Annotated in this window: 60 protein-coding genes, 6 tRNA genes and 1 rRNA gene (1 of these 67 cut by a window edge); 16 read left to right on the top strand and 51 right to left on the bottom strand. The window is 45.9% G+C overall.

Annotated elements, in window-relative coordinates:
- Positions 1–518 carry the 5' end (the start) of a glutathione ABC transporter substrate-binding protein gene (locus tag GQ671_RS05220; protein ID WP_160653755.1) on the bottom strand. Its footprint begins 1,144 nt before the window's first position, so the window shows 518 of its 1,662 coding nt (coding positions 1–518); its start codon is at positions 516–518; its stop codon lies beyond the left edge, outside the window.
- A 298-nt stretch (positions 519–816) separates the two neighbouring features.
- Between GQ671_RS05220 and GQ671_RS05215 the strand changes: the two genes are divergently transcribed.
- Genes GQ671_RS05215 through GQ671_RS05200 form a run of 4 tightly spaced genes read left to right on the top strand, consistent with a single transcriptional unit; the run spans position 817 to position 4,761 of the window.
- Entirely contained in the window at positions 817–1,725 is a 909-nt protein-coding gene (locus GQ671_RS05215) for an ABC transporter permease (RefSeq protein ID WP_160653752.1), read from the top strand.
- Positions 1,726–1,735: 10 nt separating this feature from the next.
- Positions 1,736–2,656, top strand: coding sequence for an ABC transporter permease (locus GQ671_RS05210; protein WP_160653749.1), 921 nt, complete (start codon positions 1,736–1,738; stop codon positions 2,654–2,656).
- A gap of 16 nt (positions 2,657–2,672) precedes the next feature.
- Complete coding sequence (locus tag GQ671_RS05205; protein WP_160653746.1) at positions 2,673–3,689, top strand: ABC transporter ATP-binding protein; 1,017 nt, start codon at positions 2,673–2,675, stop codon at positions 3,687–3,689.
- Positions 3,667–4,761 carry an ABC transporter ATP-binding protein gene (locus GQ671_RS05200; protein ID WP_160653743.1) on the top strand — a complete coding sequence of 365 codons (1,095 nt, stop codon included), beginning with the start codon at positions 3,667–3,669 and terminating at the stop codon, positions 4,759–4,761. The genes GQ671_RS05205 and GQ671_RS05200 overlap by 23 nt, the downstream gene beginning before the upstream one ends.
- Before the next feature lie 41 nt (positions 4,762–4,802).
- Here the strand turns inward: GQ671_RS05200 and GQ671_RS05195 are convergent, their stop codons facing one another.
- Genes GQ671_RS05195 through GQ671_RS05185 form a run of 3 tightly spaced genes read right to left on the bottom strand, consistent with a single transcriptional unit; the run spans position 4,803 to position 7,389 of the window.
- Positions 4,803–5,288: a DUF456 domain-containing protein gene (locus GQ671_RS05195; RefSeq protein WP_160653740.1), complete on the bottom strand. Its 486-nt coding sequence runs from the start codon at positions 5,286–5,288 to the stop codon at positions 4,803–4,805.
- Positions 5,288–6,496, bottom strand: coding sequence for an MFS transporter (locus tag GQ671_RS05190; protein WP_160654978.1), 1,209 nt, complete (start codon positions 6,494–6,496; stop codon positions 5,288–5,290). The genes GQ671_RS05195 and GQ671_RS05190 overlap by 1 nt, the downstream gene beginning before the upstream one ends.
- Positions 6,497–6,531: 35 nt before the next feature.
- Positions 6,532–7,389, bottom strand: a complete 858-nt coding sequence (locus GQ671_RS05185; protein WP_160653737.1) for a LysR family transcriptional regulator — start codon at positions 7,387–7,389, stop codon at positions 6,532–6,534.
- 137 nt (positions 7,390–7,526) lie between these two features.
- Between GQ671_RS05185 and GQ671_RS05180 the strand changes: the two genes are divergently transcribed.
- A complete protein-coding gene (locus GQ671_RS05180) occupies positions 7,527–8,405 on the top strand; it encodes an SDR family oxidoreductase (RefSeq protein WP_160653734.1) in 879 nt (292 codons plus the stop codon).
- Positions 8,406–8,477: 72 nt separating this feature from the next.
- Here the strand turns inward: GQ671_RS05180 and GQ671_RS05175 are convergent, their stop codons facing one another.
- From GQ671_RS05175 to GQ671_RS05145, 7 genes are all read right to left on the bottom strand, one after another.
- Positions 8,478–9,005: a DUF402 domain-containing protein gene (locus GQ671_RS05175; RefSeq protein ID WP_160653731.1), complete on the bottom strand. Its 528-nt coding sequence runs from the start codon at positions 9,003–9,005 to the stop codon at positions 8,478–8,480.
- Between the two features lie 77 nt (positions 9,006–9,082).
- Positions 9,083–11,059, bottom strand: coding sequence for an ABC transporter permease (locus tag GQ671_RS05170; RefSeq protein ID WP_211364888.1), 1,977 nt, complete (start codon positions 11,057–11,059; stop codon positions 9,083–9,085).
- Positions 11,052–11,957 carry an ABC transporter ATP-binding protein gene (locus tag GQ671_RS05165; RefSeq protein ID WP_160653725.1) on the bottom strand — a complete coding sequence of 302 codons (906 nt, stop codon included), beginning with the start codon at positions 11,955–11,957 and terminating at the stop codon, positions 11,052–11,054. The genes GQ671_RS05170 and GQ671_RS05165 overlap by 8 nt, the downstream gene beginning before the upstream one ends.
- Positions 11,941–12,333, bottom strand: a complete 393-nt coding sequence (locus GQ671_RS05160; protein ID WP_160653723.1) for a GntR family transcriptional regulator — start codon at positions 12,331–12,333, stop codon at positions 11,941–11,943. The genes GQ671_RS05165 and GQ671_RS05160 overlap by 17 nt, the downstream gene beginning before the upstream one ends.
- 88 nt (positions 12,334–12,421) lie before the next feature.
- Positions 12,422–13,195, bottom strand: a complete 774-nt coding sequence (locus tag GQ671_RS05155) for an SDR family NAD(P)-dependent oxidoreductase (protein WP_160653720.1) — start codon at positions 13,193–13,195, stop codon at positions 12,422–12,424.
- A gap of 17 nt (positions 13,196–13,212) precedes the next feature.
- Positions 13,213–13,932, bottom strand: a complete 720-nt coding sequence (locus GQ671_RS05150) for a YebC/PmpR family DNA-binding transcriptional regulator (protein WP_160653717.1) — start codon at positions 13,930–13,932, stop codon at positions 13,213–13,215.
- Positions 13,933–13,987: 55 nt separating this feature from the next.
- Positions 13,988–14,602, bottom strand: coding sequence for a Bax inhibitor-1/YccA family protein (locus GQ671_RS05145; protein WP_160653716.1), 615 nt, complete (start codon positions 14,600–14,602; stop codon positions 13,988–13,990).
- A 264-nt stretch (positions 14,603–14,866) separates the two neighbouring features.
- Here GQ671_RS05145 and GQ671_RS05140 point away from each other — a divergent pair, with 264 nt between their 5' ends.
- Complete coding sequence (locus tag GQ671_RS05140) at positions 14,867–16,042, top strand: LysM peptidoglycan-binding domain-containing protein (protein WP_160653713.1); 1,176 nt, start codon at positions 14,867–14,869, stop codon at positions 16,040–16,042.
- Positions 16,043–16,101: 59 nt separating this feature from the next.
- Here GQ671_RS05140 and GQ671_RS05135 read toward each other — a convergent pair whose 3' ends face one another.
- Positions 16,102–16,995 carry a Rossmann-fold NAD(P)-binding domain-containing protein gene (locus tag GQ671_RS05135; protein WP_170288644.1) on the bottom strand — a complete coding sequence of 298 codons (894 nt, stop codon included), beginning with the start codon at positions 16,993–16,995 and terminating at the stop codon, positions 16,102–16,104.
- Between the two features lie 47 nt (positions 16,996–17,042).
- Positions 17,043–18,191 carry an MFS transporter gene (locus tag GQ671_RS05130; protein WP_160653708.1) on the bottom strand — a complete coding sequence of 383 codons (1,149 nt, stop codon included), beginning with the start codon at positions 18,189–18,191 and terminating at the stop codon, positions 17,043–17,045.
- Between the two features lie 73 nt (positions 18,192–18,264).
- Between GQ671_RS05130 and GQ671_RS05125 the strand changes: the two genes are divergently transcribed.
- On the top strand, positions 18,265–18,672 hold the full coding sequence (locus GQ671_RS05125; RefSeq protein ID WP_160653705.1) for an ion channel: 408 nt from the start codon (positions 18,265–18,267) through the stop codon (positions 18,670–18,672).
- Positions 18,673–18,686: 14 nt separating this feature from the next.
- Here the strand turns inward: GQ671_RS05125 and GQ671_RS05120 are convergent, their stop codons facing one another.
- Both GQ671_RS05120 and GQ671_RS05115 read right to left on the bottom strand, forming a co-directional pair.
- Positions 18,687–19,871 (bottom strand): cation:dicarboxylate symporter family transporter, encoded by a 1,185-nt coding sequence (locus tag GQ671_RS05120; RefSeq protein ID WP_160653702.1) that lies wholly within the window; start codon positions 19,869–19,871, stop codon positions 18,687–18,689.
- A 92-nt stretch (positions 19,872–19,963) separates the two neighbouring features.
- Positions 19,964–20,470 (bottom strand): GNAT family N-acetyltransferase, encoded by a 507-nt coding sequence (locus tag GQ671_RS05115; RefSeq protein ID WP_160653699.1) that lies wholly within the window; start codon positions 20,468–20,470, stop codon positions 19,964–19,966.
- A 109-nt stretch (positions 20,471–20,579) separates the two neighbouring features.
- Between GQ671_RS05115 and GQ671_RS05110 the strand changes: the two genes are divergently transcribed.
- Complete coding sequence (locus GQ671_RS05110; protein WP_160653696.1) at positions 20,580–20,864, top strand: hypothetical protein; 285 nt, start codon at positions 20,580–20,582, stop codon at positions 20,862–20,864.
- 37 nt (positions 20,865–20,901) lie between these two features.
- Here GQ671_RS05110 and queF read toward each other — a convergent pair whose 3' ends face one another.
- From queF to queC, 5 genes are all read right to left on the bottom strand, one after another.
- Positions 20,902–21,390 carry a preQ(1) synthase gene (queF, locus tag GQ671_RS05105; protein WP_160653693.1) on the bottom strand — a complete coding sequence of 163 codons (489 nt, stop codon included), beginning with the start codon at positions 21,388–21,390 and terminating at the stop codon, positions 20,902–20,904.
- Between the two features lie 114 nt (positions 21,391–21,504).
- A complete protein-coding gene (locus tag GQ671_RS05100; protein ID WP_160653690.1) occupies positions 21,505–22,200 on the bottom strand; it encodes a DsbA family oxidoreductase in 696 nt (231 codons plus the stop codon).
- A gap of 77 nt (positions 22,201–22,277) precedes the next feature.
- A complete protein-coding gene (gene queE, locus GQ671_RS05095) occupies positions 22,278–22,997 on the bottom strand; it encodes a 7-carboxy-7-deazaguanine synthase QueE (protein ID WP_160654975.1) in 720 nt (239 codons plus the stop codon).
- Entirely contained in the window at positions 22,994–23,404 is a 411-nt protein-coding gene (gene queD / locus GQ671_RS05090; protein ID WP_160653687.1) for a 6-carboxytetrahydropterin synthase QueD, read from the bottom strand. The genes queE and queD overlap by 4 nt, the downstream gene beginning before the upstream one ends.
- Positions 23,404–24,063, bottom strand: coding sequence for a 7-cyano-7-deazaguanine synthase QueC (gene queC, locus GQ671_RS05085; protein WP_160653684.1), 660 nt, complete (start codon positions 24,061–24,063; stop codon positions 23,404–23,406). Before queC ends, queD begins: the two co-directional genes overlap by 1 nt.
- 179 nt (positions 24,064–24,242) lie before the next feature.
- Here queC and ggt point away from each other — a divergent pair, with 179 nt between their 5' ends.
- Both ggt and trhO read left to right on the top strand, forming a co-directional pair.
- Positions 24,243–25,955: a gamma-glutamyltransferase gene (gene ggt, locus GQ671_RS05080; RefSeq protein WP_160653680.1), complete on the top strand. Its 1,713-nt coding sequence runs from the start codon at positions 24,243–24,245 to the stop codon at positions 25,953–25,955.
- Positions 25,956–26,105: 150 nt separating this feature from the next.
- Entirely contained in the window at positions 26,106–27,062 is a 957-nt protein-coding gene (trhO, locus tag GQ671_RS05075; protein ID WP_160653676.1) for an oxygen-dependent tRNA uridine(34) hydroxylase TrhO, read from the top strand.
- 47 nt (positions 27,063–27,109) lie between these two features.
- Here the strand turns inward: trhO and GQ671_RS05070 are convergent, their stop codons facing one another.
- Positions 27,110–28,096, bottom strand: a complete 987-nt coding sequence (locus tag GQ671_RS05070) for an acrylyl-CoA reductase family protein (protein WP_160653673.1) — start codon at positions 28,094–28,096, stop codon at positions 27,110–27,112.
- Between the two features lie 198 nt (positions 28,097–28,294).
- The gene (locus tag GQ671_RS05065) at positions 28,295–28,933 is read right to left on the bottom strand and encodes an O-methyltransferase (RefSeq protein ID WP_160653670.1); all 639 of its coding nucleotides are present in this window, start codon (positions 28,931–28,933) and stop codon (positions 28,295–28,297) included.
- 296 nt (positions 28,934–29,229) lie between these two features.
- On the opposite strand from GQ671_RS05065, the gene GQ671_RS05060 reads away from it, so the two are divergent.
- Positions 29,230–30,711 carry an MDR family MFS transporter gene (locus GQ671_RS05060; RefSeq protein WP_160653667.1) on the top strand — a complete coding sequence of 494 codons (1,482 nt, stop codon included), beginning with the start codon at positions 29,230–29,232 and terminating at the stop codon, positions 30,709–30,711.
- Positions 30,712–30,834: 123 nt separating this feature from the next.
- On the opposite strand, the gene GQ671_RS05055 is transcribed toward GQ671_RS05060, so the two are convergent.
- Positions 30,835–31,029 carry a YwbE family protein gene (locus GQ671_RS05055; RefSeq protein WP_160653664.1) on the bottom strand — a complete coding sequence of 65 codons (195 nt, stop codon included), beginning with the start codon at positions 31,027–31,029 and terminating at the stop codon, positions 30,835–30,837.
- Between the two features lie 204 nt (positions 31,030–31,233).
- On the opposite strand from GQ671_RS05055, the gene GQ671_RS05050 reads away from it, so the two are divergent.
- The gene (locus GQ671_RS05050) at positions 31,234–31,722 is read left to right on the top strand and encodes a metal-dependent hydrolase (RefSeq protein WP_160653661.1); all 489 of its coding nucleotides are present in this window, start codon (positions 31,234–31,236) and stop codon (positions 31,720–31,722) included.
- A gap of 97 nt (positions 31,723–31,819) precedes the next feature.
- On the opposite strand, the gene GQ671_RS05045 is transcribed toward GQ671_RS05050, so the two are convergent.
- From GQ671_RS05045 to GQ671_RS05030, 4 genes are all read right to left on the bottom strand, one after another.
- The gene (locus tag GQ671_RS05045) at positions 31,820–33,031 is read right to left on the bottom strand and encodes a threonine synthase (protein ID WP_160653658.1); all 1,212 of its coding nucleotides are present in this window, start codon (positions 33,029–33,031) and stop codon (positions 31,820–31,822) included.
- 117 nt (positions 33,032–33,148) lie between these two features.
- The gene (locus GQ671_RS05040; protein ID WP_160653656.1) at positions 33,149–33,748 is read right to left on the bottom strand and encodes a response regulator transcription factor; all 600 of its coding nucleotides are present in this window, start codon (positions 33,746–33,748) and stop codon (positions 33,149–33,151) included.
- Between the two features lie 2 nt (positions 33,749–33,750).
- Positions 33,751–34,875, bottom strand: coding sequence for a sensor histidine kinase (locus tag GQ671_RS05035; protein ID WP_160653653.1), 1,125 nt, complete (start codon positions 34,873–34,875; stop codon positions 33,751–33,753).
- A 112-nt stretch (positions 34,876–34,987) separates the two neighbouring features.
- Positions 34,988–36,010 carry a fatty acid desaturase gene (locus GQ671_RS05030; RefSeq protein WP_160653650.1) on the bottom strand — a complete coding sequence of 341 codons (1,023 nt, stop codon included), beginning with the start codon at positions 36,008–36,010 and terminating at the stop codon, positions 34,988–34,990.
- A gap of 225 nt (positions 36,011–36,235) precedes the next feature.
- On the opposite strand from GQ671_RS05030, the gene GQ671_RS05025 reads away from it, so the two are divergent.
- The 3 genes from GQ671_RS05025 to GQ671_RS05015 all read left to right on the top strand — a co-directional run bounded on the left by GQ671_RS05025 (position 36,236) and on the right by GQ671_RS05015 (position 38,383).
- A complete protein-coding gene (locus tag GQ671_RS05025; RefSeq protein WP_160653647.1) occupies positions 36,236–36,670 on the top strand; it encodes a DUF1801 domain-containing protein in 435 nt (144 codons plus the stop codon).
- Positions 36,671–36,705: 35 nt separating this feature from the next.
- Complete coding sequence (locus GQ671_RS05020; RefSeq protein ID WP_160653645.1) at positions 36,706–37,230, top strand: D-glycero-alpha-D-manno-heptose-1,7-bisphosphate 7-phosphatase; 525 nt, start codon at positions 36,706–36,708, stop codon at positions 37,228–37,230.
- An 85-nt stretch (positions 37,231–37,315) separates the two neighbouring features.
- Positions 37,316–38,383 (top strand): aldo/keto reductase, encoded by a 1,068-nt coding sequence (locus GQ671_RS05015; RefSeq protein WP_160653642.1) that lies wholly within the window; start codon positions 37,316–37,318, stop codon positions 38,381–38,383.
- Positions 38,384–38,450: 67 nt separating this feature from the next.
- Here the strand turns inward: GQ671_RS05015 and aldA are convergent, their stop codons facing one another.
- The 16 genes from aldA to GQ671_RS04935 form a co-directional block, all read right to left on the bottom strand.
- A complete protein-coding gene (gene aldA / locus GQ671_RS05010) occupies positions 38,451–39,902 on the bottom strand; it encodes an aldehyde dehydrogenase (RefSeq protein WP_160653640.1) in 1,452 nt (483 codons plus the stop codon).
- A gap of 86 nt (positions 39,903–39,988) precedes the next feature.
- Complete coding sequence (locus tag GQ671_RS05005) at positions 39,989–40,738, bottom strand: SDR family NAD(P)-dependent oxidoreductase (protein ID WP_160653637.1); 750 nt, start codon at positions 40,736–40,738, stop codon at positions 39,989–39,991.
- Positions 40,739–40,857: 119 nt separating this feature from the next.
- Entirely contained in the window at positions 40,858–41,004 is a 147-nt protein-coding gene (locus tag GQ671_RS05000) for a hypothetical protein (RefSeq protein WP_211364887.1), read from the bottom strand.
- 79 nt (positions 41,005–41,083) lie between these two features.
- Entirely contained in the window at positions 41,084–41,686 is a 603-nt protein-coding gene (locus tag GQ671_RS04995) for a class I SAM-dependent methyltransferase (RefSeq protein WP_160653633.1), read from the bottom strand.
- Between the two features lie 126 nt (positions 41,687–41,812).
- Positions 41,813–43,948, bottom strand: coding sequence for an ATP-dependent Clp protease ATP-binding subunit (locus GQ671_RS04990; RefSeq protein WP_160653629.1), 2,136 nt, complete (start codon positions 43,946–43,948; stop codon positions 41,813–41,815).
- 248 nt (positions 43,949–44,196) lie between these two features.
- Positions 44,197–44,568, bottom strand: coding sequence for an iron chaperone (locus GQ671_RS04985; protein WP_160653626.1), 372 nt, complete (start codon positions 44,566–44,568; stop codon positions 44,197–44,199).
- 131 nt (positions 44,569–44,699) lie between these two features.
- Complete coding sequence (locus GQ671_RS04980) at positions 44,700–45,503, bottom strand: SurA N-terminal domain-containing protein (protein ID WP_160653623.1); 804 nt, start codon at positions 45,501–45,503, stop codon at positions 44,700–44,702.
- A 115-nt stretch (positions 45,504–45,618) separates the two neighbouring features.
- Positions 45,619–46,002, bottom strand: coding sequence for a winged helix-turn-helix transcriptional regulator (locus tag GQ671_RS04975; RefSeq protein WP_160653620.1), 384 nt, complete (start codon positions 46,000–46,002; stop codon positions 45,619–45,621).
- 128 nt (positions 46,003–46,130) lie between these two features.
- On the bottom strand, positions 46,131–46,685 hold the full coding sequence (hxlB, locus tag GQ671_RS04970; RefSeq protein WP_160653618.1) for a 6-phospho-3-hexuloisomerase: 555 nt from the start codon (positions 46,683–46,685) through the stop codon (positions 46,131–46,133).
- Position 46,686: 1 nt separating this feature from the next.
- Complete coding sequence (gene hxlA / locus GQ671_RS04965; protein ID WP_160653615.1) at positions 46,687–47,328, bottom strand: 3-hexulose-6-phosphate synthase; 642 nt, start codon at positions 47,326–47,328, stop codon at positions 46,687–46,689.
- 213 nt (positions 47,329–47,541) lie between these two features.
- Positions 47,542–48,246, bottom strand: a complete 705-nt coding sequence (locus tag GQ671_RS04960; protein ID WP_160653612.1) for an L-2-amino-thiazoline-4-carboxylic acid hydrolase — start codon at positions 48,244–48,246, stop codon at positions 47,542–47,544.
- Between the two features lie 171 nt (positions 48,247–48,417).
- On the bottom strand, positions 48,418–50,220 hold the full coding sequence (gene glmS, locus GQ671_RS04955) for a glutamine--fructose-6-phosphate transaminase (isomerizing) (RefSeq protein ID WP_160653609.1): 1,803 nt from the start codon (positions 50,218–50,220) through the stop codon (positions 48,418–48,420).
- A gap of 331 nt (positions 50,221–50,551) precedes the next feature.
- Complete coding sequence (gene glmM, locus GQ671_RS04950; protein ID WP_160653607.1) at positions 50,552–51,901, bottom strand: phosphoglucosamine mutase; 1,350 nt, start codon at positions 51,899–51,901, stop codon at positions 50,552–50,554.
- Between the two features lie 25 nt (positions 51,902–51,926).
- Positions 51,927–52,868, bottom strand: a complete 942-nt coding sequence (locus GQ671_RS04945; RefSeq protein WP_160653604.1) for a CdaR family protein — start codon at positions 52,866–52,868, stop codon at positions 51,927–51,929.
- Positions 52,855–53,679: a diadenylate cyclase CdaA gene (cdaA, locus tag GQ671_RS04940; RefSeq protein ID WP_160653601.1), complete on the bottom strand. Its 825-nt coding sequence runs from the start codon at positions 53,677–53,679 to the stop codon at positions 52,855–52,857. The genes GQ671_RS04945 and cdaA overlap by 14 nt, the downstream gene beginning before the upstream one ends.
- A 22-nt stretch (positions 53,680–53,701) precedes the next feature.
- Complete coding sequence (locus tag GQ671_RS04935) at positions 53,702–54,649, bottom strand: helix-turn-helix domain-containing protein (RefSeq protein ID WP_160653598.1); 948 nt, start codon at positions 54,647–54,649, stop codon at positions 53,702–53,704.
- A 164-nt stretch (positions 54,650–54,813) separates the two neighbouring features.
- Between GQ671_RS04935 and GQ671_RS04930 the strand changes: the two genes are divergently transcribed.
- On the top strand, positions 54,814–55,269 hold the full coding sequence (locus tag GQ671_RS04930) for an ArsR/SmtB family transcription factor (RefSeq protein ID WP_160653595.1): 456 nt from the start codon (positions 54,814–54,816) through the stop codon (positions 55,267–55,269).
- A gap of 45 nt (positions 55,270–55,314) precedes the next feature.
- Here the strand turns inward: GQ671_RS04930 and rocF are convergent, their stop codons facing one another.
- From rocF to rrf, 8 genes are all read right to left on the bottom strand, one after another.
- The gene (gene rocF / locus GQ671_RS04925) at positions 55,315–56,232 is read right to left on the bottom strand and encodes an arginase (protein ID WP_160653592.1); all 918 of its coding nucleotides are present in this window, start codon (positions 56,230–56,232) and stop codon (positions 55,315–55,317) included.
- A 133-nt stretch (positions 56,233–56,365) separates the two neighbouring features.
- Positions 56,366–56,438, bottom strand: a tRNA-Lys gene (locus tag GQ671_RS04920).
- 1 nt (position 56,439) lies between these two features.
- Positions 56,440–56,514, bottom strand: a tRNA-Gln gene (locus GQ671_RS04915).
- Between the two features lie 12 nt (positions 56,515–56,526).
- Positions 56,527–56,607 (bottom strand) — tRNA-Tyr (locus GQ671_RS04910).
- Between the two features lies 1 nt (position 56,608).
- Positions 56,609–56,684: transfer RNA gene (locus GQ671_RS04905), tRNA-Val, on the bottom strand.
- Positions 56,685–56,696: 12 nt separating this feature from the next.
- Positions 56,697–56,768 (bottom strand) — tRNA-Glu (locus GQ671_RS04900).
- A gap of 29 nt (positions 56,769–56,797) precedes the next feature.
- Positions 56,798–56,872: transfer RNA gene (locus GQ671_RS04895), tRNA-Asn, on the bottom strand.
- Positions 56,873–56,914: 42 nt separating this feature from the next.
- Positions 56,915–57,029: ribosomal RNA gene (gene rrf, locus GQ671_RS04890) — 5S ribosomal RNA — on the bottom strand.
- Positions 57,030–57,226: the final 197 nt, after the last annotated feature.

Raw genomic sequence — 57,226 nt, 5'->3', positions numbered from 1 at the left:
ATGCCGCCCCCATCATGTGTCAGATGATTGAGGAGCGGAGCAAATGGATACGCGGTTACAATCTCAACCTGATACTCGTCCAATACTTCAACCGACTCTATCATTTCAAACAGATTCATTCTAGGTGAAGCAATTCCTGGATCCACTACTCTCTCCAGATTGGCTTTGACCACTTCCGCATCAAAAGGGCTGCCATCATGGAATGAAACATCTTCTCGCAGTGTGAACACCCATGTCACATCATCTGTCTGTTCCCATTCCTTAGCCAGCAAAGGTTCAATCTCCAAGTCTTCGTTCTGTGTGACGAGACCTTCATAAATCGTATTGCGCACTTTATCCGAAGGCAGATCGTTACTGCCGTGAGGATCCAGCGAGACAAGATCGCTGCTTGTAGAAAGTATGAAGTCTCCTCCATTCTGACTTTGATTTTCGGTATTCGAACCAACATCGCTATCATCCGTACATCCTGTGAGTACGAAAAGACAAAACATCAGAAATATGCCTGCAGTTTTCTTCATCAATACACTCCTTTAATTTATTATCCTACTAGATGACTATGTATTAAATATGATTTCATGTTATAGTATCATTCTGCATAGTTCAACTCCTTGAGTTCAATAAATTATATATATCTGAAAATGGAGAGTTCCCACAATAGTCTTATTACACATTTGTAAAAATATTTCTTCAATAAGATTGGGGAACAATTTCTGTTGCCTTATAAATATTGATATATTGGCTCGAGAAATGTATCATAATGAATAACCATTAAAGAATTTTCATAAAATTCAATCATGATTTTCAGGAGGTCAGACCATGGTAGTTGCTTCTAAAGAAAGAATTCGTGATACCAGACCGGTAAATCCGCGGGTAAAGAGTTTTAAAGATACATTCAGACGTCTCAAAAAGAATAAATCCGCCCTTGTCGGCTTCTATGTCCTCGCATTCTTTTTCGTGGTATCGATATTTGGTGCAATCGATGCCAATTACGGATTGACAGGCATAAGTTCAAATGCCACAAATCTCACAGCCAAGCTGGAAAGCCCATCGGCTGCCCACTGGTTCGGAACAGATCATCTGGGCAGAGATATTTTCATAAGAATACTGCATGGCATGTACATAACATTAGGGGTAGGGTTTGCAGCAACATTCCTGGCAGGACTTGTCGGTGTACCACTCGGCATCCTTGCCGGCTATTATGGCGGATGGTTTGATACCATCGTCATGAGACTCATGGACGTTCTACTTGCGTTCCCAGGTATCCTGCTGGCGCTTGCCATCGTCAGTGTCCTTGGAGGCAGTACAATCAATGTGACGATCGCCATCGCAATCGGAGCCATTCCCCAGTTTGCCCGGATTGTCAGAGGTTCGACACTGACAACTAAAAAACTGGAGTATGTCGATGCAATCCGGGCACTCGGTGCACGTGACGTCAAGATCATATTCCAGCACATACTACCGAATATCATGTCACCGATCATTGTCAATACAACACTTTTCATCGCAACAGCAATCCTCACTGCTGCCGGACTTTCATTCCTCGGGCTCGGTGTACAGCCGCCGACGCCTGAATGGGGTGCCATGCTCAATGACGGAAGAAACTATATGTATCAGGCAGGGCATATCACACTGTTCCCTGGCATGATGATCGTCATCGTGGTACTTGCATTCAATCTATTCGGAGACGGATTGAGAGATGCACTTGATCCGAAAATGAGAAAATAGGAGGCATCATATGACTACATTTATCATTCGCAGACTACTGCAGCTGATCCCTGTACTGCTTGGGGTGACCATTCTCGTATTCAGTCTGATGCACCTGACTCCGGGTAATCCGGCGGTGATCATGGCCGGAGAAAGTGCACCACAGGCAACTGTCGAGGCGATCGAACAGCGCCTGGGACTCAATGACCCGCTCCATGTCCAGTACTTCAACTTCCTGGGCAACGCGCTGCAGCTCGACTTCGGCACATCCATACGAGATAACATTCCTGTATTCAGCCATATACAACCAAGGTTCCTGATCACCTTGGAACTGACAATCTACTCAATGATTTTCGCAATTGTACTCGGCCTTCTGGCCGGTATCGTCTCAGCTGTACGCCAATACACTTTCTCCGATGTCGCAATCATGGTAGTGGCTCTCTTCGGCCTGTCGATGCCGAACTTCTGGCTCGGTCTGATGCTCATCCAGTGGTTTTCAATTAATCTCGGGTGGCTGTCACCGACCGGTTGGGGAGATCCCGATCAGCTTGTCCTGCCTGTTATTGCCCTTGGTACAGCCGGGGCGGCGATTATCGCACGTATGACGAGAAGCAGCATGCTCGATGTCATATCGCAGGACTACATCAGAACTGCGAGAGCAAAAGGGGTAAAAGAACGCGTGGTCATCTTCAGACATGCACTGAAGAATGCCATGATTCCTGTAGTGACAGTAATTGGACTGCAGTTCGGCTACTTTCTGGCCGGTTCAGTTCTTACCGAAAGTGTTTTCGCAATCAATGGACTCGGGCGCCTCATCATCGACGCCATCCTCCAGAGGGATTTTCCTATCGTCCAGGGTGCCGTACTTGTCGTCGCAGTATCCTTCGTCGTAGTGAACCTTGTTGTTGATATATCCTACAGGTTCCTTAATAAACGCGTCGACCTAAACTAAGTTGGGAGTGACACATGTGTCAGAAAATATTCTTGATATAAAAGACTTGAGAACCTCCTTCTTTATCGAAGGAAATGAAGTGAAAGCAGTCGATGGGGTGACTTTCCAGGTGCCGGAAGGAAAAACTCTGGGAATTGTCGGAGAGTCCGGTTCCGGCAAGAGCATTACTGCCCTGTCCATCCTGCAACTCATAGAAAGACCCGGTAAAATCGTCGGAGGCAGCATCAACTTCAAGGGAGAAGAACTTACAGAGTCAAAAAACTCCCGAATGAGGGACATCCGGGGAAATGAAATATCCATGATCTTCCAGGAACCTATGACTTCACTTAATCCGGTCTATACCATCGGTCAGCAAATGAGAGAATCGTACAAGATCCACCAGGGACTCGGTAAAAAGGAAGGAACGAAGCGGGCAATCGAAATGCTTGAGCTTGTCGGCATTCCCTCCCCTGCCAAACGAGTCGATCAATATCCATACGAATTGTCCGGTGGCATGCGACAGCGTGTCATGATTGCCATGGCGCTTGCATGCAGACCGGAACTCCTGATTGCCGATGAACCGACTACTGCACTTGATGTCACCATCCAGGCGCAGATTCTCGAACTCATCAAAGAACTTCAGAATGAAATCGGCATGAGTGTCATCATGATCACACACGACCTCGGAGTCGTTGCGGAAACGTGCGACTATGTTGCTGTCATGTACTGCGGGAAAGTAGTCGAGTACGCAGACGTAGAGACTTTATTCGAAAACCCCAAACATCCTTACACTGTCGGTCTTCTGAACTCACTTCCCCGCCATGATATCGACCAGGATGAACTGATACCGATCAAAGGCAATGTCCCTGCACCAGATGAGATGCCGACAGGCTGCCGTTTTGCACCGAGATGTCCGCATGCATCGGACATATGCAGCAAGCTTCCTGGACTGGAAACCCAGGAAGACGGAAATGATGTCAGATGCTGGATCTATACCGAAGAATGGGATGGCGAGAAGGGAGTAGCAGTCTATGACAGAGAAACCACTACTTAAAATTGATAATCTGAAGCAGTATTTCCCGATAAAAGGGGGATTTCTTGGACGTACTGTCAATCACGTCAAAGCAGTTGATGACATCTCCTTTGCCATTGGTAAGGGGGAGACCGTTTCTGTCGTTGGTGAGTCCGGCTGTGGAAAGTCCACTACAGGGCGTGCAATACTCCGCCTTGATGAACCGACAGCAGGCAAGGTCGAGTTTGAAGGCAAGGATGTCCTCGGCATGAGCGCTAAGGAAATGCGAAGAATGCGGAGTGAGATGCAGATCATATTCCAGGATCCCTACGCATCACTCAACCCTCGTAAAACTGTACGCCAGACGCTCAATGAAGCAATGGAAATCCAAAATGTCGTCCCTAAAAAAGAACGCAATGCACGCATAGTCGAGCTGATGGAAACCGTCGGCCTGCAGAAGCACCAGATCGATCGTTTCCCTCATGAATTTTCAGGTGGACAGAGACAGCGTGTCGGTATTGCACGTGCACTGTCGGTCAATCCGAAACTGATCATCTGTGATGAAGCAGTCAGCGCCCTCGATGTATCCATCCAGGCACAGGTTCTGAACCTGCTCAAGCGTCTGCAGCGAGAGATGGGGCTCACCTACCTTTTCATCGCACACGACCTTGGTGTTGTCCGTCACATATCGGATCGGATCATTGTAATGTACCTTGGAAAAATTGTAGAAATGGGAGAAACGAAGAGCATCTTCGAGAACCCTCAGCATCCTTATACAAAAGCACTGCTGTCTGCAATTCCCGTGCCGAATCCGAAAAAGAAAGCGGAGCGGATCTTCCTGCGTGGAGACGTCCCTTCTCCGATCGACCCGCCGACAGGCTGCCGTTTCCATACAAGATGTCCATTTGCGACGGATAAATGCCGTACAGAGGTGCCTCTACTGGAAGAGAAAGATGAAATCTACAAGGATAAGCACAGTGTCGCCTGCCACTATGCGCTCGATATCCAGCAGGGCAAGCACAAGCCGAAATATAATATGACAGATGTACGCAAAAACCTTGATGAAGAAGGCATGGACAACAAGAGCAAGGAAAAGCAGCTGGAAAATGCATAGAACAAATAAGGAGCCCCTCGATGAGGGGCTCCTTATTTATTCTAGAAAACGAGTGCATCCAGCAGGAACCATACTACCATTACCGTAAAGACGACTGCGTCGAACACTGCACTCGAAAGGAATGCAAGCAGCGAACCGATAGAAGCTTTGAACGCCTGATTGACGTCCTTTGAATTAAGAAGCTCGACAATCAGAACAAGCACAAAAGGAACAACGATGATCCCGATTGGCGGATAGACGAACATGCCGATGAGCACACCGACGATGGCAGCATATTCACCGCGCTTTGAACCTCCATATCTTTTGACGAAATAGCTGTTTGCGATGATGTCGCTGAAGAGGACCAGCATTGTCAGAACGAACATGATAATCCAGAACATCCATGATAGGGTGCCGCTGTTGATTAGGAACTGATAAACGAGAAAGCCGATCCAGAACATCAGTACCGAAGGCACAACCGGGAAAACCAGTCCTGCAAATCCGATGATGAACGAAGCGATGACAATGAGCCACCATATGATTTCCATTAGACTTCTCCTTTCCTGATTTCACTCTGAGTAAAGAAAAATAATATGAACGCTGTAAATACGAACGCACCTGCAATAAAGAATGAATACTCCAAGCCTACAACATCACTGGCGATTCCACCAAGCAGGTTGCCCAGCAGCTGGCCGATGATCATTGCATTGGCGAATAGTGTCGATGCATACCCTGGAAAATCGGGAAGCAGATCCTGAAAATAACTGATGCCGAGACCGAGCAGTACTGCCAGGAAAATAGCCAGAGGCAGCTGGCCGATCACCATCGCTGTAAAGTCATTGAATATGCCGATTGAAAGAAAGAACAGACTGCCGAGAAAAGCACCGATAATCAGAAGTGACTTCGAACTGACCTTGCCTGCGACATAACCCATGAAAATCATGAAAGGAACTTCAAGCCCTGCACAGAGACTTGAAAGTATTCCAACACCCCGCTCCTGCTCTCCCAGAAAATTCGTGACATACAGTGGCATATTCAGAAGATACATCCATTGTCCCACATGCAGCATGGTAAAAGCCACAAATGGCAACAGCAGTGCAGGTGTTTTGAGGATGTTGGGCGCCTTCTTTTCTTCATGATCCCTTATGTTGGCAGCACTTTGCGGGGCAACCCGCTTCTGTGCCGGCTGAATCAAAATCGACAGTACCAGTACAAGAATGAACATTATGACGGTTCCGGTAAAGAGTCCGTTGAAACCATAGATTCCAATCAGCACGGACCCGATCAGAGGACCAAAAAGAAAGCCGAAAGAGAACATGGATCTGAGTACCGTGTTGGCCATCACTGCCATATTGGATCTATAGGCATTGATCGATTCCCTGGCTGATGCGTAAAGCTGAGGCATCGCGGGCGCACCAAGTGCTGCAAAGATGATATAGGATAATGCCAGCAGCCATACATTGCCGATTACAAGATAACTGCCATAAGCTATGATCATCATCACCAGAGCACTGATGATCAGATATTTACGATCAAAAGCCAGGTTATCACTCTTCCTGCCTATTACCGTATTCATCAGGAAACTGCCCACTGCTGCTGTAGCCATGAACACCCCATAGGCCGAAGTCGACATGCCGTGCGTCTCCGTCATGAAAATAACCAGGAATGGCGCTGTCAGGGAGACAGCCATCCCAAGCAGTCCCATATTGATGAGGAACAGCCGGTAGTTCTGTATCTTGAAAAGTTCACGCATCATGTTATCCATTCTTTCTGTATGTAATGTTGTTATGTTCAGTTTGCATTGACGAATGTTCTTACAAGAGTCAGAAATGCCTTCACCTGTGGCAGTTCAAGTACACTTCTATCGAATGCAATATACGTGTCACGTGTAATCGGGCGACCTTCCACTGTCACTTCGTCAATATTGAACTTTTCTTTGTCAAACCCTTCCAAAACAATTTCAGGCAGTACCGTCATCCCGATGCCCTCGAGAAGCAGTGCCCGGCAAGTGGCAATCTGATCGACTTTGATCTGCGAGTCGTACTTGCGGCTGAAACGATGCTCAAAAAACTGCTCTATTTCACTGATGTACATCGGATCCGCCTGGAACTCTATGATCGGGAGCCTGGATTTATCATCTTTTTCTTTCGGCGCCACCAGATAGTGGCGATCTACAAACAGCAGTTCATTCTGCTTGTTGAGTATCTGATTTCCACGAACAATGGAAATATGAAAGTCGTTCTGTTCCCCGATGATCTGCTGGGAAGACCCGACTTTGATCTTAATATTTACATTTGGATACAACTTCAGATATTGTGCCACTATTTCCGGAAGAATCGTATGACCGATAAGGGAGGAGACACCTATCGACAGGTTTCCCTGTATGGAATTCTGATTGGCCCGGATATACTCCTTGACCAGTGCCTCACGTTCAACCACACTCCGCGCATGATCAATGATCTTTTCTCCCTCTCCTGTTACATACAGTTCCTTTTTTGTTCGGATGAAAATTTTTACCCCCCACTCGTCTTCAATGGATTTGAGGCGCTGGCTGACAGCAGGCTGGGAGATGAACAGCTTTTCAGCTGCCCGCCGCAGTGTCCGTGTTTCATCCAGGGTGACGAGAAGCTTATAATCGTCGACTTTCATTATGCAACATCCTTTCATCAATAATGAAATACTATCATAAATAAGGGTTCATACAATGCCTGGACATCAATAAGTGTAAATAATCCAAGTGTTGGGTATATGCCTATTACATCATTCCAATAGGAGGCACGATGATAATGACTGAAAAGAACAAATATGAACGTGTGGATGAAGCAGTTGAAGGCTATACACAAGACCGTCAGCCAGGCATAGAAGAAGATATGGATCCAAAGCCGATATTTGAAGATGAAAACTACAGAGGCAGCGGCAAACTACAAGATAAGGTAGCCATCATAACAGGCGGCGATTCCGGGATCGGCCGCGCAGTTGCGATAGCCTATGCAAAAGAAGGCGCGAATATCGTCATCGGCTATCTCGATGAACACGATGATGCCAAAAAAACAAAAGAAATTGCGGAGTCTTATGGTGCGAAATGTGAAATATATGCTTTCGATGTGAAGCAGAAGGAAGAATGCGAGAAGCTCGTCAAGTTCACCATCGATAACTTCGGCAAATTGAATGTACTCGTCAATCACGCTGGGGTACAGTATCCGACGGATGAATTCCTTGATATTACGGAAGCGCAGATCCGGGAAACATTCGAAACGAACATCTATGGCTTCATCTTCATGGCACAGGCGGCAGTACCGCATCTGAATAAGGGGGATGCCATCATCAATACGACAAGCGTCACTGCATACAGAGGTTCACCGGAACTTATCGAGTATTCAGCGACAAACGGTGCCATTACATCATTCACCCGTTCCCTTTCAGGCAATCTGGCGGAAAAGGGCATCCGGGTAAATGGTGTGGCTCCAGGCCCGATCTATACACCACTCATTCCAGCAACGTTCAGTGCTGAGAAAGTCGAGAAGCACGGTGGCAGTACACCAATGGGCCGTCGTGGACAGCCGAGTGAGCTTGCACCAAGCTATGTCATGCTGGCAAGCAATGACTCAAGCTACATGACCGGTCAGGTCCTCCATGTCAACGGTGGAGATTTCATTACGACCTGACCCGGACGCAATTTAAGAGTTCCAGCAATCAAAAATACGAACGACCAAATATTTGGTCGTTCGTATTTTCTATTATGCGAGTGATTTTCTACAGTAATGGACAAGCTTTTCAAACTGGGTGAAATCCGTGTCGATCTCCTCGATCACTTCATTTGCCACAGAATAGGCATAGTCATACTGGGCTTTAGTGATATGCCCTCTTTTGATTGCCCGCTTCAGATCTCTTTCATCAACGAGCTCATATCTTCCATCCGGAAGTACGAGCACATCCAGGTAGATATCCTTGCGCCGTGCATTGCCAAGCTCCAGGATATGCTCGACATTGATATCAAAATAGTATTGCAGCACTTCATAATTATCATCATACATGACTGTAATACTGTAGTTTCTATTTTCAGGCATGATCTGCAGCCATTTATAATGGTTGTCGCATACCCGCACCTTCTCACCGAGTATCGGCACTGTAAGCGGGGAGCGCACTTTATGAATATCTATCAGCCCCACCAGTATTTTTTCACCATCATAATTTACGATTTTCTCTTTGTAGTCCGATCGGAGGAGACGTCTCCACCCTCTTTTATCGAGATATTTGGTTTTCATCACGCTCATCTCCTTCCCCCAATTATACAAAATTCGGAGAAAGAATGTGAAGGAATTAAAACTTTCTATATATCAGCCTACTCGATGCCGAGCATGATGAACGCATCTGCTAATGATTCGACTTCTTCCACGTCCATTTCCATGCCCATGTACTCAGGGGAATATAACAACACCTTGTCTCCGCTCGCATCCAGACCGCCATTATTTATACTGTTGATGACATCTTCTCTATCATCCAAAGACTCTACATCATATTTTTCACTGAGCTCATCAAAAGACATGGTCTCGTAGTCCCTGAAGAAGCTCTCTTTTGCATCATCAGAAAGTGAGACCGTATGCATATTCTGACTACTCCCGATACCGAGAAACTCCGCCAGATTCTGATCTTCAGTCACCTTGTTGATCAGAGCAGGGTTATATATGGAAACATTTCCATTGTAGTAGTTGCCATCTGTACTGAGAGATGCACTTGCAGCTGATGCATTCGAATTATTCGTCAGCATCGGCATCTCTGTATCGACCTGATGTGCTGCTTTCTGATAGGCATCAGTGAATTCAGCAATCTCAACTGAACTCTCCAGATTGATGTAGCCTTCAATGCCATAGAGCTCAAGATTATTAATCTCACTACTATCCTCTATGTTGTAAACAACATCATATACTTTTGAGTATTCACCACTGTTCAAAGTCTCCATCATTGACTGATATTTTTCATTTTCCATGGAAATATTATCATAGCTTCTATTCACATAGGAACCGTCCTGCATTTTATAGATGATTTCAAAGGATTCTGGTACACCACTTTCAGGCATACCTTCATTGGTAATAGCTTCCTGATGAAGCGCAACCCCTTCACTGATGACATTCTTATCTTCTATGAACAAGTAATCCTCTGTCATTATGCTCTCACCTTGATTACTCATCCAGTTGTTACTACTCCAATTACCATTGATGCTGACACTTTCAACACTGCTCTGGTCAGGCACATAGGAGGTATACTGTTGCCAACCGATAATAAATACAATCCAGAAAACGACTACAGAAATTGCCGATATGAGTATGGAACGCCATCTGAAATTTATTTTAGCCGTTCCTTGGAAAAACATTTCTTGGGTAATATACGAGAATATTGCACCTATGACAAATGCAAATACATATACAACGGTCAAGTTCGGCAAAGCGAATGAAATGACCAGTCCAACGAGCAGCATTCCGGAAATTGTAATAAAAGCAACCAGTATATCCCTGATCCAGCCATTATTGAAAGTCTGATGTACGTTTTCACTTCTACTTCTATTGTAGTAGAGGTAGGACAGAATTATGAGCACTACAGCTATCCCTATCCAGATGATCATCTTCCACAATGTAAAACCATCGATGATCTGCTGGATTGCGAAAATCGGGAACGTATTATTGACCACTACACCCATAAGTCCGTCGCCACCTGTTGAAGGCGTAGGTGCAATACCATCATAAAGCAAGTCTGCGACTGATACTGTCAATCCCCAGAACACAACAGGTAGGAAAAACACAATGACAACAAGCTGCATATGGACGAACATGCTGTTCACAAGAAATCCGACAAATACTGAAATGGCGAAAACGACAAGCAGTACAAACAAAGTGTAGAAGAACCATTCCACAATCTCCATTATTGTAATATCGAATATCAGGAAGTATCTTTCAAAGAAAAGAATCACTGCAGTAATCACAAGTGGGATGATGATATTGATCACACCCGCAATCAGTGCATGACTCAGTAATTTCCTTCTTTTCACAGGCATGCTGTGCATGAAGTCGAGTGATGCTTCTTTATGTTTGTAGCTGAACAGGAACATCACCATCAGAACAACATAGATCATGCTCGCTGCAAGTTGAAACGGAAGGGTTTCATTAAGCATGCTGCCTGATATGAAAGTCATATTGCCTACTGGTTCACTATTTACAGATCGGATCCACAAGTAGAGTGGCTGAATAAGTATATTGCCGATGAGAAACAGGACTGTCAGCCAGAATATGCCGCCCATGAAGTGGTTCAGTAATGTTCTATTCAACAATGATGTTGCTGATTTCATAACCTTTATCCCCCATTTCATATGCGAATATTTCTTCCAGCGACAGCGGCAGTATGTCATACATGAGCGGGTCGTACTTCGTCACTTTCTCTTCAATCTGACTGATGTCCCCTTTGATGATGCATGTGAGGACCCTTCCTTTCGCTTCGTGATGGACAACGCCCATCTCTTGAAAGAATTGATCATCAGGCAGGTTTTCAAAAGCGATCTGCAACTTGCAGTGTGAACCTTTGACTTCGTTGAGATCACGGTGGAAGAGCTGCTTGCCCTGATGCATGATGGACACGGAGTCACATAGGTCTTCCATTTCCCTCAAGTTGTGGCTCGATGCGATAACAGTCATTCCATGGTTGGCGATATCCTGCATCATGATGTTCTTGACCTGGCGTCGGATGATTGGATCGAGTCCGTCAAAAGGTTCATCGAGCAGCATCACTTTCGGCCGTGCAGAAAAGGCCAGTATGAAGGATGCCTGCCGCTTCATCCCTTTGGAAAGCTGGGAAAGCGGCTTTTTCGCTTCCAATCCGAAGTGTGCAGACAGCTGCTTGAAACGTTTTGTCGACCATTTTGGATACATTGCCTTATAGAAGGTCGCCATTGAACCGAGGGTTGCCCCATTGAAAAAATACGGGATGTCATTGATGAAAACCACATCATTTTTGACGGATGGATTTTCAAATATGGATGCATCATCAAAAAGTACCACTCCGGCGTCCGGCTTATAGATGCCCCCGAGTGTTTTCATGAAGGTGGTCTTGCCTGCGCCATTGGAACCAAGGAGCCCGTGGATAGTTCCTGAGGTGACTGTCAATGTCACTGCGTCCACTGCCTTTTTCCTGCCAAAGGATTTATCAAGCTGTCTAGTCTCGAGTTTCATCTTTATTTCTCCCTTCTTCTGTCGTCTTCTGTATCAGTGCAATCAGACGTTCTTTTGAAGCCCCCAGATAAAGCAGCTCGCCGACAATCCTTTGGAAATCCTGCGTAAGCGCCTGTATCTTAACGTTATTTTCCTGCTCTGTCACTTCGCTCACGAAGCTGCCTTTGCCAGGCAGAGAATAGATATAGCCCTCCCTTTCCAGTTCCCGATAGGCTTTTTGTATCGTATTGGGATTGATTGTCAGTTCCTGTGCAAGATTTCTGACCGAGGGAAGCTTTTCATCCGGTTTTATAACACCTTGTATGATAAGCTGTTTTATCCTATCTATAAGTTGTTCATAAATTGGTATGCGACTTTTTAAGTCCAAATTGATCATCCGGCCACCTCCTCCGTTCTGTATTAATTACAATAATACAGTTAGTACAGAATTTTGGCAATAAAAAAACGCCCGAAGGCGTTATAATTTATAGTGCATGGCCGGAAGCACCGTCTATATTGATCGCATCTCCACTTACATATGAAGCGAGTTCCGAGCAGAGAAAAGTGATGACATTGGCAGCCTCCTCCGTATCACCGATTCTGCCGAGCGGAATGTTGTGCCTGTCGAGCCTTGAATATTCGTCCCAGCTCAATTCAGGTGCTTCCTTTTTCCATTTTTTCTCTATCTGGTCACTGCGTATAAGACCAATGCATACCGTATTCACCCGGATGTTGTATTTCCCAAGGTCTTTACTCATCGCTTTCGTCATCGCCATGCCTGCAGCACGTGAAACGGTTGTCGGCAATGAAGAGGCAGGCGGCGTCTTGCCGAGTACCGCTGTAAGATTCACTATGGCGCCACCCTGCTTTTTCAAATGTGGCAGAGCAGCATTCGACATTCTGACAGCACCGAGCAGTTTAAGATCAAGGTCCTGTTCCCAGTCGGAGATGGATATATCCTCAAATGACTTCGCAAATGAGCCGCCTGCATTGTTGACGAGAATGTCGAGGCGTCCATACCTTTCAATCGTCTGTTCAATAATGTGCACTGCCGAATCATTCTTCTTAACATCCGCAACAACATAATCGACTTCACCGTATTCGGATAGTGCTTCTTTCGCTTCGATCAGCTTGTCTTCACCTCTGGCGACCAGCATGACCTTCGCTCCAAGCTTCACCATCTGACCCGCCGTTTCACGACCGATGCCCTTACTGCTGCCCGTAATTACTGCCACTTTCCCCTGATAACCGAAATCCATCCATTCTCCTCCTCTGTCTATGCACCTAGATTGACGTTATGGTAGACGTTCGACACGTCTTCAAGCTCCTCCAGAACCTCGATCAGTTTCTCGAACTGCTCCTCTGCTTCCGTCTCGAGTGACACTTCGTTCTGGGCGACCATGGTCTGTTCCGCAACTTCATAATCATCGACACCCATTTCATCGAGCGCCTGTTTGATTTCATGGAAAGCTTGAGGTGCGCCATAGACTACTGTATAGCCGTTCTCTTCAGTGACATCTTCTATATCCATGTCCTTCTCCATCAGATCCATCATCGTATCTTCAGGGTTAAAACCAGTGAATACAAATACCGATTTTGAGTCGAACATGTAGCTTACCGCACCGCTGACACCCATATTCCCGCCATTCTTGCCAAAAGCGGCACGTACATCAGAAGCCGTGCGATTAACATTGTTTGTCAATGCATCCACAATAATCATGGAGCCTTCAGGTCCGAAGCCTTCATAGCGCAGTTCATCAAACGTCTCTTCATCGTTGCCCTTCGCCTTGTCGATCGCCTTGTCGACGATGTGCTTGGGCACCGAGTATGTTTTCGCCCGATCAAGAACTGCTTTCAGCGCCTGATTGCTTTCCGGGTTCGGTTCGCCCTTTTTGGCTGCAACATAGATTTCGCGTCCGAACTTTGCATTTACCCGGCTCGTATCTTTATCTTTCTGCGCTTTTTTCTCTTTGATATTATTCCATTTACGTCCCATTCTTTCATCTTCCTTCATTACATTGATTTATCTATAATATATCATTTTATGACATCTAGCGCCTATTGTTAATATAACGATACAGCCGCAGCAGTCTTTTGATGATGATCAGCAGGTTGATGAACAGATTGAATCCCATCTCCCTCGGGCTGAATCTTTTATTCTTCATACGATTGAAGTCATACATAGTAAAGAGAATATAGAGTACAAGACCGCCAATCGTCAGTGCAAGTGTCATAAAGGGCAGGTTGATGAAGAAGTTGAGCAGTGATGCAAAGATTACAACGAGCAGTGCAATAAACAGGTACCTTCCCCAGTGTGTAATATCTTTGAGCAGAAAATAGCCGATAAAGCCAAAAAATACGAATACAAGAATACCGAGCAGCACGATGCGGTAGAATATGTCCGACCCGAAATCTGCGATGAACGATTCAAAAAGACCATAGGAAACCAGACCGATCAGTATGGCATACAGATGGCTGATGATCAGCCCTGTCCTATTGAATCCTCTTACAAACAGAGAAATCATCATGAGACCAAATAGGATGGTCGATGCGGTCGGGCGCCATTCTTCAGGCAGGTACTGGCCAAAATATGTACCGATGCCGAATATCACCCAATAGTAGAGAAAGTAGAGCCAGACTTTTCCGTAGTCATGCCGAGTTGCCATTCAAAGGACCTCCTGAAACAATTATGATAATACATTTTGTATACCCTTGATGACTAAAGTCCACTCTATTAGATTTTATTACCATTACAAGACTATTCTGAATATGATGAAAGTGTTTTATTTCTATTACAGTTATATTACATTGCACTTTTTTGATGATTTATTTGGTAAGATGAAACCTGTAATCAAAGACAACTGTGTAATATACCGACAACAATATAAAATACATACATCATACCCATAATCCAGGAGGTCACTACTTTCATGAAAAAGATCATCACTGCTTTGACAGCGACAGCAGCACTTACTACATACGGTCTTGCGGATCAGGCGGAAGCTTCTTCATACAAAGTCCAGAGTGGAGATACACTTTGGAAAATTGCAAATCAGAACAGCGTATCCGTTTCCCAGCTCAAATCTTGGAACAACCTTTCTTCAGACCTGATCTTCATCAATCAGAATCTGAAAACAAGCGGCAGCAGTTCCAGCAGTTCAGATTCAAGCAGTTCAAAATCATCCAGCTCTTCACAGTCTTCCAGCAGTTCAAGTTCAAGCAGTTCTGCAAGTGGAACATATACTGTTAAATCGGGAGATACACTGAGCAAGATTGCAAGAGCAAATGGCATGAACTACAGAACACTGATGAACATCAACAACATATCTTCACATATCATACACCCGGGCCAGAAGCTCTCACTCGGCGGAAATGCTTCCAGCAGCTCAAATGATTCCGATAGCAAGACTTCTGAGAAATCCGAATCAAAGAATGAAGTCAAAGAAACTTCAAATAATTCAAGCAGTGCTTCCAGCAGCTCATCAAACACTTCAAGTAGCACCTACAGTGTCAAAGCAGGCGACACACTGAGCAAGATTGCAAGAGCACATGGCACTACATATAGAAATATCATGAACCTGAACAACATGTCCTCCACAGTCATCCACCCAGGACAATCTCTGAAGGTTTCCGGAACTGCAAGTACTTCAAGTTCTTCAAGCAGCAGCTCAAATGATTCAAGCAGCAACTCCAGCGCTTCCGAATCCAAAGAGACAGTTACACAAAATGTTTCTGCACCTGCTCCAACGAACGTTTCCTATGGCAAGAACTACTACACATGGGGCGAATGTACTTGGTACGTATTCGAACGTCGTCAGCAGCTTGGAAAACCTGTAGGCAATGGCTGGGGCAATGCCTACAACTGGGATACCGGTGCGAAAAGTGATGGATACAAAGTGAACAACTCTCCATCCGTCGGCGCAATCATGCAAGCTGATGCATGGACCAACTTTGCCTGGGGCATGGGCCACGTTGCAGTCGTCGAAAGAATCAATTCAGACGGTTCCATCCTTGTATCCGAAATGAACTTCGGTAGTGGACAGGGCGTCAAAGCTTTCAGAACCATCAGTGCTTCCCAAGTTTCAGGTCATAACTTCATCCATTAATCAATACACATAAAAAAGAGGAACGAAATCTTAAAAGATTTCGTTCCTCTTTTTCGTGCTCATTCGTTAGATGATGGATTTTCCAGTCTTGGAGCCTGGCTATTTATGATCATTTCCACCTGATAGATGCGGTTGACCAGTGCATACAGTGGTGCCTGAGTCAGCAGGTAGGTACTCCAGGACGATTTGGGTTCAAAGTCATGCAGTGCCATGATGAATTCCTTGCATCCGGGCAGTTCCCTGAATTCAAAGCGCGGCGTCTTGTTCATTTCTTTCCTGGACAAGCCACCGCCTTTGATCCTGTAGATTTCCACACCATCAAAGCTGCTTTCCGCGTCATATTTGACGACCAGCGCGGGCTGATCTCTTTTCACAAAATGGATCTTGATCAGCTGACCCTCGTATTCGACATTGATCACGTTGAAAAGAATTTCATTCAGCCATTCAAAATAGTATCTTCCTACATCCTTTATATGCCAGCCTTCAGGGAGCGGCGCCCTTTGCACACTTCTGACATTATTATAGTCCGATGCTTTGTAGGATAGGTTTTTACCGTACCTCTTCACCGGTGTATCTGTAGCCTTGACCTCTGTGCCATATGCACCAAGTACTTCCACTGTATAGTCATAGCTGACTTCATCTCCTACAAAGATGATCTGTTCTACTTCGTTGGCGCGGGAAGCCCGGGCAATGTTGTCAGCCAGAAGTATATAGAGATCGTCAAAACGTCCCTGGGTCTGTCTGTTGAGCCGCATTATGGGATCCTCGAAAAATATTACTATATCTATGTTCTTTAATGCTTTCTCAACTTCCGGTAATATGAAAAGATCTTTTTTCAGGAAGGTGATATCCATGTCGGTATCGTCCTGATTGAAGCTGGAGAAGGCGAAGAGATTGTATACATCTTTCAGCTCCCTATACAGGTTCTGTCCGATCCTCCCGTTTATTCCCATTAATAGAACGTTCTTCACTGTATCACACCCTTGCTTTCATGTTTTCCCTAAAGGGAATGAGTAAATCCACTTTTTTTATGAGCGATCTGGACACCAGCGAGCAAAATGATGAGAATCAGCCCGATGAATAAAAATGGTGTCTCGAAATATGTGGCAAATATTCCGGAAAGATAGGAGCCTGCCACAGAACCAAGCGAGAAGAAAGAATAGAACACACCATTGGCCTTTCCTCTCTCATGCATTTCCGTATTTTGTCCGATGATCTTATTCATGGACGGAAAGATGAAACTGAAACCGACGCCATAGATCACCATTACAATATAGATGAGGATGGTTGACGGCACCACATGCAGGAGCATCATTGCAAGACCGACAATGAAAATACCGGCTGAAACGAGCACCACTGGACTGTACTTTGTATATATCCGGTTGATCGGAGTGGCGAAAATCAGTATGGCTACGATACCGAAGACGCTCAGCATGGCACCTATCGACTGTTCCGACAGACCAATTCCAGAAACTTTCAGCGGCAGGCCGAAAGCAAGTGAACCATTGGAAACCATGAGGGTGAAAGCAGATATATAGGCTACGATCAGCGAAGGACGCGTAATGATCTGTCCGAAGTTGGTCTTATAATGAATCTCCCTGCTGTGTTCAGTTGTACTCTCTTCTACAACGGCCAGAATCAGAATGATGCCAAAAATGAAGATCATGGCCATGATGAAATAGACTGTCTGGTAGCTTGCCTGGCTTGAAATGATGCCACCGAGTGCAGGACCGATGACTGCTGCCACCCCGATGGAGACACCGGTAAGTGCCATTGAACGCCCGATTGCCGATTTTTTTGATATATCGGCAACAAGGCTGAATGCCGCCGGTGTCAGCAGACCGCTTGAGAAGCCATGTATGATGCGGATGAGTATCAGCAGACCGACAGAGGGCACAACAGTATAGGCCAGGAGTATGATGATCTGCAATCCCATTCCCGTCAACAGCATATTCCTTCTGCCGAACTTGTCGGATAGAAAGCCTCCAAAAACGTTTCCGACCATATTGAACAGGGAATAGATAGCTACGATTATTCCGGCTGTATATTCATCTGCACCCAATGAAAGCGCAAATGGTGTAATGATCGGCAGCTGGACGAACAGATCCAAAAAACAGATTACGATGATCAGGTATAGAAATTTATTCATAATCGATATCCTTTATCTTTCTGATTTGTACTACATACCATTATAAACAACTTCTCAATCATGGAGGAATTTCATGGCTCACGTTTTCTTAGGAATTCTCGTAGTCTTCGTGGCGTTTCAGCTCGGCGCCTTCGCAAAGAAAAAAGGCGATCTGGGTGACAGACATAAACTTTCCCTTAATTGGCCACTCTATTTATACATTTTTACTGTTATGTTCTCATTGTTCGTCACGTTTGCGGTCATCTATCATATTATTTCTTTCCAGACACCCATTTATATTAATGGCAATACTGGCGAACAAGTCACCCATTATACTTTTTGGCAAACACTCTATTATAGTGGTGTAACACTGCTATCAATCGGTTACGGAGACTTCACACCAGTAGGCGTCACTCGTTTTCTATCACTGTTTGAAGGATTTCTCGGAATTGTAATACCTTCTGTAATATTCATTAAGGAGATATCCAACAGCAATTCGTAGAGATTTTCTGAATTCTAGACGTTGAGTTTCTTTTCATACGCATTGATGATGCCGCTGACTGCACCATCCCCTGTAACATTGGCAGCAGTACCAAAGCTGTCCTGTGCCATATAGAGGGCAATCATGAACGCCACTGCCGCTTCTGTGAAACCGAGATTGCTCATGAGCACCCCGCTTGCGGCCATGATTGCACCACCCGGCACACCAGGGGCCGCAATCATGACGATGCCAAGTAGCATGATTGTGCCGAGCATCGTGAAGAAGCCGGGCAGTTCATAATCCGGCAGTACAGTCATGACTGCAATGGAACAGCTGACGATTGTAATTGTACTGCCTGATAGATGGATGTTTGCGCATAGTGGAATAACGAAATCGGCGACCCTGCTGCGGATCCCATTCTCCTTCGTCTGTCTCAATGTCACCGGTATTGTCGCTGCACTGCTCATTGTACCGAGCGCTGTAAAATAGGCAGGCAGCATCGTTTTGATCATTTTGAATGGATTTCTGCCAAGCAGTGCGCCAGCTATCGTGTACTGGATTGTAATCCATACCCAGTGAAGCAGTACGGCTACAAGCAGAACGACTCCGAATACGGCCAGTGTATCAAATACGGTACCCTGCGATGCCATTCCGGCGAACACGCCTGCAATGTAGAATGGCAGAATCGGAATGACCACTCTTTCTATAAGAAATTCCACTATATTCTTGCCTTCCTCAAACCATTTCCCCATAAGTTCCGACTTCGTCAGCGTAATGACGATTCCGAATGCAAATGCCAGAACAAGCGCTGTAAGAATATCCATGAGCGGTGCGATTTCAAACTCGAAGAATGGCTCGAGTCCAGTACCTTCGGCCGGCACACTGCCACCATCAGTAATACGGGGCATGACCATGACTGCTACAAGGTATGCCATGATGCCGGCTCCGAGAGTCGATATGTAAGCTGTACCCAGTGTGGCACCGACTACTTTACCTGATCCTCCTCCAATCTTTGATATACCATTGGCGATGAAGAAAAGAATGATCAATGGAATCATGAAGAATATAAAACTGCCAAGAATGGATTCGAAAGTCAGCAGCAGCGTCACCAAAAATTCGAGGACCGTCCCTACTCCTCCTGAAGTACCGAGGCCATAATAGAGTCCACCGATACCGATGCCGACTGCAATTCCTGCAATCAGCCTAAGTATTAATTTCACGTAAAATTCCTCCTTATCCTAAAGTCATACCCCTCCATGCTACTATATATGATGAGTAAAAAACCAATAAATATATGGAAGTTTTAGAACGTTCAGTCAAAAGTCTTCTCGTAGGCGACATACCAGTCATTTTCATTATCATCCAGGTTCAATTTCCCTTTGAACTGATAGCCATTTTTTTCAAACTGCTTCTGCATCTTTTCATTTTCAAGAGACGTATCCGTATGTATACCGTCATAGCCTTCAGATCTGATATGTGTTTCCATTGCCTTCATCATCCTGCGTGCAATACCATGACCCTGCTTTGATGGATCGACTGCCATTCGATGCATCGCCTTGCTTCTCTCGCGTGTCAGCTGCCATGGTATATCGTCATAAGGATAGGGATGGTCATCATCCACTACAACGAATCCGACTATAGTGCCCGACTCTTCATAGACATACAAAGAGCCGGCATCAATATCTCTGCTGAACCTTTCCCTGTTCGGATAATTCTCGCTCCATTGACTGTTGCCTGCTTCAATCATCAGGGGTACAACCTTCTCCTTTATCTCCATTACAGATTCCAGATCTTCATATAAAGCTTTTCTGATACTCATATATACCTCCTATTTTTTACACAATTCACTATTTTCCATTTTTTCATACACACATATTTTATTATAGTGTATACTGTAGGTGGATATAAATATAGAGGGGATTTTAAACATGCTGAAATTCGATAAAAACACAATGCCATATCATATTACAAATCTGATATTCTATATTTTCACACTCGCCGTTATCGGACTTATCTATGTATACGTGTTCTACCCGCCACTATCAGATATCGCAACGCAGGATTTCTTTGCAAGTTTCGGTCTGCGTGAATTTGGAGGACTACTCTTCTTCCTGCTACTGATCATCACGCCACTGCTTGTGCTGTATGGCGCAATATATCACCTATTCAGAATCGTCACTTTCAACAGAACAGATCGTACAGTCTCACAATAAAAAGGAGCCCGGAAGGGCTCCTTTTACTATTTCCGCTTTAGCGGTTATCCACTTTTTCCGGATACATGTCATGATTCATCATGCGGTACTCTGCCATTTCAGCATACTTTGTCTCCGCTCTGCCATAGTTGCAGTAAGGGTCGATGGAAATCCCGCCACGCGGGGTGAATTTGCCCCATACTTCAATATATTTCGGGTCCATCAGATTAATCAGATCATCCATGATCATGTTGACACTGCTCTCATGGAATCCACCATGATTCCTGTAGCTGAACAGATAGAGTTTGAGCGCCTTGCTTTCCACCATCTTGACGTCCGGGATATAGCTGATATACAAAGTCGCAAAGTCAGGCTGACTTGTTATCGGACATAACGTTGTAAATTCAGGACAGTTGAATTTGACAAAATAGTCGCGTCCCGGGTATTTATTGTCAAAAGTCTCCAGTACATCGGGGTTATAATCAAAATCATATTTCACATTCTGGTTGCCAAGCAGGCTCAGATCCTGCGTATTTTCTCCACTCATCATTCTTTCTCCTTTTATGCAATGAAACCTTGTACCGGACTGTGCACGCGGATCCAATGCATCCTAGTTTTTTATAGAGGGTATAGCTAAGTACCTCTCCATCAAATCTTTCTTCTACTCGCAGTATTCATCCGTGCAGGTGGAACCCTGATTATCGCCCAGATCAACGAGCGATTCTTCTTCCTGCTGGACCTTCTTCATCGCTTCAAGGAACTTTTCGGGCGGTTGTGCGCCGGAAACACTATATTTGCGGTTGATTACAAAGTACGGCACCCCCTGGGCACCGTGCTGGGTAGCCTCGTTCTGGTCGGATATGACTGCTTCTTTATAGTCATCAGCAGAGAACATATTGTCTACAGCGGAAATGTCCAATCCGATATCTCCTGCGATTTCCAGCAGTGTCTCTCTGTCTGCTACATTCCTATTGTCTGTAAAGTAGGCTTTATAGAGGTATTCCATGGCCATATCATCTTTTCCTGCTGTTTCGGCCTGCTTTACCAGACGGTGGGCGTCCATCGTATTCGACGGAACTACCGTATCCAGATTGAATTCCAGACCGGCAGCCCGGGCGGAATCACTGATCTGCGCATTCATCTGTTTCGCCTCTTCAAGGCTTCTGCCATATTTTTTGGCCAGCAGTTCCACCATTGTTTCCTCCGGCTGTACTGGTGCTGTCGGATCCAGACGGAAGCTTCTATAGATGACATTCACCTGATCCTTTGCATCAAACTGATCCAGTCCCATTTCAAAATTACGTTTGCCGATATAGCAGAATGGACATCCTATATCGGACCAGATTTCAATTTCCATGACTATCCCTCCTGTTATCGCTATTCCATGCATAGTATATCAGTTTTTACATATTTTCTTCTAAAAAGGGTCTGAAATCAGACACCCTGTTTGTTGCTCCACAGCAGCGTATGCAGCTGAGGCAATACTTTTGCGTCGTTCATCCGTGCATCTGCCATGGTCATATCAACGAGATTCTCATATCGTTCAAGGAGTCTCGACGTATGGTTATCGACATTATCACCAAGGAAGGGATTGCCTACTTGAAGATAGAAATCGACATGCGGGTACTTCCGATGCACGTCCGCCGCATATTCAAAATCCTTTTCATCAAAAACGACCACTTTGAGGTTGTAGTGTGCAGGTCCCTGATCCAGCCCTGCCATCACATGCTCAAGTTTTTCAAAATCCGTTATCATACCTGAGCTCGGCGGCTTCGGACTGATGGTAACGTCGTCGATCTCACTGAGCCACTCCTGGAATACTGTCCCTTGTGTTTCAACAGCGAGTCTGATGCCCCTCTCTTTCGCCTTGATGACGAAGTCCTGCATGTTTTTGAGCAGTGCAGGATTTCCTCCGGAAATTGTTACATGATTGTAATTGCCGGCCGCAAGTTCATCGAGCGACGCCAGAATTTCATCAGCAGTCATCATGCGTATATTCTCCTTCTGGCTGCCATCCCATGTGAAAGCAGAATCACACCAGCTGCAGCTGTAGTCGCATCCCGCAGTCCTGACAAACATCGTCTTCTGTCCGATGACGGCGCCTTCTCCCTGGAAGGTCGGTCCAAAAATTTCAAGTACTGGTACTTTCATTATTTCCTGCTCTCCTTAGGACGGTAGATGACATAGCTTGTCGGCGTCTCCTGCAGATATATCTGCAGACAGACCGGGCGGTTGTCCAATCCGGCAATAAATGTCTCGACCATGTCATATATTGTTTCCGCCAGTGTTTCAGATGTCGGTGGACGTTCTTTGAAACGTTCATGCTCATTCAGAAGCGTATGATCGAATGCATCGCTGATCAGTGATTTAAGTGAAGAGAAATTAACAAGAAAGCCAAGATCATCCAGTTGATCTCCGGCAAGCGTAATGTTTACAAAATACGTATGCCCATGCACTCTGCTGCATTTTCCTGCCCGCTCGTCAGGCACATAATGTGCTGCAGAGAAGTTCAGGTCCTTATTGAGTTCGTACTGGTAGTCGTGTGCTGGCGTCTGATACATCATTGTCCCTCCTTTTCATTCAGATATGCTTCGAGACCCGCGTTTCTAAGCCGGCAGGCCGGGCATTCTCCACAGCCATCTCCAATGACACCTTCGTAGCATGTCAGTGTTTTATTTCTTATATAGTCAAGCTGTCCATGTTTGTCGGCAAGCGCCCAGGTCTCCTTCTTATCAAGCCACATCAGAGGTGTCTCGATTACAAAATCCCGATCCATTGCCAGATTGGCGGTGACGTTCATCGATTTGACGAAGACATCCCGGCAGTCCGGATAGCCGCTGAAGTCCGTTTCGCATACACCTGTAATGATCGTCTTAGCCCCAATCTGATAGGCAAGTGCCGAAGCAAACGATAGGAAAAGCATATTCCTGGCAGGCACGAACGTATTGGGCACGCCCGCTCCTTCCCCCTCGGCAATATCCATGCTGTGGTCGGTCAGAGCGTTCGGACTCAGCTGTCCAAGCAATGACATGTCCAGTATACGATGCTTGAGCCCCTGCTCCATAGCGATGTTTTTCGCCACTTCTATTTCTGTGCTATGCCGCTGTCCATAGTTGAATGTAACAAGTTCCACTTCATCATAGTTTGCCATGGCATGGAACATGCATGTCGTACTGTCCTGTCCCCCGGAAAAAACAACGATTGCCTTCTGTCTGTCCATACATCATCCACCTCTTATCTTTCAATATCCAATTATATGATTTTACCAATTTTCATGGTGAATTTCCACTATCCGAGCCTGTTATTCGTCATACTTGGGAATGAACATTGGTTTAACACCCGTACTTTTAGGCTATACATCTATAACGCTTTACAGAAGCAGAACAGGAGAGGTGAAAAATGACCAATATTGAAGACATCTTTGAAGTGCAAAAGCAGCACTATAGTACTGAAAATCAGATTGAAGGCGATGAAGGTTCATATGGCATGGTCGCAAGTGCAATCGAAGAAGCAACACATGCCGGAAACCAGATGCTTGAACAGGGTGGAAATGCGTTCGACGCCCTGATTGCCGTCCAGCTCGCTCTTGCTGCCGTTGAAGGTATGAACACCGGTATAGGTGCAGGCGGTTTCATCGTATGCTACGATAGCGAAGATCAGGAGACAAAAGTCATCAATGCCCATTCCAGGTCCCCTGCAGAACTTGAGCCGGAACATTTTCTCGATGAAAATGGCGAAGTGATTCCTTTTGATGTACGTTCGACGCACGGTACTTCCATCGGTGTGCCGGGCATCATGAAAGGCCTTTTGCATCTGCACGAAAATTACGCTACCCTCCCGCTTGCAACATTGATCGACCCTGCCATCAGACTTGCGGAATCGGATTTTCGTGTGAACTCCCTATGGGAACGTACGCTCGAACTGTTTTCTCACCGTCTTGGCGAAGAAGCACGGAAGAAGTTCATGCCGGATGGTAAACTGCTCAAAGAAGGCGATACCATCGTCCAGCCCGAACTCGCCAACACCTTGAAGATCATCAGGGACGAAGGATTCGATTCCGTCTATGAAGGCAGGATTGCGGATGCCATTGTCGATGCCGTCAAAGAGCAGGACGGTGTCATGACCCACCAGGACCTGATCAATTACCATGTCAAAATTGAAGAACCATTATGGAGCAGTTATAAAGGTTTCGATATCGCCATGCCACCACCACCGAGTGGAGGCGGAATTGCTGTCGCCCAGCAGCTGAAAATACTGGAAGAACTCAATATTTCGCAATATGATCCACATTCACCTGAAAAATACCATCTGCTTGCCCAGACCATGCAGCTGGCTCTTGCAGATAAGAACACGCATATCGGTGATTCGGATTTCCATGAACTACCGATTGGCGGTCTTCTGCATCCGGAATATATCAATGAACGCAGAGCACAGATATCCACAGAAGATCGTGCACAGACATATATGCACGGTGATCCATGGAAGTATCAGGAAGGCAGGGATGGCGTCAGTGAAGTTGACAGATACGTCGACAATGAAGGATTTGAAACCACCCACTTCACTGCTGTGGACCAGTGGGGCAATGTTGCCTCCTGTACTTCCTCCATCGAGCGCATCTATGGCTCTGGCATCATGGTTCCAGGGTACGGGTTCATCATGAACAATGACCTGACCGATTTTGAAGCAGAGCCGGACCAGGTGAACGAACCGAACGGCCATAAATATCCGACAAGTTCCAAATGCCCCACCATCCTATTCCACGAAGGCAGACCTTTCTTCACGCTGGGTTCACCAGGGGCACAGACCATTGTAGCTTCCGTAGTGCAGACCATCATCAATATCATCGACTATAATATGTCACTCAATGAAGCGATCAGCGAACCGAGAGTCTATGTAACACGGGATCTTGAAACGCAATGGCAGGATGGTCTGGAAGATGATGTACTGGAGGCCCTGAAGAAAATGGGCTACCATTTCGACCAGTCATTCAAGGAACAGACTGCCGATACGCGAATCGGCGATGTACAGGCGATCATGATTGATCATTCGGATAATCATAAATTGTATGGGGCCGCTGATTCACCCCGTCCTGGCGGTGCAGAAGGCATATAGTGCATTAGAATCGAATATTTATTGACAAGTGTAAAAAGCCCTTTCAAATGCAGTGCGTAATTGGTATAATAAACCATTGCATAAAGGGCTTTTTTCTTTGTGCAACTATCAGGTATATCCTGCAAATATAATTGATAGGTGGAAAAGGAAATGAAATATCAAGTTTTACTATATTACTACTACAACAACATTGAAGATCCCGATGCTTTTGCGACGGAGCATCTCGAACTGTGCAAAAGCATGAACCTGAAAGGCCGCATCCTTGTTGCTGGCGAAGGCATCAATGGTACGGTATCCGGTACTGTGGCAGATACGGAGCAGTACATGGAATACATGAAGAACCATCCGCTTTTCGAAAACATCATATTTAAAATCGATGAGTCAGAGGGGCATACTTTCAAGAAGATGCATGTTCGTCCGCGTCCAGAACTGGTCAATCTCAGCCTTGAGGATGATATCAACCCTCACGAAATTACAGGCGAATACGTGGAACCTGAAGATTTCTTCAAGCAGATGCAGGATGACAATACTGTCGTTCTCGATGCACGGAACACGTACGAATACGATGTCGGACATTTCCGCGGCGCCATTCGTCCGGAGGTCGAGACTTTCCGTGATCTGCCGGAATGGGTTGAGGAGAACCGTGAAATGCTCGAGGGAAAACGTATTCTGACATACTGCACCGGCGGCATTCGCTGTGAGAAGTTCTCAGGATGGCTGAAACGTGAAGGTTTCGACGACGTCGGACAACTTCACGGCGGTATCGCCACCTACAGTAAAGACCCGGTTGTCAAAGGTCAGAACTGGGACGGCATGATGTATGTTTTCGATGAAAGGCTGACAGTTCCCGTCAATCAGGTTGAACATAATGTTGTCGGTCGTGACCATTTCGACGATACGCCTTGTGAACGCTACATCAACTGTGCGAATCCTGACTGCAACGATCAGATTCTTGCTTCGGAAGAAAATGAAGCAAAGCATCTTGGTGGCTGTTCCCTGGAATGCACAAAGCATCCGAAAAACAGATATATTGTCGATAACAACCTATCTGCAGAGTATGTGGATGCACAGATCAAAATGCTCGAAGAAGAAGTATTTGCCAAATAAAACGAACGCCCTTCACCCACTACACATTGTGGATGAAGGGCGTTTTTTTAGAATTTTACAATGACACGCCCACGGACATGTCCTTTGAGAATATCGTTCAGTGTATCCGGTAGTTCCTCGAGTGTCGCTTCATACGCAATATGCGTCTCCAGTGCAGAAGGCTTCAGATCATCCGCCAGGCGATCCCATACTTTCAATCGATGTTCCATCGGATACTTTACAGAGTCGATGCCGAGCCAGTTGATGCCACGGGAAATGAACGGCAGTACCGTCGTCTCGACTTCGATTCCCCCGGCAAGACCACATGTTGCAACAGAGCCGCCGTAATCCAGGCTGCTCAATATATATTGGAGCGTTTTGCCGCCGACGGGATCGACTGCCGCTTTCCACTGTCTCTTTCTCGTGGACTTTCCATCTTCATCAGTCACTTCATCGCGATGGATCACTGTATCAGCACCAAGGGATTTCAAGTACTCCGCTTCCTCTGTGCGGCCGGTGCTGGCAACAACACTGTAGCCCCGATCAGCAAGCATGTTGATTGCCAGGCTGCCGACACCACCGCTTGCGCCATCAACGAGCACCTTGCCAGGTCCCGGTTCCAGCCCATTCTCCTCGAGACGCTGGATACATAGCGCTGCCGTGAAACCGGCGGTACCGAGCTCCATCGATTCTTTCAGACTCAGTCCTTCCGGTAGTGGCACAACCCACTCTGAAGGCACTCTTGCCACTTCACTGAATCCGCCACTGTGGCGCGTACCGATATGGTAGCTCGTCGCAATCACCTCGTCGCCCTCTTTGAAGCGGTCATCTTCGGATGACATCACTGTACCCGCAAGATCGATCCCGGGAATGATCGGGAAGGTTTCTGCAATACTGCCCTTCACCGCCACCATGCCATCCTTATAGTTTACACTCGAGTAGGCAACCTTGATGGTCACTTCCCCCTCGGAGAGATCATCCATACCGATCTCCCTTATATCCATTGTTGTCTCTTCATCTTTCTTATCTACAACCAGTGCTCTGAACTTTTCCATAAACAGCCTCCTCAATATGAATAATAGAACTTCAATGTTTCCACTATACCCTTGAAACCACCGCTTTATCCATAATATTACTTCACAGAGTTATATTTCAACAATTCTCACACCCCTATCAATATGAAGGGATGATAAAAACCCGGCTCCAATCTGCATACGCCAATTGGAACCGGGTCACTGTCTATTCTATTATGATTAATCGAGTACGGCGATGATGAATCCATCATGTCCACTGCTGCCGACTGTCTGAACCGCTGTCGCATCCACACGCGGATGATCTGTAAGTATCTGAAGGAAACGCTGCATTCTGGGACATGTCGCCTCTTCCGCTTCGAAAGTCTCCATTATCTTACGCTCCGTTACAATGACCGAGCCACTTTTAGCCATGCCGATCGCTGCTTCCAGATAGTCCGGATAACGTTGCTGATTTGCATTGATGTATATGAAATCAAAACGCGGATAGCCTTTCTCCAGCAATTTCGGCAGTGTATTCTCTGCGGGTGTATCGATTACTTCGATCTTGTCATCCAGTTCAGCAGCACTGATATGTTTGCGCGCTGTTTCTGCATATTCCGGATTGGGTTCGATAGTTGCCATTCTGCCTTCTTCCGGCAGTGCCTTACCCAGCCATAATGTACTGTAGCCACTTAATGTACCTATTTCCAACACCGTTTTTGCACCTTTGATTCTCGCCAACAGCTGAAGAAATTTGCCCTGGCCGCTTACTGCTTCAGCTCTTTCTTCGTCATTTTCGAGAATCCCTGTCATTACTTCATCCTCAGCATTCAGCTGGGAAGTAAAATACGCGTCCACATCATTCCAAAGTTTGGACATGTTGAATAGTTCGCCTCCGTAGATTATAAGATATATTTTTGTAGTATGCTTCTATATTTTCCGAATATTTAATAAACATACTATAGTTGTGCATATTACACTAAAGCCGTATGAATTGCAAATGTGCCTTTACTGCCTTCTAAATGAAGAAGCCCTTAAAAACGCTGAGTGAACAAGCTAAATACGGCTATACGAATCAAGCATAATTCTTGTGTTATAAAGATGTGCATAATAATATAATCAAATGCAGTCATAAAGTTATGTCTTCAAATTAAATACATATAGGAGAACTGTTCATGGAGAAAAATACTACACCCCAATATGAATACTTATCGGATAATCCCGATATCAAGACTCTGCCCATCATGCTCTCCCTTATCATCGGTGCATTTTTTGCGATCTTGAACGAAACACTGCTCAATATTGCTCTGACGACACTGATGGAGCAGTTTGATGTTTCCCTGCCGACCGTACAATGGATGGCAACCGGCTTCATGCTTGTGATGGGAATCGTCATACCTGTTTCCGCACTCCTGATACAGTGGTTCACTACGCGCCAGCTTTTCCTTGGTACGATGATCGTATTCACCGCGGGTACCATCATCGCGGCCTCAGCGCCGACATTCGGCATACTGCTTGCAGGTCGAATGATACAAGCAGTCGGAACCGGCATGCTGATGCCGATCATGTTCAACGTATTCCTGTTGATGTACCCTCCTCATAAGCGCGGGAAGATAATGGGACTCGTCGGGCTGGTCATCATGTTTGCTCCAGCAATTGGACCCACACTTTCAGGAGTTATTGTAGAATATCTTGGATGGAGATTCCTGTTCATTTCAGTCATTCCATTCTCACTATTCTCAATTGTGTTTGCATTCTTTTTCCTGGTCAATGTATCAGAAGTGACACGTCCGAAGATCGACATCTTGTCGATCGTCTTCTCAACCATCGGATTTGGCGCCACCATCTTTGGCTTCAGTTCCGTAGGAGAGAGTGAGTCAGGCTTTCTGAGCATAGACGTTCTCCTGCCCATCGTTGCTGGACTGATTGGTATTTCCTTATTTGTCTATCGGCAACTGCATCTCGATGAGCCCATCATGGACCTCCGGGTATTCAAGTATCCAATGTTCCGGCATGCCGTCATCATGTTTCTGATCATTGTCATGACCATGTTTGCATCAGAAATCATCCTGCCTGTATATATGCAGGGCCCTCTGGCGCTAAGTGCTGCAACTGCCGGTCTCCTTCTGCTTCCCGGCAGTCTGCTGAATGGTGCACTCTCTCCTTTCATGGGTCAGCTGTTCGATAAGGTGGGGCCGAGACCTATGATGATCCCGGCGACACTCATATTGACAGGTACCATGTTCATGATGAGCCGGCTTGATACCGATACTTCCGTCTGGGTGATTGTCATCAGCTTCATGCTTCTTATGATTTCCGTTTCAGCCATCATGATGCCTGCCCAGACAAACGGTCTCAACCAGCTGCCGAAGAACATGTACCCCCACGGCACCGCTATTGTGTCCACGTTGCAGCCCCTAGCAGGCGCAATCGGCGTATCCGTGTTCATCAGCGTGCTGAATGCAAGACAGGCAAGCGTCCTGTCGAATTCCGATACCCCAAATGACCCGGCAACAGTCGATCAGGCCATGGTCGCGGGTGTTGAACTCGTCTACTTCATCGGATTCATCATCTCAATCGTCGCCTTCCTGATGGCACTGCGCGTTTATCGCGCAAGACCGGATGATATGGCTGATGCGCAGACAGAATCGAAATAAAAAACCGACAGTATATATTTAGAAGCCCCGTATGGATGCTTAAGTGCATCCGTACGGGGCTTTCTGCTTAAAAATTTTCCTCACTTATTCTGTATGCAGATGAGATTACTGATCTTTCCATTTCTATTGGATTATTTCCTTTACTCTGCCGACGATACCACTTTCAAGTTTTACCTTGATGCCATGCGGATGCGTTGCTGAGTTCGTCAGTAGCCTTGCGACTACACCTTCCGTCAGTTCACCCGAACGCTGATGATGCTTCTGCACCACCTTCACTTTTGAGCCCGGCTTTATATCATCTCTTCTTGTTCCATCCATATCATATTCCTCCTGATTACTTTTCCATCTATCATAACATGCACTCCTATTGAATGGACTGCCAGCATAAATATCTAAGTTTGTCGCACACAACACATTTGTTCACAAATAGTGAACAAATTCATCTTTGATGTTATAAAAATACAGATAAAACGCATATAATATATTATAATTATTATTCACCTAAAATAAGGAGGCCACATCATGACTGGAAAAACACATATATTGGGTGGCATCGCAGCCAGTCTGGCAGTCGCCCATACAGCAAATGAAAATCCGCTGATCATGGTCGGTGCGGGAATAGCCGGTGCCCTCCTGCCGGACATATGCCATAGTGGCAGTCTGATCGGTAAGAAATTCCCGATCCTATCCAGAATCATCAATCTGATATTCGGACACCGGACCTTCACACACAGCCTGTTGTTTCTGGTACTCGCATCGTTTCTCATAGACCGTTTTTTCCCGAACGATGTTCTTAAATACGGACTTCTGACGGGTATGGTCAGCCACTACATACTGGATATGGCGACAAAGCGTGGAATCAAACTGTTCTTCCCGCTCAGCCTCACCGTCCGATTTCCTCTGACCATCCGTACCGGGAGCAAAATTGAGAACCTGATCTTCAGTATTTTGACTCTCATCTCCTTTTATTTCGGATATGAATCACTCAGCTGGTTCGGCGTCGGATTCTGAAGCGTTTCAAATTACTCGCGAGTATCCAGCTAGTAGAATAGCCATCGATAGCAAATACTATCGATGGCTATTTATTTACTGAAAATATCCGGGATTCTTATTTTGGCAGGGTATCTCCCTTTTCCAGCATCTCAGATTCGATATCGACAGTATCCGGATACTTTATACCGGCACCGGTATTCAGTACGACGACTGTCTCATCTTCTCTGATCCAGTCCGCCTCTTTCAGTCTGCGTGCAGCTGCAAATGCTGCCGCCCCTTCCGGGCAGACGAAATTGCCTTCAAGACTCGCCACCTGCTTCTGCGCCTCAAGCATTTCGTCGTCATCGATGGCTATGGCACATCCATCCGTTTCATATAGCGCATCAAGCACAAGGAAATCACCCAGCGCTTTCGGCACATTGATGCCGAAGGCTTTAGTTTTGGAATCATGCCAGAATTCGGACTCGCGAGCACCTGCCTCCCAAGCTTTGACAATGGGGGCACACCCACTCGCCTGAACAGCGACCAGTCTTGGCAGATCGCCTTCTGTCCATCCAAGTGCCTTCAATTCCTTCAAGGCTTTATGGATGCCGATCAGACCGACACCGCCACCCGTCGGATAGAGTATGACATCGGGCAGATTGAAATCGAACTGTTCCGCAATCTCCAGCCCCATCGTCTTCTTGCCTTCTATCCGATAAGGCTCCTTGAGGGTGGAAACATCATACAGCCCCTGATCTTTGACAGCACTCCCGATAATCTTGCCTGCATCACTGATCAGTCCGTTGACAAGATAGAGATCCGCACCGGATATGGCGACTTCATTACGGGTGATCCGAGGCGCATCCCGAGGCATGACAATGGTCGACCTGATGCCGGCTCTGGCAGCATACAGTGCCCATGCCGCACCTGCGTTACCATTGGTGGGCATCGCAAATGCCGTGACACCCAGTTCCTTTGCTTTCGACACCCCGACAGCTGCACCCCGTGCTTTGAAGCTGCCGGTCGGTACAAGTCCTTCGTCCTTTATGTAGAGATTTTCGAGCGACATATCGACGCCAAGGCGTGGCAGATGGACAAGAGGTGTCATGCCTTCGCCGAGTGAGACGACATTGCTTTCATCTTCCACCGGAAGCAATTCGTGGTATCTCCACAAGTCGGCCTTTCGTTCTTTGAGGTGGCCGGGCTCCAGATGCTCTGCTATACCTTCCATATCGTATGCAACGAGCAGAGGGGATCCGCAAGTACATAGCTGATGCTGGTTTTTCGTGTCAAAGGTGCTGCTGCATTTTGGACAATAGAGATGTGATACGTAGCTATATTTCATTCAATCAGCTCCTGATCCATGATGTGGAATATGATACGCCTGATCTGCTGCAACGTTTTCATTATAATTGTAACAATAACTGAAGTTGAATGATAACCGATTACATAAGTCGGATATCTACTTCAACCACCCTTTTTCTTCCGCTTTCGAAATAGCCTCGATACGATTATCCACATTGAGCTTATCCAGTATGATGGACACATAGTTTCTGACCGTGCCGTTGGAAAGATGCAGATCTTTGGCGATCGCTTTTGTCGTTTTTCCTTCAGCGAGGCACTGGATGATTTCTATTTCACGCACAGTCAGAGGGTTGGACGCCTCGAACGCGATATCGATCAGTTCAGGTGAATAGATGCGCCTGCCTGTCATGATCTGTCTGATCGACTGGGCCAATGTTTCACTGGAACTGTCTTTCAGAAGGTAGCCGCTCACTTCCGCCTTCTTCGCCCGCTCAAAATATCCCGGGCGGGCGAATGTCGTCAGGATGATCACCTTGCAAGGTGCTTCCTTCAGATGTTCTGCAGCCTCCAGGCCTGTCATGCCCGGCATCTCTATATCCATCAGACAGATGTCCGGCACTTCTTTTGCAACAAGATCCAGCGCTTCGGCACCATCTGCTGCCTGTCCGACGATGGTGATATCCTCTTCAAGGTCAAGCAGCGCAGCAAGTGCGCCCCTCAGAAGGTTCTGGTCTTCTGCCAGTACAATGCGAATCATCCTCATTCCTCCTCAATCTGCTTCAACACTTTCGGTACTGTAATGTTGATTTCAAATCCTTCTTTACTATTTGTGATTTGAAGTGTGCCATTAACAAAAGCCAGGCGCTCTTTCATGCCCTGGAGTCCATGTCCAGGCTGTGTCACCACCTCTTCGCCTTCTCCATTATCCATGACTTTCATCAGTATGTCCCGATTCGTATCAATCAGTTCAATGACACACAGCTGTGCCTGGCTGTGCTTCACTACATTTGTCACTGCTTCTTTCAGGCACATGCTGAGCACGTTCTCGACCAGCACCGGCATCTGTTCGAAACCTCCCTCTACAGTGATATCATAGCGGATCTGAGCCGCATCCATAAGCTTTTTAACGTGTTCCATCTCATTTTCAAGATTGACTTCCTTCATATCGCTGATCATTTCTCTGACTTCCTTCAGTGCCTGCCTTGATGTCGCCTGGATATCCTGAAGCTCATTCTTTGCCGCTTCCTGGTCCTTGTCGATCAGTTTTCTTGAAAGTTCACTTTTAAGGCCAATCATCGACAGCTTCTGACCGAGTGTGTCATGCAGATCGCGGGCAATCCTGTGCCGCTCCTCAACAATGGCAAGTTCAGCAATCTTCAGATTGGCATCCTCCAGCTGTGATTCCAAAGCCTCCTGCTTCAGACGATTATACTGGTTGATCGGCAACAATATTACACCGAGCACTGTCATGATCAGAAATGGCAGATGGACAAGCAGCAACGTATAGTTGTAGAAAAAGCCGAATGTGATGGCAGCTACAGTCGTCACCAGATGGATGACATACATCGAAATGAATCCGGCCTTACTGCTGATATTACCTATAAAGAATGCAATGAACAGTGCAAAATAGACATAGCCATACAGTACGGTCATGATGATATTAATGCAGAATTCAATGCTCAATCCAATATATATCAGTGGTCCCCGATGGTTGAAAGTCAGCCATGACACAGTAAAAAAAAGCATCGTCATGATGACGCCGAAGACAATCTCCCATAAAGAAGTCGAACGGAAGATGAAATAGAAGGGAAGGACGCAGAAAATAATCCATATATACAGACTTAGTCCTGTATTTTTTGGAAAAATATGATACCAGTCCCGCATATGCACCCGCCTCCTTTCTTTACCTTTTCCAGTTTAACAGGTTTATACCCTCATAGAAGTATGTAAATGAAAAAATCCTCCTGATGAATCAGGAGGATTTAAGTCTAATCTATCAATCCGTGCTTGCATGCTGCTTGGCATTCATTTTTGCCTTCATTTCACGGAAAGTGACGAACGTCTTTTCCTTTTCATCATAGAGGCGGAACTTGATCGATTCGAGACTTGATTTCAAAGTGATGGTTGTCGCCTGATGAAGCGGCGGCGTACTTTCGTGCGCTTTCTCCAATGAGTAGTTCGGCACTCTTGGTGCCAGGTGGTGCACATGGTGATAGCCGATACTGCCTGTCATCCACTCGAGCCACTTCGGCAATTTGTAGTAGGAGCTGCCGTCCACTGCCGCTTTGACGTAATCCCACTCTGCTTCATTCTCAAAATAGGAATCTTCAAACTGGTGCTGGACGTAGAAGAGCCAGATGCCGAGCATTCCTGCAACATAGATGATCGGCAATTGGACCATCAGAAGCACATGCCAGCCGAGAGTAAAGCCGATCAGGCAATAGATCGCAATAAGCGATACATTGATCAGGTAGGTATTCATGCGTTCCTTCTTCTTGGCACTTTGGCGGTTGAAGCGGTTGTCGTACAAGAACAGGGACAATGGTCCCAGACCGAACATGACAAGCGGGTTTCTGTACAGACGGTACTGGAGTCTTTCCCATCTGCCTGCCTGTTCGTATTCTTCGACTGTCATTACCCATATGTCACCGATGCCGCGCTTATCGAGATTGCCGCTTGTAGCATGGTGAATCGAATGCTCACGTTTCCACTTTTCGTAGGCAAAGTGTGTAATGATACCGGTCAATGTACCAAAGACTGTGTTCCACTTCTTACTTTTAAAGAAGGACTGGTGGGCACAATCGTGGAATATGATGAACGTGCGGATCATGAACCCTGCAGCACCGATGCTGAATACCAGACTGAGCCAGAATGATACGCTGAGTGACTGGTACGCCAGGAACCATAGCGCAAAAAATGGAAGAATTGTGTTGAACAGCTGGACGATACTTGCCTTCGTCTGTGATTTGGCAAATGGCATGACGTCTTTCCTGAGTTGTGCCTGTTTCTGTTTCGACATTAGGAAGAACCCCTTTTCTGAAATCTTATTGTCTTCATTTTAATCCATAATGCCTGCATGGCGTAGAAGCAAGTGTCAGTAAAAACACATGACATTTGTCATATGTTTTATCAGAATAAGGGCTACTTCATATTACGGCGGAGTGTTATTACATTAAAGTTTTCATTTTATGTTTAAATGGAAGTATCTCCGATCTGGATCCGAAAAGACAAAGGAAGTGACATGATGAATATTGATGGATACATCGAAAGCATCGATGACAGATGGAAGGCTGCTTTTTCAAACACGTGGAAAACAATTAGTCATACGTTGCCTGATGGTTTCACAACAGAAATGCAGCATGGCATACCGACATATGTCGTTCCGAAAGAAAAATACCCTGAAGGCTATCATGTGGATAATGAAGCACTACCCTTCATTGGTGTTGCCGCCCATAAAAGACATCTCGCCATCTATCATATGGGTATATATCGCAATGAACAATTGTATGAATGGTTTACAGATGAACACCCCAAGCATATGAAGACAAAGCTCGACATGGGCAAAAGCTGCATCCGTTTTTCCAATCCGGATAAGATACCTTATGAGCTGATTGGAAAGCTATCCGGAAAAATGACAGTGGATGAATGGATTGAACTGTATGAATCCCGAAAGTCCTAGAACAATAGGAAACAAGCAAAAGGAGGTATGGAAATATGCAAAGGGCAGTTTTTCTCGACCGTGATGGTGTGATCAATGAAGTCCTCTCCCATCGGGTAAGATTCGTCAATGGGCCGCGGGACCTTTTCCTTCTTGAAGGCGTACCTGAAGCAATCAGACAGTTCAATGATGCTGGATGGAAAGTCTTCATCGTCACCAATCAGGGGGGCGTGGGACTCGGCTTCCTGAGCGAAGCGGCACTGAATGACATCCACGAAGTACTCATTGGAAAACTTAAGGAATATGGGGCGCGTGTGGATGACATCGCCTACTGTCCCCACAGGCCGGGCGCCGGGTGTCCCTGCAGAAAACCGGAAGCAGGGATGCTGCTTGATCTCGCCGGGCGTCATGATATTTTACTTGAGGACAGCTATATGGCCGGAGACAGGGAACCGGATATTCTGGCGGGAAAGAATGCAGGCACACAGACCGTTTTCATCAATAGAAAGGCCAATAAAGCACTCGGTGCAGACCATCAGTTTGATACACTGCTCGCATTCTCCAACTGGCTGACCGGATGAGCGTTACGGTAACGGATGGAAGTTCTCCATGTTTATCCTGATATCTAAAGGGAATAAATTCCCAAATGAATCTAAGGAGGACATTATGGATCATATCTATCTGGGAAATTCCGGATTGAAAGTACCAAAATATATTTTGGGTACCATACCTTTCAGTGGTACAAACGGTTTTGAAGCGACAGGGAACATCGATGCAGAAGCGGCAAGACGGCACGTTGACATCAGTCTCGATGCAGGCATCAACATGTTCGACACCGCCAACCTCTATTCGAAGGGTGATGCAGAAAGAGTACTGGGTGCGGCAATCAAAGGCAGACGTGACAAACTGATGCTGACATCAAAAACAGGATTCGACCTTGGGCAGGATCCGAATGCCGTAGGTGCTTCACGCTACAATCTCGAAACAAGCATCAACCAGAGCCTTGAACGTCTCGGAACGGACTATCTTGACCTTTATTTTGTCCACCTGTGGGATGGTCGTACACCTGTCGAAGAAACGATACAGACGATGAACGACCTCGTGAAATCCGGCAAGATCCGCTACTGGGGTGTATCCAACTATAGTGGCTGGGCCCTCGCAAGAACGTATACCATGGCTGAACAGAACGGTCTCATCCCGCCGATCACCCAGCAGATCTACTACACACCGGAAGCCAGGGAGGCAGAGTATGAGCTGCTGCCTGCAGGCAGTGAGCTTGGCATCGGCAACATGATCTGGAGTCCGCTTGGCGAAGGACTGCTGAACGGCAAGATCGACCGCAATAACAAAGCGCCTTCCGGTACCCGTCAGGGAGACGGCTGGCCGGAACCATGGGTCAAGGATGAAGAGCGTCTATATGATGTGATTGATGCGCTGAAGGAAGTGGCTGATAATCGCGGTGCGAGTGTGCCGCAGATTGCTCTCGCGTGGACCAGGGATCGTCCAAATGTTGGCCCTGTAGTCATCGCAGCGAGAAATGAAGAACAGCTTCGTGAGAATATCGCATCATACGATATCAACCTGACGCAGGATGAACATGACAGAATTGAATCGGTTGCACGGCCTGAACCATTCTATCCACTCTGGCATAGAACCATGAGCAGCATGGATAAAGGATCTCCTTCAGAAATTGCCTATCTTGAAGGTTATAAGAAATCGATGGGTATTGAATAAAGATCATTAACACAAAAGAGGTGCGCGGCTCCATTCAGGAGCCGCGCACCTCTTTCATTACTACAACTTATTCCTTGTCCTTCTTGTACTGCATATATACTACCTGCGTCACGAGAAAGTCTTCCATACCATATTTGCCATCCGCACCGCCGAGACCGGACTGGCGCATACCAGCATGGTACCCTTGAACAGCTTCAAAGTTTTCCCTGTTGACGTATGTTTCACCGAATTTCATTTCGTTGACGACACGCATAGCTTCATTCAAGTCATCGGTATAGACGGATGAGGATAGACCGTAGACAGTATCATTAGCCTTTTCGATGGCTTCATCGAGCGTGCTGTAGGTCGCGATCGGAATGACCGGACCGAATATCTCATCAGTCATGACAGTTGACTCGTGCGTGACATTCGTCAGAATCGTCGGTTTGTAGAAGAACCCTTGAGCCATATCCGCGCGTCCACCACCGGTGACCACTTCTGCACCTTCGGAAATGGCCGTCTGTACCATTTCATCCACGGTATCAATACGATCCTTATTAACGAGAGGGCCCATATCCGCCTGCTTGTCCTCACGAGGATCACCCATCGTTTTGGATTCGAAAATATTCTGCAGCTTTTCAGTCAGTGCTTCTGCGACACTCTCATGTACATAGACTCTTTCAGCATTTGTGCAGGCCTGTCCATTATTGGCGAGTCTTGAAGTGGTAATCTGTTCTGCTGCAAGATCAAGGTCTGCATTCTGCGTCACTATGGCAGGTGCCTTGCCTCCAAGCTCCAGATTCACTTTTGTGATATTCTGCGCTGCCGCTTCCATCACCTTGGTTCCGGCTGCAACACTGCCAGTCATTGTTACCATATGCACTTTTTTATGAGAAGCCAGTGCATTGCCTATTTCAGACCCTGAGCCTGTGACAACGTTGTAGACACCAGCTGGAATGTCTTCCATTTCATCGATGATTTTCGTGAATGCCATTGCGGTATTTGGTGTATGCTGACTTGGTTTGATAACAATGGTACAACCCGTAACAAGTGCTGTCGCCACTTTCCTGGCCAGAATAAATACGGGGAAGTTCCATGGAATGATACCGGCAACGACACCAATCGGCTTCTTGTAGACGAGAATATTCTCATTTTCTCGATCACTCGGGACGATGTCTCCTTCGATTCTTCTTGCCCATTCGGACATATACCTGAAGTAGTCGATAGCAAGATCCACTTCACCACTGGCCAGCTCGTAGGCCTTGCCCTGCTCCTCTTGAAGCAGATCGATGAATTCGTCTCTCTGCTTCTCTATCTCATCACCCAGCTTGCGTACGATTCTGCCACGTTCTATATTGGGTGTCAGCTCCCATTTCTGCTGAACATCAGAAGCGGCCTGCACTGCCTTTTCGACATCCTCTTCAGTTCCTTTCGGCGTCCTTGAAATTACCTCTTCCGTCGCCGGATTGATGATATCGATCCAGTCATCTCCTGTAGATTCGACATACTGTCCGTTGATATATAGCTGATGATTTTGCACAGAAAAGCCTCCTAAATATATTTAGAAGGCTTTTCCCTTTTATTCCATTTATCAAACAAAGGTGGTGTGTAAAAGAATACCCCACGCTACTTGGTGTTTGTGAAACCACCATCTATACGGATAACTTCACCGTTGATATACTGTGCTTTTGAAGTCAGTAGAAACGCAACAAGCTCTGCCACTTCTTCAGGCGTACCGAGCCTTTTCTGAGGAATTCCTCCCGTCGCATTTTCTTTCATCTTGGGGTTTGCCTCATAAAATTCCTTGACCATTGGTGTCTCTGTCGGGCCAGGAGCTATCGCATTGACTCTAAGACCTTCTTGGGCGTACTCAGCTACCATACTTTTCGTCAGACCAATGATGCCGTGTTTTGTAGCTGAATAGGTGACAACGGAATCCTGGCCAATGACACCCGCACTTGAAGCGGTGTTGACGATCGACCCCCCGCCATTATTCAGCATCACCTCAGAGACGTAACGTACGCCATATAAAGCACCTAGTAGATTGATACCGACAATGTTCTCTATTTCATCAATTTCAGTATCCAGAAAGTGCTTGCCACTGCCTGATATTCCAGCATTGTTGAAAAAATAGTCGATGGTTCCGAAATGATCCACTGTCTTATCCACATACTGCTTCACTTCTGCAGGGTCTGAAACATTTGCCTTGATGAAGATTGCATCTGCTCCTGCTTCCTTCACCATCTCCACTGTTGCATTTCCACCTTCTTTATTTATATCCACAACAGCGATATTCACACCTTCTTCTGCGAGACGGACTGCAGCAGATTGACCCAATCCGCTTCCACCACCTGTAACAATACCTGTTTTAGCCATGCTATTACCTCCACATATTGAAATATTTGTACAACAGTCATATATATCTCCAAAACCTCATATTCAAACAAAGTTGGCATGTATTGCTGTCCAGATTCCAATAGATCGATACTGCTTCACTACTCGCCCTGCTCATCTCCTGGTTGTTCGGCCGTATCGTTGATTGTCTGCTGCTGATCGAACTCATCGTCATTATTATTCATTCCGCAGGCTGCCATCAATATGCCCATTACCATTGCCAGAATCAATATCCTCATTCGTTTCATGTCAAGCTCCCTTCCAATCCGTACTGTGGACTTTCTACACACAGGATTGTGATGAATTTGATTCAAATTCTAACACAGATCACGACGGATTTACCCATAATAGGTACAGACATCCAGCCAAGTATCGCTCTTCCTTCACAAGGACCAAGTCCGACTGCTGCACTATGTCTGTGATATGTCTGTTCTGATGGCAGCCGACAACTTTCAATGATAAGGAATCTGCGATCCGCTGCATCTTTGACAGAACCCGATTTGTACTCAGCCCATGCTCCATCATCAGTATCCGGCCGGCCGGTCTGCACCACTTCCTGAACTGGTTCAATACTGCTACCGGATCCTGGTAGGCACAAAATGATAGGGACGATACGATGGTATCGAAGCTGTTCTCTTCAAATTGCATCGTTTCAACATCACCCTCCAAGAATGATGAAGTGAATGCGTAATCGTTGGCTGCAGCTCTTGCCGCTTTCAGCATTTCCGGACTGAAGTCGATGCCGGTCAGTTCGATATCATCATCGTAAAAGGAATAATTCGACCCTGCACCCACTGCGACTTCGAGCACCTTTCCTCTGGCTTCCGGAAATATACGTTGCCGGTATTTCCGGGTGGAATCACTATTACGCCGCTTGTCATACCTTTTCGCCTGCCTGTCGAACTTCTTGATCAATGAACGTCCCGTCATGCCATCCCCCAATTCTGATCACTTCAGAGTATTTATTCTACTATACCCAATACTTGTGTAAAAAGTAAAATAAACAAAGAAGCCGAAGATGGATCCACTCCGTCTTCGGCTTCTCTTCGATTCATATTAAGCTGTTGCCACTACAATTTCTCCGTCTTCTACAACCACTTTTACATTGTCTACATCCTCTTCTTCAAGAAGCAGATCTGTCAGCTGATCTTCAATCTTGTCCTGGATGACTCTGCGGAGTGGTCTCGCACCAAAGCGCTTGTCATAGCCAAGTCTCGCAATTTCACTTTTTGCTTCATCAGTGATTGAAATGCTGATTTCGTTTTCCTCAACTGTATTCTGAAGATCTGCAAGCATCAAATCGACGATCTGAATGAGGTTCTCTTCGGACAATTCGTTAAAGTTGATGATTGAATCGAAACGGTTCAGGAACTCTGGCTTGAAGTATTCACTCAAGTTGTCGAGTGTAGAGACCGATTCATGCTTGTCCGGACTGAAACCGACACTGACAGTATTCACACCTGTACCGGCGTTGCTTGTCATGATGATGACGGTATCCTTGAAGCTTACAGTACGTCCATGGGAATCAGTCAGATGACCATCTTCCATGATCTGCAGGAACATGTTCTGAACATCCGGATGTGCTTTCTCAATTTCATCAAGCAACAGGATGCTGTAAGGATTGTGGCGGACTTTCTCAGTCAGCTGGCCTGCTTCCTCATGTCCAACATATCCAGGTGGTGAACCGATGATCTTGGAGACTGTATGCTTCTCCATGTACTCACTCATATCGAGTCTGATCATGGCATCACGGGAGCCGAAAAGTTCTTCTGCAAGTGCTCTGGTCAATTCCGTCTTACCGACACCCGTCGGGCCGACGAACAGAAATGAACCGATCGGGCGGTACTTGGACTTCAGACCTGCACGACTGCGGCGGATGGCTTTTGATACTTTACCGACTGCTTCTGCCTGTCCGATGACTTTATCACCCAGCTGACCTTCAAGGTCGCGCATTTTCTTCTGCTCATCCGATTGCAGTTTCGTTACAGGAATACCTGTCTTCTCTTCCACAATCAGTTGGATGTCTGTCACTTCGACATCGAGTGTCTGTTCCTTATCTTTCGCCTTCTCGAGCTGTTTTTCAAGCTGAATTTCCTGGTACTTGAGATTTGCCGCTTTTTCATAATCTTCACGTTCAGCGGCTTTATCCTTTTCTTGTGCAATTTCAGTCAGACGCTGCTGGATGGTTGTTGAATCCCCTTCTGCATTGGAAAGATTCAATCGTGATCCGACTTCATCCATCAGGTCAATCGCCTTGTCCGGCAGGAAACGATCCTGTATATAGCGGTCCGACAGGGTAACGAACGCATGGATGGCTTCATCACTATAGCGTACTTCATGGAACTTCTCATAACGATCCTTGATGCCTTGCAGAATCAACTCGGACTCTTCCAGCGTCGGCTCTTTCACGACGATCGGCTGAAGACGGCGTTCCAGTGCTGCGTCTTTTTCAATCTGACGATATTCTTTCAGCGTCGTCGCACCAATGATCTGTACTTCACCTCGTGCCAAAGCAGGCTTAAGGATATTGCCAGCATCCATCTGTGAACCTTCAGAGCTTCCTGCACCGACAAGCTGGTGGATTTCATCGATGAAGAGAATGACGTCTTCCCGTGCCTGAAGTTCTGCGATCAGTTGCTTCAAGCGTTCTTCGAACTGACCACGCATTGTTGTATTTGCTACGAGAGATGCGACATCGAGCACGTAGATTTCCTTGTTGGTCAGTTTGGCCGGTACAGCACCTTCCACAATCTTGAGTGCCAATCCTTCAGCAATCGCTGTCTTACCGACACCCGGCTCACCAATCAATACCGGATTGTTCTTGTTTCTTCTGTTCAATGTCTCGATGACACGTTTGATTTCCTTATCACGACCGATGACCGGGTCGATATCGCCACCTCTGGCTTCATCAGAAACGTTCTTGCCAAGCTGATCGAGCAGTCCATTTTTCCCGTTGCTCTGCTTCTGTCTCGTCTTAGTTCCCGTCTGGCTGGCTCCATTTCCCTGGAAATATTTATTGTTATCATTATTATTTTCAAAAGGAGATCCGGAGAAGAAATCATTGTCACCCATCATCTGGCTTCTGATTTCATGGAAACATTCATTACACAAATGCACTTCGGTCTGCTGGTTATTGATGTTCATTGCCAGATTGACATGTGCATCATTAATACCGCAATTTTGACATTTCATGTATTATTCCTCCTTGGTTCATATAAAGTAAATCATTAAATTAGTTTGACTAAATTTGACTATAGTAAGATTATAAGACTATCCAATTATTGTTTCAACAAAGATGCTCACGTCTATATGATAATTTATTCAAATATATAGTCTTAATTCTGACTAAATTTGACTATAATAATATTATATATTGACCTTATTTGACTTTCAAGTTTTCGGCTCATAAAAAAGAAGCCTTTCGGCTCCTGTCCAATATGCTATTTTCTCCAGAATGTCGTGCAGTCTGCTTTGTCTTCAATGTTGAATCCTATCAGTTTTTCGAGCAGCCCATAATCGACAGGTTTATCCCAAGGCACCCGGATGATGTTTTCCGTATAGTCATACCCTGCCGCTTCGATATCGCCTTTGTGATGATTGATGCCTGCTGTTTCCGGTGCAATCGTAAAATGCTTCTTCGATACACTGAATGCAATAATGAATGTCCCATGTTCTGTAAACATCGGCTGGTTCCATTTGATGACTGTACCAAGTCCGGGATAGCTCTGCTGAATCCACATCAGCACTTCTTCCAGCTTCTCTCTGTGCTCCATATCATCCATCTTATCAAGAAATTCCTGGAATAATACCATACCCATTCCCCCTTTGACTGATCTAATCAACTTTATTATAAACGATTCGAAAATTTATATCTAATTTCTCTTTATTATTCGTAAACAAAAAATCCTTCCCGGTCGTGCTTCACCCGGAAAGGATCGTCGTACTATAGGTTGATTGTAACGTCGGCATTATCACGAAGTTCTGAAGCGTAATTCTGTGTCGCTTCGCTTTCCTTCTGCTGCATGATATGCGATTCAAGATCTGGCTTCAGCTCTTCAAATGCAGGAAGTTCCTGCTCCGAACCAGCATCTTCCTGCTGCTGCACTGTATCATCGTAAAGAGTCTGAAGCTCTTCCTCAGTCACTTCGATGTCTCCTGTTTCTTCAGCAATCAACTGATCCTGACTCAATCCAGCCTGAAGTTGTGCTCTCGCTTCTTCTTCTGTCAGTCCCTGCTCTTCCAAGGCGGTGAAGAGAGCTTCTCTGGATTCGAGACCATTCTGTTCAACAAGATCATCTATTGCTACGTCGATTTCTTCATCAGTTGCCTCGATGCCACGATCCTCTGCTTCCTGTCTGAGCAGTTCCTGGCTGACTAGTCCTTCAGCAACCTGTTGTTTCAGCTGATCCTGATCAAGTTCTTGACCTGACATCTGGGCCTGCATGGCAATCTGCTGGAACTGTGCCGTATAAGTCTGTTCAAACTCTTCTTTAGTAATCTCTTCACCATTCACTTCAGCGACAACATCCGGAACATCTTCAAGAGCCGGTTCAGGCATCTCCATCTGCTGCTCCGCACCTTCTTCAGTGCCATCCTCCGTTGTTGCAGCTTCCTCACTGTTATCTGACGCCACTTCTTCCTGCGTTTGTGCTTCCTCATTTGTATTCTCTGCTGACTCATCTCCACCACATGCAGTCATTACTACTGCGAATGTACCGAGTGATAGACCCAATAACCATTTCTTCATTTATGAAAATCTCCTTCCAATGCATATTGTCAGTCATTTTATCATACACTGCCGCAATATACATTCATAAAGGGTAGGATAGGTGAAATCGTTCTTTTTCAGTCACATTTTACGTTCAACCATTTGATTCATGGCTACTCCGTACACGCTGAGGCTCCACACTTTCATCAAGGTTATTCTTGATGTAGTCCTTTCCCCATTCATACATCGAATCGAGTATGGGGATCAGCGTCTTACCCTGTTCAGTAAGAGAATATTCGACTTTTGGTGGGACTACCGGATAGACTTCCCGGTGGACAATCAGATGATCCTCGAGTTCGCGCAACTGGTTGACAAGCATCCTCTGGGTAATGCCTGGCATCAATCTCTTCAATTCTCCAAAACGTTTAGTCCCTTCTTTTCCTAGATGCCATAGCACCAGCATCTTCCACTTGCCACCGATAATGGAGAGTGTCAGTTCTTTTTCACAGTTGAAGACTTTATCATTCAAATTCGGCATCTACGCTTCATCCTTTCCTGATATGTATAGAAGTCATGATATATCTTTATGTACAGTAAAATCCAGCAATCTGATCAATCAGAAAAACCTGAACCATTACACCAGGTCCAGGTTTTCCACCATTCGTTCTATTCCAGATTTGCATGCCGACCGTACATTCCATCGGACTTCAATCCTTTTTTATCCATGAGGTTTAGTATCATGGCATCGTAGAAGAGCAGAAGGGATTGTTCAAATAGAGATCCCATGGGCTGAATCGATCTGCCGCTATCACCATCGGCTTTTGCCTGTGCCGGTATTTCCACCGTAATATCGGCCATTTCGCCGATGGTGGACTCAGGGTTTATGGTAACAGCAACTATCGTCGCTCCAATTTTCTTCGCTTTCCTGGTCATGGATACAAGACTCTCCGTTTCACCTGAACCGGAACCGACGATGAAGGTATCACCCGGCTCGAGATTCGGTGTCACCGTCTCTCCCACCACATAGGCATCGAGACCCGTATGCATCAGGCGCATGACAAACGCTTTGGCCATGAAGCCCGAACGGCCACCGCCTGCAACAAGTATCTTATTGGCCTGCAGTATACCGTCCACCGTCTGTTCAGCACTCTTATCATCCATACGTGAAAGTGTATTTTTCAGCTCACTTAATATTTCCTCTGTGAAGCCTCTGTTCGTCATCTTACGAAGTCACACTTTCTTTGATCAGCTTTTTGATTTCTGCTGCTTCCGCACCTTTGTCTTCTTTACTCGTAATACCGCCACCCACGATGATGAGGTCCGGCTGTGCTTCGATCACTTCCGGCAGTGTCTCCAGTTTGATGCCGCCTGCGATTGCTGTATGTGCATTTTTTACGACACTTTTGATTGTGCGCAGATCTTCGAACGAATCTTTGCCTTCAGCCTGAAGATCGTATCCTGTGTGGACACAGATATAATCTGCACCAAGCACGTCAAGCTCCGCCGCACGTGTCTTGATGTCCTTTACAGCAATCATGTCTACAAGGATCTTCTTACCTTGCTTCTTCGCTTCTTCAACTGCACCTCTGATTGAGGAATCCTCAGCCTGGGCAAGAATGGTAACGATATCTGCACCAGCAGCAGAAGCGTTGGATACTTCATATGCCGCAGCGTCCATGATTTTGACATCCGCGAGTACTTCCAGGTTAGGGAATGCAGATTTGACTTCCTCTACTGCTTTCAGACCCTCTTTGTTGATGACAGGTGTACCGAGTTCGACGATATCGATATGCGTCTCTACTTCTTTGATCAATTCAATTGCTTGTGGGATGTCTACTAGATCCAATGCCAGTTGCAGTTTCATATATATTTCTCCTTTGGGTGTTGATTTGATGTACACCCAGTGTATGCCTTGAAATCATTAATGTGAAGTACGCACTTTAAACGCACATAGTGATAAAAAGTATACCATGAGTCGTGGCGGGCTTTCACAGTGTTGATGTCATTTAGATTCTATGGGATACAATTTGACAACTTGGAAAATATATCATCAAAAAACCAGCAAATCATCTGCTGGTTATTTTTCCTCATTCATCTTGAAGTGGAAATGGCACTGTCCTTCACGCAAGACGAATTCATCATGGACTACTTCGAAGTTCTTGTTGTAGCCTTTGGCCAATGATGGGTCAATCATCTGGCAGTAGAGGATGCCATATTCACCTGTACCGTCATCTGCCCATTGCTGACCAAGTGGGCAATAGGTGAATGTCTGTTCAAATTCACCGTTGCCAGGCACCGTGTCCACTTCGAACAGTTCGCTTCTTGCCATATCGTAGTTGTTCAGATAGTTTTCAGGCGTATTCTCAAGACCGTTGGTACGCGCACGCTGCGCGATGCCCTGTCCGCGCTTCTTGCCGAAACGTTCGACAGCACGTCTTACAACATCTTCACCCGGCTCACCATACTTGTCGACAATCTGTTTCGAGATCTGGGCGAACATCTTGGAAAACCGTGCAAACGCCGTCAGTTCCGCATACTTCTCTTCGCCGCCGACGACTTGCGGAAGGTATTCGTAGATGAAGTGGTTCTCACCTTCCGCAGTCGCTTTCTTCGCCAATACTTCCCCATCTTTCAGACCAAATGCCCGAAGACCATCTCCGACAAGCCTGCGGCCTTCTTCTTCGCCATACTCTTCTATAGAAGAAAGATGAAGCTCGTTGAACATCTTGGCGGTGATCATGTCCATCGACAGCGCCTTCATCATCAAATTTTCCTGGCTCATTCTTCATGTCTCCTTATGCAATCTTATTGTCCATATATTATAAGGCAAAATGACACCATAAACCATTGAACTGTTTGTGATATTTCTCAATTTATTAAATATACAAAACACCCCTATGAATAAATTATACATAGGGGTGGAAATCTTTGACTTTTTATAGAGTTCTTTCGCCTATTCCACCGTAACCGACTTAGCCAGGTTTCTCGGCTTGTCGACATCGTTGCCACGGTGCAGTGCTGCGAAGTACGCAATGAACTGGTACACGACGACGGATACGAGTGGTGTAAGCATCTCGTGAACGTGTGGAATGACGTATGTGTCGCCTTCCTGGTCGAGTCCTTCCATGGATACCATGCATACTTTAGCGCCGCGTGCTGCGACTTCCTGTGCGTTTCCACGGATGTTAAGGTTGATCTTCTCCTGTGTCGCCAGTGCGAAGACGGGTGTGTTTTCTTCAATCAGTGCAATGGTACCGTGCTTGAGTTCCCCGCCGGCGAATCCTTCTGCCTGGATATAGGAGATCTCTTTAAGCTTCAGTGCACCTTCGAGTCCGACATAGTAGTCCATTGCCCTGCCGATGAAGAAAGCGTTTCTTGTTGTTTCAAGGTATTCGTTGACAATCTGCTCGATTACCGGCGCATCATCAATGATGGCTGTAATGGCTGTCGTCACTTTCGCCAGTTCCTGCATGAGGTTGATCTCAATGTCTCTACCGGATTCTCTTGCTGCAACCTGCGCCAGAATGGACAGAACTGCAATCTGTGCCGTATATGCTTTTGTGGAAGCGACCGCAATTTCAGGGCCTGCATGCAGGATCAGTGTCTGGTCCGCTTCTCTTGACAGTGTAGATCCTGGGACATTTGTCACTGTCAGTGACTTGTGACCACGTTTCTTGATCTCAACCAATACAGCACGGCTGTCTGCTGTTTCTCCGGACTGTGAAATGAAAATGAACATTGGCTTCTCGGATAATAGCGGCGTGTTGTAGACAAATTCTGAAGCGACGTGCACTTCTGTCGGTACACCTGCCCATTTCTCGAAGAATTCCTTGCCAATCAGTCCTGCATGGTAGCTTGTACCTGCAGCGATGACATAGAGTCTGTCCGAGTCTTTAAGCTGATCGATGATTGCTGGATCAATCTTCAAGTTCTCATCTTCATCCTGATATTCCTGGATGATTTTTCTCATCGCAGCTGGCTGATCATTTATTTCTTTGAGCATATAGTGCTCGTATGTGCCTTTTTCAGTATCGCTTTCGTCGATTTCAGCGATATAGGATTCTCTTTCAATCTCGCGGCCTGTTTTATCTTTGATGATGATTTCATCTGCTTTAAGCAGGACAACTTCCCCGTCCATCAGTTCTACGAATTCATTTGTTTGCTGGAGCATTGCCATGGCATCTGAAGTGATGACATTGAAACCATTGCCTCTACCGAGAAGTAGCGGAGATTTATTTTTGGCAGCATAGATGACATCGTTCTCTTCCTCATCCATCAGACCGATGGCGTAGGAACCGTGCAGTATTTCCAATGTCTTGTTGAAAGCTTCTTCTGTAGACATACCCTGCTGGGCAAAGCTTGAAATGATCTCTACAACGATTTCAGTATCCGTGCTGGAAACAAGGTCCACATTCGGAATGTAATCTCTTTTCAGCTGTTCATAGTTCTCGATGACACCATTATGAACGAGTGTGAAGCGTCCGTCTGCACTCCGATGCGGGTGGGCGTTCTTCACATTCGGTACGCCATGTGTTGCCCATCTTGTATGGCCGATGCCCACTGTCGCATCGAAATCCATATCGACTTTTGCACGGAGATCCTTGATTCTGCCTTTTTCCTTGAAAACTTCCACTTCTTCATCATTTCTGACTGCAATACCTGCAGAGTCATAGCCGCGGTACTCCATCTTCTCGAGACCATAAAGCAGTATTTCCTTAACATCCTGACTTCCGATATATCCAACGATTCCGCACATTTAAAAAACGTCCTTTCGGCTTTTGAATTTTGTATATGATCACCGCTCTGTCCCATTGGTCACCCAAGAGTTTTAACAGTTGATCTCACGAATACTTCAGTATCCGGGACAGTATCCGCCGATAATCGATGACTGTCCTCCTCGTCAGCAAGTAAAACTTGCCCAGGCGCTATTCCGATTTATTGAAATACCCGTTCCTCCTTTATTTCTCACCATAAACATTGTAATTTAAATATGTATATACTGCAATACATATATGTAATACACATACATTTCAGGCAGTAATTAAATAAAAAAATCCTTCAGATTTATAATCTGAAGGATCGGCATTCTATTCGAGTCCCATTTCCGTCTGGACAACGTCGGCGATGAGATTGCTGTATTTGACAGCCAGTTCTTCTGTTTCCGCTTCTACCATGACACGGACAAGCGGTTCAGTGCCGGAGGCTCTGACGAGCACACGGCCGTTTCCATCCATCTCAGCTTCCACTTCATCGATCTTCTTCGCAACCACTTCGTTATTCACAACATTGTATTTGTCGGATACACGGATATTGACAAGTTCCTGAGGGAACGTCTCAACTTGTCCTGCAAGTTCTCCAAGCGTCTTTCCAGTAGACTTGACGATGGCAGCGAGATGCAGGCCTGTCAGGAGGCCGTCTCCAGTCGTATTGTAGTCCATCATGATGATATGGCCTGACTGCTCGCCACCGAGGCTGTAGCCGCCTGATTTCATCTCTTCGACCACATAGCGGTCACCTACTTTAGTCTTATCGCTCTTCAGTCCATGCGCCTCAAGCGCCTTGTAGAAACCGAGGTTGCTCATGATTGTAGAGACGACCATATCATCTTTCAGCTCACCTTCGGACTTCATATGCTGTGCCAGGATGAACATGATCTTGTCGCCATCGACAATATTGCCCTTCTCATCCACTGCGATGATTCTGTCGCCATCGCCATCGAAAGCAAAACCAAAATCACAGGATTCTTCCTTGACCAGGTCAACGAGCTTTTCAGGATGTGTGGAACCGAAACCGGCATTGATGTTCGTTCCGTCCGGACTGCACCCAATAGTCACTGTATCCGCTTCTAGATCCCCAAATAGATAAGGTGCAAGGGAATAGGTGGAGCCATGGGCACCATCAAGTGCAATCTTCATATCTTCGAAGTCCTCATCCACAGTAGACTTGAGGTAGCTGACATATTTCTGACCACCTTCATAGTAGTCGGATTTGTGTCCGAGATCGACACCTGTCGGCCTTGGCAATGTATCCTCATCCATATCGAGGAGTTTTTCAATTTCCGCTTCCTGATCATCTGTCAGTTTGAAGCCGTCGGAACCGAAAAATTTGATGCCATTGTCTCCAACCGGGTTATGGGAAGCAGAAATCATGACACCTGCATCTGCATCCATTTCCTTCGTCAGATAGGCTACACCCGGTGTAGAAATCATACCGAGCCGCATGACTTCCGCTCCGATGGAAAGCAGTCCTGCAACAAGTGCAGACTCGAGCATTTCCCCTGAAATACGTGTGTCCCGTCCAACCAGGACAGTTCTATTGTCACTTTTCTGACCCGCCAGTACATAACCGCCAAATCTACCCAGCTTGAATGCCAGTTCCGGAGTCAATTCTGTATTTGCGACCCCTCTTACTCCATCTGTACCAAAATATTTACCCATGACGTTCTCCTTTTTTCTGCATGTTTTATCCATTATCCTGTTCAATCTCTATATCTGCCTGTAGGACCGCCGGTTCTGTTCTGTCCACACCTTCAGGCATATCAATCGCAACATCCTGTATTGTCGAACTCTTCATATCGGATACATCTACTTCAACGTTGATCTCATCGATGCCCGATAGTACTTCTTCTGTACCGAAAACTTCAATGGTATCGTAGTTGAGTGCTACATTACTCAATGCGTAGCCGTCAGCAACGTCGCCAGTCATTTCATAGCTTACAGGCACTTCCTTACTGCGTTCCTCAACGTTGATCTCCACGCGTACATGCGTCGGATCGATACCGACATCAAGCTTGTTGAATTGGGTGTCAAAAGCGCTGACTTCCGCTTCGTCCACCCTGTCCTGCGTAATTCTCGAGTTGTCCTCCAGAGTTGCGCGTACATACTGTATGCGGTTCATTTCACTTTCTCCACCCATTACAGTAACAGTTTCAGGCTCGATCTGTACAGACTCGAGGGTATGATTCGGGCCGACCCGGCTCTCACTGACTTCAGCCTGGACCTCGAATGTACGGGTCACCAGTTCCTGGATGTTCACATTCGCAGTCTCCGGAATGACCTCGGCCGTTACATTTTCAGGAAGGCCCTCCACTGTGAAATGCTCTTCATACTCACCAAGATTCCGATTCCGCAGATCAAGAACAACACTCATATCTCTTGTCGTCTGAAGCCGCTTCACATTCGATGTATTCCCATAAAGCTGTACGTTCACCTGCTCTGGAGCACCGGAAACATACTGGTTCTCCTCATCATAGAGAATTTCTACAGGGAGTCCCTCGATCACTTCGGTCTCAGCTACATTCTGGTCGGAATAGAGCAGGTCGTCAAATACGTCATTTGCCGACAGGAACATGAACAGGGCGAGAAGCAGCGCAACAAATCTCAATCCCCATTTACTTTCTAGCAAATAAACCGCCTCCTTCCTTCAAAGGTGGGAGTATGTTCCAGTGTGTCTGGAGCAGATTGTCCAGTTCCTCGAGGGTGATTTCTTTTGTCAGCTTGCTGTCGTAGGTTACGGATATGTTACCCGTCTCCTCTGAAACGACTACAGTAAAAGCATCAGTCACTTCCGATACACCCACAGCCGCACGATGCCGTGTTCCGAGATTCTTTGCAATCTTACTGCTGTCGGATAGTGGCAGATAGCTTGCGGCTGTCGCAATCTTGTTGCCCTGGATGATCATCGCACCATCATGCAGCGGCGTATTGGGTATGAATATATTGATCAGCAACTCCGATGTGATATTTCCGCCTATCGGTATGCCGGTTTCTATATAGTCCTTCAACCCTGTCTCCTTTTCAAAGACAATCAGTGCACCGATACGCCGTTTTGCCATGTACCGTATAGACTTGATCATGGCTTCCCTCAGCTTATCCTTCTCTGTTGTAGAGCTGCTACTTCCATTTGTACGGAACAGGCTGCCGCGTCCCAGCTGCTCCAGTGCACGCCTCACTTCGGGCTGGAAGATGACGATGATCGCCAGAAAGCCCCATTCCAGAACTGTATCGAACATCTGGGTCGTTGTCGTCAGATCGAAGAAGTTACTGATTGACCGGCCGATAAGAATCAGGAAAATCCCTTTTATCAGCTGAATGGCTTTCGTTCCCTTCATCACTCTGATCAGAAGATACACCACATACCATACAATCAGCAGATCGACAATGCTCGAGATTACGGTTGCCGTATTGACACTTTCAAAAAAATTGTCTGTCTGCATAATGCGTCCCTCACTTAATCATTCATATAAAACCCATTCTCTCTTCCAATTCCTTATGGATATCGTAAAATATCTCATCTTGGCTGAGAGTCTCAAAATTGAAATCAATATTTCTAAATTCTTCCTCTGCTGCTTTTATACTGCCATTCTTATACTTCGCATAGCAGTTCAGAAGCCTGGCCATGGCATCCTGTGACTTCGAAGTCCAAGAATCCAGCTCATTGAACTTCTTCAGCATGGCAAGGTTCTTGCCTTCAAGCAGAAGAAGCGCATCGCGACGATAGTCGATATGCAGTATTTTCGATTGTTTTCTAATACGCGCTGAAAATCGGGACGAGGTGAAGTATTCGCCACACTTCTGATAGCACTCCGCGACTTCAAACATTATTCTGATGACACTAAGATCGAGATCGGAAAACCTGAGAATGGTATATAACGTATCCTCAAGAAGATCAAGTGATGCTTCATATGCGTCCTCATCATTCAATAATCCAACCTTAAGTATAACTGCATCGATATACGACTGGTTGATTGAAACCGTCGATAGAAGTTCCAATGCACGATTCACATGGAACTTCAGCTTGCGCCTGTCTCCTGAATGCATGAAGTATTTAGCATACAGCAGATGAATTCTTCCACTGTCAGGCCCCGGAATCTGTTCTACAGTTTCGTATTCCTTTTCTATGAAATAATGAAGGGAGGTGTAGTCTTCCTGTTCAATCTTCTGTTCATAATATGCGATTTCCCTAAGAATCTCTACATCATTATAACGGAAATGGGAGACCTCCTGCATGAAATCATTCACTGAACAATCGAGTCTTTCACTCAGTTTGATCAGTACATTGGTAGAAGGATGTACGCTCCCCTTTTCGATGAGGCTGAGATAAGTTCTTGAAATGATGCCGTCTGCCAGTTCTTCTTGGGTTAGATTATTATTATTGCGTATTTCTTTAATCCGCTGTCCGATCATAAAGGTGCCCCTTTCACTGTCTTAACAGTTCCATCATACCAAATAGAAAAATATGCAACAAATGTTACAAGTGTTATAGAGCGCACAAAACCATTGTTTATTTAATTGACATCGCATTTACAGTTAATCATACTATAAATATACATTATAAGGGGTGTTTCTCCGTGAAAAAACTACTCGTAATCGATAACTTGGCTCAATTGAAAAGTGTGAGTGACCCTTTCAGGATCCAACTGCTTACCATGCTCGCCGAAAAGCCTAAAACCGGACAGATGCTCGCGGACGAACTGGATATTCCACGGGCCAAAATCCACTACCACCTGAACGAGCTGCTTAAGAATGAAATCATCCATGTAGTGAAAACCGAGGAGAAGAACAGTATCATTCAGAAGTTCTATGAACCGGTAGCACGGAAGGTCGTCCCGAACATCGATCTTCTGAAATACAGTCCTGGCGAAAAGAAAAAAGACAGTATGTCTTATAATCTTCATATGAAAGAGGATGAGCTTAAGCAGTTCAAAAAAGAATTAAGGAATTTTGTTAAAGACAGTTCCGAAAAGAAGAATTCCAAAAATACCAAAGACTATAAAGTTCAGATTCTGCCCATAGGGGAAGAATAGGACATAAAATATAAACAGCATCTCAATTGAGATGCTGTTTATATTTTAAAGCTGCTTTTTGCCGAAAAGACATGCTGCAATCTCCACTGCCTTCTCTGCTGTCATATTTTTATCATCAAGAAGTGGGTTCACTTCCACCAGATCCATCGAGGTAATTCGTCCCGACTCATTCAATATCTGCATCGCAAGCTGTGTTTCAGATAGTGACAGTCCACCAGCGACAGGTGTCCCTGTTCCTGGCGTTTCCAATGGGTCCAAGCCATCTACATCGAGAGAAAGGTGGATACCATCACATTTATCAGAAAGATGCTCCATAGCCTCCTGCATGACAGCTTTGATCCCTTTCATCCTGATATCCATCATCGTGAAAGTCAGGATACCATTTTCTTTAATATAGGCCTTTTCACCTTCATCCAGATCACGCATCCCGATAAGGACAACATTTTCAGGTCTGACCTTCTGTCCCTCCTGGTAAAGATCAACCAGAGCCTGATCTCCAAAACCACAAGATATGCCAAGTGGCATTCCATGGATGTTTCCTGTCGGGGATGTTCTGCTATCGTTCAGATCACCATGGGCATCATACCAGATGACTCCCAGGTTATCGTAGTGCTTTCTTAATCCGGCAAGAGAACCGATTGCGAGAGAATGATCTCCCCCCAGTATCAATGGAAAACCACCGTTTACCACTGAACCATCCACTTCCGCAGCAAGTGCTGTATTAAAGCGTTTAACAGCACCGTAGTTCAACAGATTATCATCTCTCAAATCTGTCTCCTGACCTGCTTCTATATCGAAGTCGCCTCTGATATTGCCCCTATCAACTACAGACATCCCCAAGCCTTTCAACTTCTGTACAATACCAGCATACCTTATAGCATCAGGACCAAGATCCACCCCTAGCCGAGGCTGGCCAAATGCAGTCGCAGCCCCTATTATATGTATATTTTGATTCTGATTCATAAAAATCCCCCTTGTTGTAAGCGCTTATATATTCCATAGTATACAACATTGGATTTTTATGCAATTAAATAAAGAGTGATGTATAAAACAAAGAAATAAAAAAAGACATCCTCCTATTGGAAGATGTCGTTAGTGAGCCATAGAGGATTCGAACCTCTGACCCTCTGATTAAAAGTCAGATGCTCTACCAACTGAGCTAATGGCTCGTGGCTGGGCTAGCAGGATTCGAACCTGCGCATGATGGTACCAAAAACCATTGCCTTACCGCTTGGCGATAGCCCAATATTAAAAAAATGGAGGGGGGCAGATTCGAACTGCCGAACCCGAAGGAGCGGATTTACAGTCCGCCGCGTTTAGCCACTTCGCTACCCCTCCGTGGTGGAGAATGACGGGTTCGAACCGCCGACCCTCTGCTTGTAAGGCAGATGCTCTCCCAGCTGAGCTAATTCTCCATTCAAATCAAATGACCCGTACGGGACTCGAACCCGTGTTACCGCCGTGAAAGGGCGGTGTCTTAACCGCTTGACCAACGGGCCATGCTATTATATGTATTTAAACAAAAAAATGGCTCCACAGGTAGGATTCGAACCTACGACCGATCGGTTAACAGCCGATAGCTCTACCACTGAGCTACTGTGGAATAAAACTGTAATAAAAAATAACTGTAATAAAAAAAGATACTGCCCGGCGGCGTCCTACTCTCACGGGACGTCAGTCCAACTACCATCGGCGCTGGAGAGCTTAACTGCTGTGTTCGGCATGGGAACAGGTGGGGCCTCTCCGCCATCGCCACCGGACAATATGGTGCATTACCCGAAAGTAATCACATTTGGATGTTCGACGGGTGTCGAACGAGTGTATGTACACTCAAAACCGGATAGAAACAATGCGCTGCGCAGAAAACCAAACACGGTTTTCATTATTATTGAATAAGTCATCGATCGATTAGTATTCGTCCGCTGAATGTGTCGCCACACTTGCACGCCGAACCTAT

This window comes from Salinicoccus hispanicus (assembly GCF_009831115.1).
In the GTDB taxonomy this organism is placed as follows: Bacteria; Bacillota; Bacilli; order Staphylococcales; family Salinicoccaceae; genus Salinicoccus; species Salinicoccus hispanicus.
The sequence above is the reverse complement of the archived record's forward strand: the minus strand, read 5'-3'. Positions and strand labels throughout refer to the sequence as shown.

Excerpts from the sequence above, each read along its gene's own strand:
- GQ671_RS05140 (WP_160653713.1), top strand. The coding sequence starts at position 14,867 with ATGAAAAAGATCATCACTGCTTTGACAGCGACAGCAGCACTTACTACA.
- GQ671_RS05015 (WP_160653642.1), top strand. The coding sequence starts at position 37,316 with ATGGATCATATCTATCTGGGAAATTCCGGATTGAAAGTACCAAAATAT.
- GQ671_RS05045 (WP_160653658.1), bottom strand. The coding sequence starts at position 33,031 with ATGAAATATAGCTACGTATCACATCTCTATTGTCCAAAATGCAGCAGC.
- GQ671_RS05175 (WP_160653731.1), bottom strand. The coding sequence starts at position 9,005 with ATGAAAACCAAATATCTCGATAAAAGAGGGTGGAGACGTCTCCTCCGA.
- cdaA (WP_160653601.1), bottom strand. The coding sequence starts at position 53,679 with ATGCAGACAGACAATTTTTTTGAAAGTGTCAATACGGCAACCGTAATC.
- GQ671_RS05035 (WP_160653653.1), bottom strand. The coding sequence starts at position 34,875 with ATGCGGGACTGGTATCATATTTTTCCAAAAAATACAGGACTAAGTCTG.
- GQ671_RS05055 (WP_160653664.1), bottom strand. The coding sequence starts at position 31,029 with ATGGATGGAACAAGAAGAGATGATATAAAGCCGGGCTCAAAAGTGAAG.
- GQ671_RS05155 (WP_160653720.1), bottom strand. The coding sequence starts at position 13,195 with ATGGATTTCGGTTATCAGGGGAAAGTGGCAGTAATTACGGGCAGCAGT.
- rocF (WP_160653592.1), bottom strand. The coding sequence starts at position 56,232 with ATGAATCAGAATCAAAATATACATATAATAGGGGCTGCGACTGCATTT.
- GQ671_RS05000 (WP_211364887.1), bottom strand. The coding sequence starts at position 41,004 with ATGAAACGAATGAGGATATTGATTCTGGCAATGGTAATGGGCATATTG.
- glmS (WP_160653609.1), bottom strand. The coding sequence starts at position 50,220 with ATGTGCGGAATCGTTGGATATATCGGAAGTCAGGATGTTAAGGAAATA.
- queF (WP_160653693.1), bottom strand. The coding sequence starts at position 21,390 with ATGAGTGGAGAAAATACGCAGGATCTGAGCCTGCTTGGCAACCAGAAT.
- GQ671_RS05060 (WP_160653667.1), top strand. The coding sequence starts at position 29,230 with ATGGAGAAAAATACTACACCCCAATATGAATACTTATCGGATAATCCC.
- GQ671_RS05165 (WP_160653725.1), bottom strand. The coding sequence starts at position 11,957 with ATGAAACTCGAGACTAGACAGCTTGATAAATCCTTTGGCAGGAAAAAG.
- GQ671_RS05145 (WP_160653716.1), bottom strand. The coding sequence starts at position 14,602 with ATGGCAACTCGGCATGACTACGGAAAAGTCTGGCTCTACTTTCTCTAC.
- GQ671_RS05020 (WP_160653645.1), top strand. The coding sequence starts at position 36,706 with ATGCAAAGGGCAGTTTTTCTCGACCGTGATGGTGTGATCAATGAAGTC.
- GQ671_RS05150 (WP_160653717.1), bottom strand. The coding sequence starts at position 13,932 with ATGGGACGTAAATGGAATAATATCAAAGAGAAAAAAGCGCAGAAAGAT.
- GQ671_RS05100 (WP_160653690.1), bottom strand. The coding sequence starts at position 22,200 with ATGGAAATTGAAATCTGGTCCGATATAGGATGTCCATTCTGCTATATC.
- GQ671_RS05030 (WP_160653650.1), bottom strand. The coding sequence starts at position 36,010 with ATGTCGAAACAGAAACAGGCACAACTCAGGAAAGACGTCATGCCATTT.
- GQ671_RS05070 (WP_160653673.1), bottom strand. The coding sequence starts at position 28,096 with ATGGAAAAGTTCAGAGCACTGGTTGTAGATAAGAAAGATGAAGAGACA.
- glmM (WP_160653607.1), bottom strand. The coding sequence starts at position 51,901 with ATGGGTAAATATTTTGGTACAGATGGAGTAAGAGGGGTCGCAAATACA.
- GQ671_RS05110 (WP_160653696.1), top strand. The coding sequence starts at position 20,580 with ATGCTGAAATTCGATAAAAACACAATGCCATATCATATTACAAATCTG.
- GQ671_RS05050 (WP_160653661.1), top strand. The coding sequence starts at position 31,234 with ATGACTGGAAAAACACATATATTGGGTGGCATCGCAGCCAGTCTGGCA.
- GQ671_RS04985 (WP_160653626.1), bottom strand. The coding sequence starts at position 44,568 with ATGGTATTATTCCAGGAATTTCTTGATAAGATGGATGATATGGAGCAC.
- queD (WP_160653687.1), bottom strand. The coding sequence starts at position 23,404 with ATGTATCAGACGCCAGCACACGACTACCAGTACGAACTCAATAAGGAC.
- GQ671_RS05190 (WP_160654978.1), bottom strand. The coding sequence starts at position 6,496 with ATGATGCGTGAACTTTTCAAGATACAGAACTACCGGCTGTTCCTCATC.
- GQ671_RS04980 (WP_160653623.1), bottom strand. The coding sequence starts at position 45,503 with ATGAAGAAATGGTTATTGGGTCTATCACTCGGTACATTCGCAGTAGTA.
- GQ671_RS05040 (WP_160653656.1), bottom strand. The coding sequence starts at position 33,748 with ATGATTCGCATTGTACTGGCAGAAGACCAGAACCTTCTGAGGGGCGCA.
- GQ671_RS04975 (WP_160653620.1), bottom strand. The coding sequence starts at position 46,002 with ATGCCGAATTTGAATGATAAAGTCTTCAACTGTGAAAAAGAACTGACA.
- GQ671_RS04935 (WP_160653598.1), bottom strand. The coding sequence starts at position 54,649 with ATGATCGGACAGCGGATTAAAGAAATACGCAATAATAATAATCTAACC.
- trhO (WP_160653676.1), top strand. The coding sequence starts at position 26,106 with ATGAAATATCAAGTTTTACTATATTACTACTACAACAACATTGAAGAT.
- GQ671_RS05125 (WP_160653705.1), top strand. The coding sequence starts at position 18,265 with ATGGCTCACGTTTTCTTAGGAATTCTCGTAGTCTTCGTGGCGTTTCAG.
- GQ671_RS05200 (WP_160653743.1), top strand. The coding sequence starts at position 3,667 with ATGACAGAGAAACCACTACTTAAAATTGATAATCTGAAGCAGTATTTC.
- hxlA (WP_160653615.1), bottom strand. The coding sequence starts at position 47,328 with ATGAAACTGCAACTGGCATTGGATCTAGTAGACATCCCACAAGCAATT.
- GQ671_RS05210 (WP_160653749.1), top strand. The coding sequence starts at position 1,736 with ATGACTACATTTATCATTCGCAGACTACTGCAGCTGATCCCTGTACTG.
- GQ671_RS05135 (WP_170288644.1), bottom strand. The coding sequence starts at position 16,995 with ATGGGAATAAACGGGAGGATCGGACAGAACCTGTATAGGGAGCTGAAA.
- GQ671_RS05215 (WP_160653752.1), top strand. The coding sequence starts at position 817 with ATGGTAGTTGCTTCTAAAGAAAGAATTCGTGATACCAGACCGGTAAAT.
- hxlB (WP_160653618.1), bottom strand. The coding sequence starts at position 46,685 with ATGACGAACAGAGGCTTCACAGAGGAAATATTAAGTGAGCTGAAAAAT.
- GQ671_RS05185 (WP_160653737.1), bottom strand. The coding sequence starts at position 7,389 with ATGAAAGTCGACGATTATAAGCTTCTCGTCACCCTGGATGAAACACGG.
- GQ671_RS05115 (WP_160653699.1), bottom strand. The coding sequence starts at position 20,470 with ATGAGTATCAGAAAAGCTTTATATGAAGATCTGGAATCTGTAATGGAG.
- GQ671_RS04960 (WP_160653612.1), bottom strand. The coding sequence starts at position 48,246 with ATGAGCCAGGAAAATTTGATGATGAAGGCGCTGTCGATGGACATGATC.
- ggt (WP_160653680.1), top strand. The coding sequence starts at position 24,243 with ATGACCAATATTGAAGACATCTTTGAAGTGCAAAAGCAGCACTATAGT.
- GQ671_RS05005 (WP_160653637.1), bottom strand. The coding sequence starts at position 40,738 with ATGGCTAAAACAGGTATTGTTACAGGTGGTGGAAGCGGATTGGGTCAA.
- GQ671_RS05180 (WP_160653734.1), top strand. The coding sequence starts at position 7,527 with ATGACTGAAAAGAACAAATATGAACGTGTGGATGAAGCAGTTGAAGGC.
- GQ671_RS05195 (WP_160653740.1), bottom strand. The coding sequence starts at position 5,288 with ATGGAAATCATATGGTGGCTCATTGTCATCGCTTCGTTCATCATCGGA.
- GQ671_RS05130 (WP_160653708.1), bottom strand. The coding sequence starts at position 18,191 with ATGAATAAATTTCTATACCTGATCATCGTAATCTGTTTTTTGGATCTG.
- GQ671_RS04990 (WP_160653629.1), bottom strand. The coding sequence starts at position 43,948 with ATGAAATGTCAAAATTGCGGTATTAATGATGCACATGTCAATCTGGCA.
- GQ671_RS04995 (WP_160653633.1), bottom strand. The coding sequence starts at position 41,686 with ATGACGGGACGTTCATTGATCAAGAAGTTCGACAGGCAGGCGAAAAGG.
- GQ671_RS05065 (WP_160653670.1), bottom strand. The coding sequence starts at position 28,933 with ATGTCCAAACTTTGGAATGATGTGGACGCGTATTTTACTTCCCAGCTG.
- GQ671_RS05025 (WP_160653647.1), top strand. The coding sequence starts at position 36,236 with ATGAATATTGATGGATACATCGAAAGCATCGATGACAGATGGAAGGCT.
- GQ671_RS05160 (WP_160653723.1), bottom strand. The coding sequence starts at position 12,333 with ATGATCAATTTGGACTTAAAAAGTCGCATACCAATTTATGAACAACTT.
- queC (WP_160653684.1), bottom strand. The coding sequence starts at position 24,063 with ATGGACAGACAGAAGGCAATCGTTGTTTTTTCCGGGGGACAGGACAGT.